General features: G+C 33.5%; 61 protein-coding genes (1 of these 61 running past the window's edge). 5 read left to right on the top strand and 56 right to left on the bottom strand.

Features of this window, described 5'->3' with window-relative positions:
* The 33 genes from secA to ACP5FO_RS00835 form a co-directional block, all read right to left on the bottom strand.
* Nucleotides 1–230, bottom strand: the start of a protein-coding gene (secA, locus tag ACP5FO_RS00995; RefSeq protein ID WP_428156878.1) for a preprotein translocase subunit SecA. 2152 nt of this gene lie to the left of the window's left edge; only the first 230 of its 2382 coding nucleotides appear in the window; the start codon lies at nt 228–230; its stop codon lies off the left edge, out of view.
* A 293-nt stretch (nt 231–523) separates the two neighbouring features.
* Entirely contained in the window at nt 524–1369 is an 846-nt protein-coding gene (locus ACP5FO_RS00990; protein WP_428156877.1) for a diacylglycerol/lipid kinase family protein, read from the bottom strand.
* Nucleotides 1366–2154 carry an MBL fold metallo-hydrolase gene (locus ACP5FO_RS00985; RefSeq protein WP_428156876.1) on the bottom strand — a complete coding sequence of 263 codons (789 nt, stop codon included), beginning with the start codon at nt 2152–2154 and terminating at the stop codon, nt 1366–1368. The genes ACP5FO_RS00990 and ACP5FO_RS00985 overlap by 4 nt, the downstream gene beginning before the upstream one ends.
* Nucleotides 2135–3364, bottom strand: coding sequence for a MiaB/RimO family radical SAM methylthiotransferase (locus tag ACP5FO_RS00980; RefSeq protein WP_428156875.1), 1230 nt, complete (start codon nt 3362–3364; stop codon nt 2135–2137). The genes ACP5FO_RS00985 and ACP5FO_RS00980 overlap by 20 nt, the downstream gene beginning before the upstream one ends.
* A complete protein-coding gene (gene hisB / locus ACP5FO_RS00975) occupies nt 3365–3928 on the bottom strand; it encodes an imidazoleglycerol-phosphate dehydratase HisB (protein ID WP_428156874.1) in 564 nt (187 codons plus the stop codon). It lies immediately after the preceding gene.
* Nucleotides 3929–4786 carry a polyprenyl synthetase family protein gene (locus ACP5FO_RS00970; protein WP_428105875.1) on the bottom strand — a complete coding sequence of 286 codons (858 nt, stop codon included), beginning with the start codon at nt 4784–4786 and terminating at the stop codon, nt 3929–3931.
* Entirely contained in the window at nt 4783–5004 is a 222-nt protein-coding gene (xseB, locus tag ACP5FO_RS00965; RefSeq protein ID WP_428156873.1) for an exodeoxyribonuclease VII small subunit, read from the bottom strand. The genes ACP5FO_RS00970 and xseB overlap by 4 nt, the downstream gene beginning before the upstream one ends.
* Nucleotides 5001–5978, bottom strand: a complete 978-nt coding sequence (locus ACP5FO_RS00960) for a GDP-mannose 4,6-dehydratase (protein WP_428105871.1) — start codon at nt 5976–5978, stop codon at nt 5001–5003. Before ACP5FO_RS00960 ends, xseB begins: the two co-directional genes overlap by 4 nt.
* Nucleotides 5979–5981: 3 nt before the next feature.
* Nucleotides 5982–7265, bottom strand: coding sequence for a nucleotide sugar dehydrogenase (locus ACP5FO_RS00955; RefSeq protein WP_428156872.1), 1284 nt, complete (start codon nt 7263–7265; stop codon nt 5982–5984).
* Complete coding sequence (locus tag ACP5FO_RS00950; RefSeq protein WP_428105865.1) at nt 7266–7709, bottom strand: universal stress protein; 444 nt, start codon at nt 7707–7709, stop codon at nt 7266–7268.
* Nucleotides 7710–7721: 12 nt separating this feature from the next.
* On the bottom strand, nt 7722–8744 hold the full coding sequence (locus ACP5FO_RS00945) for an aspartate-semialdehyde dehydrogenase (protein ID WP_428105862.1): 1023 nt from the start codon (nt 8742–8744) through the stop codon (nt 7722–7724).
* Nucleotides 8745–8803: 59 nt separating this feature from the next.
* Complete coding sequence (locus ACP5FO_RS00940) at nt 8804–11350, bottom strand: CBS domain-containing protein (RefSeq protein ID WP_428105860.1); 2547 nt, start codon at nt 11348–11350, stop codon at nt 8804–8806.
* Between the two features lie 2 nt (nt 11351–11352).
* Complete coding sequence (locus ACP5FO_RS00935) at nt 11353–12195, bottom strand: tyrosine-type recombinase/integrase (protein ID WP_428105858.1); 843 nt, start codon at nt 12193–12195, stop codon at nt 11353–11355.
* Between the two features lie 2 nt (nt 12196–12197).
* Nucleotides 12198–12344, bottom strand: a complete 147-nt coding sequence (locus ACP5FO_RS00930; RefSeq protein WP_428105856.1) for a hypothetical protein — start codon at nt 12342–12344, stop codon at nt 12198–12200.
* Nucleotides 12345–12353: 9 nt separating this feature from the next.
* Nucleotides 12354–13001 carry a hypothetical protein gene (locus ACP5FO_RS00925; RefSeq protein ID WP_428105854.1) on the bottom strand — a complete coding sequence of 216 codons (648 nt, stop codon included), beginning with the start codon at nt 12999–13001 and terminating at the stop codon, nt 12354–12356.
* Entirely contained in the window at nt 12988–14091 is a 1104-nt protein-coding gene (tgt, locus tag ACP5FO_RS00920; RefSeq protein WP_428105851.1) for a tRNA guanosine(34) transglycosylase Tgt, read from the bottom strand. Before tgt ends, ACP5FO_RS00925 begins: the two co-directional genes overlap by 14 nt.
* Before the next feature lie 181 nt (nt 14092–14272).
* Nucleotides 14273–14746, bottom strand: coding sequence for a 5-(carboxyamino)imidazole ribonucleotide mutase (purE, locus tag ACP5FO_RS00915; RefSeq protein ID WP_428105847.1), 474 nt, complete (start codon nt 14744–14746; stop codon nt 14273–14275).
* 14 nt (nt 14747–14760) lie between these two features.
* A complete protein-coding gene (gene purD, locus ACP5FO_RS00910; RefSeq protein ID WP_428156871.1) occupies nt 14761–16020 on the bottom strand; it encodes a phosphoribosylamine--glycine ligase in 1260 nt (419 codons plus the stop codon).
* Nucleotides 16017–16580, bottom strand: a complete 564-nt coding sequence (locus ACP5FO_RS00905; RefSeq protein ID WP_428105840.1) for a hypothetical protein — start codon at nt 16578–16580, stop codon at nt 16017–16019. The genes purD and ACP5FO_RS00905 overlap by 4 nt, the downstream gene beginning before the upstream one ends.
* Nucleotides 16577–17509: an MlaD family protein gene (locus ACP5FO_RS00900; protein ID WP_428156870.1), complete on the bottom strand. Its 933-nt coding sequence runs from the start codon at nt 17507–17509 to the stop codon at nt 16577–16579. The genes ACP5FO_RS00905 and ACP5FO_RS00900 overlap by 4 nt, the downstream gene beginning before the upstream one ends.
* The gene (locus tag ACP5FO_RS00895) at nt 17493–18263 is read right to left on the bottom strand and encodes an ABC transporter ATP-binding protein (RefSeq protein ID WP_428105834.1); all 771 of its coding nucleotides are present in this window, start codon (nt 18261–18263) and stop codon (nt 17493–17495) included. The genes ACP5FO_RS00900 and ACP5FO_RS00895 overlap by 17 nt, the downstream gene beginning before the upstream one ends.
* Nucleotides 18248–19312, bottom strand: a complete 1065-nt coding sequence (locus tag ACP5FO_RS00890) for an MlaE family ABC transporter permease (RefSeq protein WP_428156869.1) — start codon at nt 19310–19312, stop codon at nt 18248–18250. The genes ACP5FO_RS00895 and ACP5FO_RS00890 overlap by 16 nt, the downstream gene beginning before the upstream one ends.
* Nucleotides 19313–19687 carry a Fur family transcriptional regulator gene (locus tag ACP5FO_RS00885; RefSeq protein ID WP_428105830.1) on the bottom strand — a complete coding sequence of 125 codons (375 nt, stop codon included), beginning with the start codon at nt 19685–19687 and terminating at the stop codon, nt 19313–19315. It abuts the gene before it with no gap.
* Between the two features lie 19 nt (nt 19688–19706).
* The gene (locus ACP5FO_RS00880; protein ID WP_428105828.1) at nt 19707–20450 is read right to left on the bottom strand and encodes a hypothetical protein; all 744 of its coding nucleotides are present in this window, start codon (nt 20448–20450) and stop codon (nt 19707–19709) included.
* Nucleotides 20437–21603 (bottom strand): class II glutamine amidotransferase, encoded by a 1167-nt coding sequence (locus ACP5FO_RS00875; protein WP_428156868.1) that lies wholly within the window; start codon nt 21601–21603, stop codon nt 20437–20439. The genes ACP5FO_RS00880 and ACP5FO_RS00875 overlap by 14 nt, the downstream gene beginning before the upstream one ends.
* 6 nt (nt 21604–21609) lie before the next feature.
* The gene (locus ACP5FO_RS00870; protein WP_428105824.1) at nt 21610–22866 is read right to left on the bottom strand and encodes an NAD(P)/FAD-dependent oxidoreductase; all 1257 of its coding nucleotides are present in this window, start codon (nt 22864–22866) and stop codon (nt 21610–21612) included.
* Between the two features lie 11 nt (nt 22867–22877).
* Nucleotides 22878–23312, bottom strand: a complete 435-nt coding sequence (locus tag ACP5FO_RS00865; RefSeq protein WP_428105821.1) for a 4Fe-4S dicluster domain-containing protein — start codon at nt 23310–23312, stop codon at nt 22878–22880.
* 4 nt (nt 23313–23316) lie between these two features.
* Nucleotides 23317–24825 carry a glutamate synthase-related protein gene (locus ACP5FO_RS00860; protein ID WP_428106158.1) on the bottom strand — a complete coding sequence of 503 codons (1509 nt, stop codon included), beginning with the start codon at nt 24823–24825 and terminating at the stop codon, nt 23317–23319.
* A 134-nt stretch (nt 24826–24959) separates the two neighbouring features.
* Nucleotides 24960–25778, bottom strand: a complete 819-nt coding sequence (locus tag ACP5FO_RS00855; RefSeq protein WP_428105819.1) for a flagellar motor protein MotB — start codon at nt 25776–25778, stop codon at nt 24960–24962.
* The gene (locus ACP5FO_RS00850; RefSeq protein WP_428156867.1) at nt 25778–26626 is read right to left on the bottom strand and encodes a motility-associated protein; all 849 of its coding nucleotides are present in this window, start codon (nt 26624–26626) and stop codon (nt 25778–25780) included. Before ACP5FO_RS00850 ends, ACP5FO_RS00855 begins: the two co-directional genes overlap by 1 nt.
* A 46-nt stretch (nt 26627–26672) precedes the next feature.
* On the bottom strand, nt 26673–27944 hold the full coding sequence (locus ACP5FO_RS00845) for a phenylacetate--CoA ligase family protein (protein ID WP_428105812.1): 1272 nt from the start codon (nt 27942–27944) through the stop codon (nt 26673–26675).
* Nucleotides 27931–28362 carry a 2-oxoacid:acceptor oxidoreductase family protein gene (locus ACP5FO_RS00840; protein WP_025392725.1) on the bottom strand — a complete coding sequence of 144 codons (432 nt, stop codon included), beginning with the start codon at nt 28360–28362 and terminating at the stop codon, nt 27931–27933. Before ACP5FO_RS00840 ends, ACP5FO_RS00845 begins: the two co-directional genes overlap by 14 nt.
* Nucleotides 28359–30128 carry a thiamine pyrophosphate-dependent enzyme gene (locus tag ACP5FO_RS00835; RefSeq protein WP_428156866.1) on the bottom strand — a complete coding sequence of 590 codons (1770 nt, stop codon included), beginning with the start codon at nt 30126–30128 and terminating at the stop codon, nt 28359–28361. The genes ACP5FO_RS00840 and ACP5FO_RS00835 overlap by 4 nt, the downstream gene beginning before the upstream one ends.
* 96 nt (nt 30129–30224) lie before the next feature.
* On the opposite strand from ACP5FO_RS00835, the gene ACP5FO_RS00830 reads away from it, so the two are divergent.
* Nucleotides 30225–32915, top strand: coding sequence for a 6-hydroxymethylpterin diphosphokinase MptE-like protein (locus tag ACP5FO_RS00830; protein WP_428105804.1), 2691 nt, complete (start codon nt 30225–30227; stop codon nt 32913–32915).
* 97 nt (nt 32916–33012) lie between these two features.
* Here ACP5FO_RS00830 and ACP5FO_RS00825 read toward each other — a convergent pair whose 3' ends face one another.
* The 10 genes from ACP5FO_RS00825 to ilvD all read right to left on the bottom strand — a co-directional run bounded on the left by ACP5FO_RS00825 (nt 33013) and on the right by ilvD (nt 44538).
* Entirely contained in the window at nt 33013–33321 is a 309-nt protein-coding gene (locus tag ACP5FO_RS00825) for an HU family DNA-binding protein (RefSeq protein WP_025392728.1), read from the bottom strand.
* Nucleotides 33322–33389: 68 nt separating this feature from the next.
* Nucleotides 33390–33599 (bottom strand): PLD nuclease N-terminal domain-containing protein, encoded by a 210-nt coding sequence (locus ACP5FO_RS00820; protein WP_428156865.1) that lies wholly within the window; start codon nt 33597–33599, stop codon nt 33390–33392.
* 41 nt (nt 33600–33640) lie between these two features.
* A complete protein-coding gene (locus ACP5FO_RS00815; RefSeq protein ID WP_428105795.1) occupies nt 33641–35419 on the bottom strand; it encodes a hypothetical protein in 1779 nt (592 codons plus the stop codon).
* Complete coding sequence (locus ACP5FO_RS00810; RefSeq protein ID WP_428105791.1) at nt 35416–36267, bottom strand: cytochrome b N-terminal domain-containing protein; 852 nt, start codon at nt 36265–36267, stop codon at nt 35416–35418. Before ACP5FO_RS00810 ends, ACP5FO_RS00815 begins: the two co-directional genes overlap by 4 nt.
* On the bottom strand, nt 36268–37668 hold the full coding sequence (locus tag ACP5FO_RS00805; protein ID WP_428105787.1) for a phosphomannomutase/phosphoglucomutase: 1401 nt from the start codon (nt 37666–37668) through the stop codon (nt 36268–36270).
* The gene (locus ACP5FO_RS00800; RefSeq protein WP_428105783.1) at nt 37665–38459 is read right to left on the bottom strand and encodes a sulfide-dependent adenosine diphosphate thiazole synthase; all 795 of its coding nucleotides are present in this window, start codon (nt 38457–38459) and stop codon (nt 37665–37667) included. Before ACP5FO_RS00800 ends, ACP5FO_RS00805 begins: the two co-directional genes overlap by 4 nt.
* 15 nt (nt 38460–38474) lie before the next feature.
* Nucleotides 38475–39905 carry an ArnT family glycosyltransferase gene (locus tag ACP5FO_RS00795; protein ID WP_428105779.1) on the bottom strand — a complete coding sequence of 477 codons (1431 nt, stop codon included), beginning with the start codon at nt 39903–39905 and terminating at the stop codon, nt 38475–38477.
* Nucleotides 39905–40432, bottom strand: a complete 528-nt coding sequence (gene lptE / locus ACP5FO_RS00790) for an LPS assembly lipoprotein LptE (RefSeq protein ID WP_428105777.1) — start codon at nt 40430–40432, stop codon at nt 39905–39907. The genes ACP5FO_RS00795 and lptE overlap by 1 nt, the downstream gene beginning before the upstream one ends.
* Entirely contained in the window at nt 40429–42873 is a 2445-nt protein-coding gene (gene leuS / locus ACP5FO_RS00785) for a leucine--tRNA ligase (RefSeq protein WP_428156864.1), read from the bottom strand. Before leuS ends, lptE begins: the two co-directional genes overlap by 4 nt.
* 3 nt (nt 42874–42876) lie before the next feature.
* Complete coding sequence (ilvD, locus tag ACP5FO_RS00780) at nt 42877–44538, bottom strand: dihydroxy-acid dehydratase (protein ID WP_428156863.1); 1662 nt, start codon at nt 44536–44538, stop codon at nt 42877–42879.
* A gap of 155 nt (nt 44539–44693) precedes the next feature.
* Between ilvD and ACP5FO_RS00775 the strand changes: the two genes are divergently transcribed.
* The 3 genes from ACP5FO_RS00775 to ACP5FO_RS00765 are packed head-to-tail and all read left to right on the top strand — an operon-like array spanning nt 44694 to nt 46587.
* Nucleotides 44694–45833 carry an iron-containing alcohol dehydrogenase gene (locus tag ACP5FO_RS00775; RefSeq protein WP_428156862.1) on the top strand — a complete coding sequence of 380 codons (1140 nt, stop codon included), beginning with the start codon at nt 44694–44696 and terminating at the stop codon, nt 45831–45833.
* Between the two features lie 10 nt (nt 45834–45843).
* Nucleotides 45844–46035: a hypothetical protein gene (locus ACP5FO_RS00770; RefSeq protein WP_428105767.1), complete on the top strand. Its 192-nt coding sequence runs from the start codon at nt 45844–45846 to the stop codon at nt 46033–46035.
* 54 nt (nt 46036–46089) lie between these two features.
* Nucleotides 46090–46587 (top strand): DUF2148 domain-containing protein, encoded by a 498-nt coding sequence (locus ACP5FO_RS00765; protein WP_428105763.1) that lies wholly within the window; start codon nt 46090–46092, stop codon nt 46585–46587.
* 2 nt (nt 46588–46589) lie between these two features.
* Here ACP5FO_RS00765 and ACP5FO_RS00760 read toward each other — a convergent pair whose 3' ends face one another.
* From ACP5FO_RS00760 to ACP5FO_RS00750, 3 genes are read right to left on the bottom strand one after another with little or no spacing between them, the layout of a single operon-like run.
* Complete coding sequence (locus tag ACP5FO_RS00760; protein WP_428156861.1) at nt 46590–47225, bottom strand: ATP pyrophosphatase; 636 nt, start codon at nt 47223–47225, stop codon at nt 46590–46592.
* 6 nt (nt 47226–47231) lie between these two features.
* Nucleotides 47232–47669: an FKBP-type peptidyl-prolyl cis-trans isomerase gene (locus tag ACP5FO_RS00755; RefSeq protein WP_428105758.1), complete on the bottom strand. Its 438-nt coding sequence runs from the start codon at nt 47667–47669 to the stop codon at nt 47232–47234.
* A gap of 36 nt (nt 47670–47705) precedes the next feature.
* Complete coding sequence (locus ACP5FO_RS00750) at nt 47706–48215, bottom strand: hypothetical protein (RefSeq protein WP_428105756.1); 510 nt, start codon at nt 48213–48215, stop codon at nt 47706–47708.
* A 103-nt stretch (nt 48216–48318) separates the two neighbouring features.
* Between ACP5FO_RS00750 and uppP the strand changes: the two genes are divergently transcribed.
* Nucleotides 48319–49080 (top strand): undecaprenyl-diphosphatase UppP, encoded by a 762-nt coding sequence (gene uppP / locus ACP5FO_RS00745; RefSeq protein ID WP_428156860.1) that lies wholly within the window; start codon nt 48319–48321, stop codon nt 49078–49080.
* Nucleotides 49081–49113: 33 nt separating this feature from the next.
* On the opposite strand, the gene ACP5FO_RS00740 is transcribed toward uppP, so the two are convergent.
* The 10 genes from ACP5FO_RS00740 to ribD all read right to left on the bottom strand — a co-directional run bounded on the left by ACP5FO_RS00740 (nt 49114) and on the right by ribD (nt 57568).
* Nucleotides 49114–49794: a metal-dependent hydrolase gene (locus ACP5FO_RS00740; RefSeq protein ID WP_428110709.1), complete on the bottom strand. Its 681-nt coding sequence runs from the start codon at nt 49792–49794 to the stop codon at nt 49114–49116.
* 85 nt (nt 49795–49879) lie between these two features.
* Nucleotides 49880–50653, bottom strand: coding sequence for a TdeIII family type II restriction endonuclease (locus ACP5FO_RS00735; protein WP_428110710.1), 774 nt, complete (start codon nt 50651–50653; stop codon nt 49880–49882).
* A gap of 160 nt (nt 50654–50813) precedes the next feature.
* Nucleotides 50814–52436, bottom strand: a complete 1623-nt coding sequence (locus tag ACP5FO_RS00730; protein WP_428110711.1) for a DNA methyltransferase — start codon at nt 52434–52436, stop codon at nt 50814–50816.
* Between the two features lie 13 nt (nt 52437–52449).
* A complete protein-coding gene (pyrE, locus tag ACP5FO_RS00725) occupies nt 52450–53022 on the bottom strand; it encodes an orotate phosphoribosyltransferase (protein WP_428156859.1) in 573 nt (190 codons plus the stop codon).
* On the bottom strand, nt 53023–53736 hold the full coding sequence (gene pyrF / locus ACP5FO_RS00720; protein ID WP_428110713.1) for an orotidine-5'-phosphate decarboxylase: 714 nt from the start codon (nt 53734–53736) through the stop codon (nt 53023–53025).
* Nucleotides 53726–54118, bottom strand: a complete 393-nt coding sequence (locus ACP5FO_RS00715) for a transcription antitermination factor NusB (protein WP_428110714.1) — start codon at nt 54116–54118, stop codon at nt 53726–53728. The genes pyrF and ACP5FO_RS00715 overlap by 11 nt, the downstream gene beginning before the upstream one ends.
* Nucleotides 54119–54121: 3 nt before the next feature.
* Nucleotides 54122–54580, bottom strand: coding sequence for a 6,7-dimethyl-8-ribityllumazine synthase (ribH, locus tag ACP5FO_RS00710; RefSeq protein ID WP_428110715.1), 459 nt, complete (start codon nt 54578–54580; stop codon nt 54122–54124).
* Between the two features lie 11 nt (nt 54581–54591).
* A complete protein-coding gene (locus ACP5FO_RS00705) occupies nt 54592–55740 on the bottom strand; it encodes a bifunctional 3,4-dihydroxy-2-butanone-4-phosphate synthase/GTP cyclohydrolase II (protein WP_428110717.1) in 1149 nt (382 codons plus the stop codon).
* Between the two features lie 137 nt (nt 55741–55877).
* Nucleotides 55878–56480 carry a riboflavin synthase gene (locus ACP5FO_RS00700; protein WP_092127619.1) on the bottom strand — a complete coding sequence of 201 codons (603 nt, stop codon included), beginning with the start codon at nt 56478–56480 and terminating at the stop codon, nt 55878–55880.
* Nucleotides 56480–57568: a bifunctional diaminohydroxyphosphoribosylaminopyrimidine deaminase/5-amino-6-(5-phosphoribosylamino)uracil reductase RibD gene (gene ribD / locus ACP5FO_RS00695; RefSeq protein WP_428156858.1), complete on the bottom strand. Its 1089-nt coding sequence runs from the start codon at nt 57566–57568 to the stop codon at nt 56480–56482. Before ribD ends, ACP5FO_RS00700 begins: the two co-directional genes overlap by 1 nt.
* Nucleotides 57569–57671: the final 103 nt, after the last annotated feature.

Genomic DNA, 57671 nt, shown 5'->3' with positions numbered 1-57671 from the left:
CTTTTTGCAACTTCCCTGGTTATGGCAAATGAATCAACAAGCAAATCATCCAATGACTTTCCACTCTCAAAATCAATTTGAAGCTTTTTGTAAGCAGATTTGAGCTGCTCATCACTCATATTTTTATAAGTGGACTCTTTTTCGTTAATCTTTACAACAAATGGATCAATACTCTTTAAAATTCTCTCATTTTGTGTTCCAAAAACCTTTTTTAAAAAACTACCTATCATGAAATCTCCTAGCTAATATCTCAACTTTTATTAAAAACAATAAAAATAAACCAATAAATACATCAAAAACTACAAAGCACCAGATATAAAAACTATTTTGTTTCCTGTTCTAATCCGAACCCAAAACAGCATACTTCCTACTCAAATTGACAGTAGCCTTTTATTTTAAAGCCACATGGCTAGCTTTGAGTATAAACTAAAATCATGAAAAATCAAGATATTTTCATACTATTAAAGAAACTTTAATTGTTATTAAATAATTATATTTAAGTAAATATACGTACGGTCTTACTTTAAATAATAACTTTTATGCATTTTTTGCTTGCACTAATATGTGCCGGAGTAAAGTTTGCAAAATCACCATCTACCTGAATTGGTATAGAATCAGTTTTAACAAAAATTTCATTGGCAATAAAACACTCATACAGCTTTGAGTCAATATTTAGCAACAATCCAATCAAAGATTTTACTATACCAAGTAAATTCTTTTTGCTATAAAACAAACATATATATAAATTTTTTTCTAAATAATTTGCTTTATTAAAAACAGAAAAATTACCGCCGTACTTTTTAGCATTTGATGCGATAAGACTGTAACAAGTTTTTTCACCCAAAGGAGTTTGCACACTAATTTGCTTATCAAATTTCATTACGCTTTTTATACCGCTTAAAATATAAGAAATTTTTCCTGAGTATTCTTTTAACCTATGATTAACATCTAAAACTGCAGCGGCATCTATTCCTACTCCTGCCATTAAAACAAAATATCTATTATTTAACCTACCTAAATGAACATCTATATATTTTGGATTTAAAAGTCTTTTTACAGCTTCAATGGCATCTCTTGATATACCAAGCTCAAGCGCAAAAACATCCGAAGTGCCGCAAGGCAAGATGCCAAGTTTTACTTCTTTGTCTACGATCCCGTTTATCACTTCATTCAATGTACCATCACCACCATAAGAACACACAATTTCATAATTGGAACTGATATTGTTTGCAATTGTAAAACCGTCATACGATTTGTTAGTATAGTATATATCTACTTTTTTAAACGAAAGGTTAAGCATTTTTTTTATCTGCATAAGTTTATTAATTGAAAATCTACGGGCTTTTGGGTTAGCAATTATTGCTATCATATATTTTCTAACTCCACTATCATATTATCCCATGCTGCAATTACTTTTGTATTTGTCTTTTGAGATATTTCTTTTGCAACAAGATGAGGGCTTTCATTTAAAAAACCCATACCAAAATGTGTTAAAATCAATACTTTTGGTTTAAAAATTTCCAAAAAGTTATACATATCGCTTGCAGCTAAATGCATATACCCTGGCATCTGTTTTTTAAAAACTGTATTTACAATAACTACATCGGCCCTATAATCCATAGGTAATTGATCGCTATACAAAGTATCTGCAATATATGCAAATGAGTAATTATCTGATTTAAATACTGCGCCAAATGTTGGTGTTGTATGCAGATGTGTTAATTTTGTGGAAATTTTAAGATCACCAATAGTATAGTCTGTATATTCTTTTAAGTAAAGTATATTGAATTTGTCTCTATTGTACTGCAAAACTACAGGATCTTCGTCCAATGCTGCAGATGGTGCAAACAAATACCTGGTGCGTTTTTCAGATATTACCATTGATTCCATTATAGAATTAATATCTGCGCAGTGGTCTAGATGTCTGTGACTTAAAAAAATACCATCAATCTTGGACATGTTAATCTTATTTTTTAACGCTGAAACTAAAGCACCAGGTCCTGGGTCTATAACAAATATTTTACCGCCTAAGTGAAACCAGATTCCACCACTTTTGCGAATTTGGTAAAAAACACTGAATCTTCCGCCCGCTGTACCCAAAAAAATAATCTTATCTTTGCCGTCTTTAAAATTTCTATCTTTCAAAATACGCATAAACACCATCAAAGTTAGTTATCTTACCTTCAATTAAGCCTTTTTTTTCTATTTTTGTCAAGACCTTAAAATATTGACTTGCAATAGCAAAATTGTACTCATTATTTTGAACAAAGGTGCGCTTTTGCTGGACAACAATTTGTGTGTTTTTATTGACAAATTGTTGCATTTTTTGTCTGAACTTAATATTTATGAGTTCTTTTAGTTTATTTGATCTTTCTTTTAAAGTATTATTATTTACGTAATTTGAAACTTCTTTTGTAAAAGGCCTATGAGAATATGTAAAAATATGCGCAAACACAATATCATTATTCTCAATAAATTTGTATGTAGCTAAAAAATCCTCATCAGTTTCTTCAAAACCAACAATTATATCTGTCCCTACAAATATGCCTTTTTTTGAAGCATAATTTACAATTCTTTCAAAATCATAAGTAGTATAGTTTCTGCGTGCCAATTTAAGTATTCTATCACTTGCAAATTGGAGAGGTATATGCAAATGCTTTGCAAATTTTCCTTGAGCTATTATATCAATAAGCTCTTCATCAACATACATAGGCTCAATTGAGCTTAACCTGATTCTAAAATTATACTTTAGTGAATCGATTTTTTTAAGCAGCTCTTTTAAATTTTCATATGAGCCTATGTTTGTGCCTGTTAGCACTATCTCGCCAAATCCTTGACTTGCAAAGTTCTCTATTTCTTTAATAACTAAAGAAGAATCTTTACATCTTTGAATACCTCTTAAATGAGCTACAACACAATAAGAGCAAAAATTATTACAGCCTTCCTGAATTTTTACAAATGGACGGCTTTTATTCCAGAAAGATACAATTTTGTCTATATTGTATGTTTTAGTTGATAAAGATGTATCTATACTACACTTGATAGCACTTAATATATCGTATTTGTACTTATTGCCTACAATATGTACATTGCTTGCATCAAAATAATCATTTTCGTTAATTAGATAACTATCGCAACCAGTGTAAACAATATGTGAGTTTGGGTTTTGCCTTTGAAGTTTTCTTAAAACATGCCTTGATTGATCCGAAGCAGACTTTGTAACTGCACATGAATTAATAACATAAATATCCGCTTTAGTTGACTTATCAACAACTTTATATTGATTAACAATAGACTCAATCATTAATTGCGTTTCATATTGATTTGTTTTACACCCAAAGGTATAAAAAGCTATGGTTTTCATCTAAAGCGTAAGTTTTGTTGATAAAATTTCGCTTGAAGGTGTGCAGGCTATTTTTAAGCTATGAGCAACTGATTTAAATGCAGCTTCAACAATATGGTGTTTATTGTAACCAGCAAGTTGTTTTATATGTAACACAATACGGGCATTACTTACAAATGCTCTCCAAAACTCTTCAATAAGCTCTATATCAAAATTTAATATAGTTCCACTTACCTGGCAATCATACATTAAATAAACCCTGTTTGCCAAATCAACACTTGATAATACCAAAGCCTCATCCATAGGTATTATACTATATCCAAACCTTTTAAATGTAGCTTTCCTTGTTTCTTCAAAAAATGCTTGACCCAACACAATACCAACATCCTCTACTAAATGATGATAATCAACATCAATATCGCCTGTCGCTTTTATGTCTAAATCAAAACCACTGTGTCTTGAAAATGTCTCGAGCATGTGATTAAAAAAACCAATGCCTGTATCAATATTATATTGTGAAGTACCACTAATATTCAAAGCTAGTTTAATATCCGTTTCTTTTGTCTTTCTTTCAATTTTTGTCATCTAACTAACCCTTTTTACAATAAATTCAGCTAATTCAATTAATCTTTCATGACCTTGTATATTTTTTACAGCATCAATCGCCAAACCTTTGAGTTTATTTGCCAGATTAAGACTTTTTTTAATACCATAGACTTTCGGGTATGTAAGTGTGTTATTATCAATATCCTTTTTATCTTTGCCCAAAACTTTTTTATCAGATACTATATCTAAATAATCATCTATGATCTGGTAAGACATACCCAGATACAAACCGAATTTTGAAAAAATTTTTTCATCCTGGTCAGATAGGATTGCTCCAATTTCACAGCATGATTGCAAAAACCTTGCGGTTTTATTTTTATGTATAAAGTTAACAAGCCATTTTTGTGGTTTATTCAATCTGTTTTTGCTTGAGAGAATATCTGCAGCCTGACCTAAAACCATACCATAAATACCTGTTTTTTTAGATAATGTTTTAACTATCTTAACAATTTTCTCGGGTGCTATGTTTGTGTTTGAAATCATATAAAATGCGTTTGTATTTAAACCATCACCAGCCAAAATTGCCAGATCTTCACCAAAAACAATATGATTGGTAGGTAAATTTCTTCTAAGTAGGGCATTATCCATCGCGGGCAAATCATCATGTATTAGTGAATATGCGTGCATCATTTCAAGACCCATAGCAATTTTGTAATCATCTTCACTAACTTGCCTTTTTAGCGCTATTATAGTTAAAACTAAAATAGCTCTAAGTCGCTTTCCACCATTTACAAGACTATAGCACAAAGCTCCTCTAAAATTATCTATATGTAAATTTTGATCATTACAAAACTGATTTAGCTTGGAATCAATTATTTGTCTATAGTAATCTATCATTCAAAATCTTCCATCTCTTTTAGTACATTATCTTTCATTATTATCTTAACTTTATTTTCAGCTTGTGAAAGCTGTTCGTTGCAAAATTTTGATAATCTCATCCCTTCTTCAAAATACTTTAACGCATCATCTAAATTCAAATTTTCTTCTTCTAATTTTTTTGCAATCTCTTCAAGACGCTTTAGAGCCTGCTCAAAACTAATTTCTGTTTGTTTCATTTATCTTGTTCTTGGATATCGATATCTTTTAAAAATTGCTCTTGATCTATATACCAATTACATAAAGTTTTAATACCTTCTTCTATGCTAACTTTTGGCTCCCAATTCAGAGTTTGTTTGATCTTCGAAAAATCAGCACGCGTGGCTAAAACATCTGCTTTATGAAACTCCTTGTGAACGATTTTTGCCTTTTTGCCTAAGTTTTTTTCTATAAGATCGATTACATAATTAAGAGAATAAGAAGTATTTCCACCAACATTGAAAGCTTCACATCCAACCTTTTTTAAGCCTCCAATGGTGGCGTTAACAACGTCGTCAATATATGTAAAATCTCTTGTTTGACTACCATCTCCAAAAATAACGACTGGCTCTTCTTCGTATATCCATTTTATAAATCTGAATATGCTCATATCCGGTCTACCGTATGGTCCATATACTGTAAAGTATCTCAGCATTGTAACATCTATACCGTATAGCTGGTAATAAGAATTAGCTATCGCCTCCATTGCTTTTTTACTAGCTGCGTATACTGATAATGGCTTATTAACGCAATAGTCTTCCTTGAATGGAATTTGCTCTTGCGCATAAAGCGAAGAAGTAGAGGCAAGCACAACTTTTTCAACGCCAAAACGCTTTGCAAGCTCAAATAGATTTAGCGTTCCAAGTGTATTTGTAGATAAATAAACAAAGGGATTTTGCATCGAGTACCTAACGCCAGCACGGGCAGCTAAATTTATTATACTATCAAACTTGTGCAATTGAAATATAAGCTTTAACGTATCAAAGTTTTCAACATCTGCTTCGTAAAATATAAAATTTTTATAACCTTTTAGTATAGATAGCCTTTTTTGTTTCATTTTAACATCGTAGTATTGATTTAGATTATCTATACCTATACATATCTTTCCCTGTTCAAGTAAGGCAAGCGTTGTAGAAAATCCTATAAAGCCAGCACATCCTGGTACAAAAATCACTTTCTAAAACCTCCATAAATAAACTGAGTCTGGTAAGTCTTTTTTGTCAATCACGCTTTTTACATCAATCAAACATGATTTATCCTTCAAACATTTAAGCCATAGTTTTTCTTTTATAAATTCATCATGCTTTACAGCTAACACCACACAATCATAGCGTTTTAATTCTGAAAAATCTATAAGTGCTACATTGCCATAATGTGATATTACTTCTTCTTTTATAACATATGGATCATAAACCTCAATATTCATATTGAAGTTTCTAAGCTCTGTATATATATCAAATACCAGGCTGTTTCTTGTATCTTTTATGTTTTCTTTAAATGTAAAGCCAAGTATCAGACAATTATGGCCTAAGTTTTTTTGCATAATAAGCTTTACTGACTCTTGAGCAATATAGCAACCCATAGAATCGTTGAGTCTTCTTCCAGCCAGTATAACCTGAGGCAAATACCCCAATTCCTGAGCTTTGTATGTTAAATAATACGGATCAACACTTATGCAATGTCCACCAACAAGACCTGGCTCAAATTTCAAAAAATTCCATTTAGTGGCAGCTGCATCAAGGACATCTTTTGTGTCAAGCCCCATCCTGTGAAAAATTAAGCTTAATTCATTCATCAAAGCTATATTTAAATCTCTTTGTGTATTTTCAATAACTTTTGCTGCTTCTGCTGTTTTTATATTTGGGGCTTTGTATATATTTGTAATCTTACCATATATTTTTGATAAAATTTCTAAACTTTCTTCATTTGAAGCAGATATAACTTTTGTTATATTTTCAAGTGTGTGGACCCTATCGCCTGGATTTATACGCTCTGGCGAGTAACCTACAAAAAAATCACTGAGGTAAGTTAGACCTGAAGCTTTCTGCAGTATTGGAACACATACATCTTCCGTTACACCAGGATATACTGTAGATTCGTATACAACAATTGTACCTTTTGACAAATTTTTACCCACAATATAGCTTGCGCTTTCAACAAGGCTTAAATCTGGCAATTTGCTTTTTAAAATAGGCGTTGGAACTGTAACAATAATAACACTTGACTCTTTTAAAAAAGATGCGTCGTTTGTGTAAAAAATATTTGGTGATTTTATAGAACTGCTATCGGTTTCACCTGTTATATCAAAGCCTTTATTAAGTTCATCTATACGTTTTTTATTTATATCAAAGCCAATTACACTAAAATATCTAGCAAGACTTACTGCCAGAGGCAAACCAACATAACCAAGCCCTACAACTGCAATTTTTTTTTGTTTTTTTTCAAACTCCTCTATGGTCATTTACATTTTCACCACTAAAATAGGTTTCTTTGACATTCTTAAAACTTTTTCCGTAGTTGATCCAAATACAAATCGCTCAAAAGCACTTTTGCCTTGTGCACCCATAACTATTAAATCTATGTCATTAGTTGATGCAAACTCAACAATCTTTTTTGGTGCATCTCCAACTTCAATGTGCATATCAAAATTATCAAAATCTTTCAAAATCTTATTTTTTAAATGTTCAAAGTAGTTTTCTGCTTCCTGTCTCATTGAAGCCTCTATTTTATCAAGTGGTAGTGATGGCACATAGCCAAGTGCAGCTTGTAAATCAGTTATTACATAATAAATGTGCAATTTTGCACCATAGGCTTTTGCCAAACTAAGCGCGTACTCAATAGCTTTTTGAGCATTCTCACTCAAATCTGTAGGAACAAGTATGTTTTTTGGACTAAAAGTTTGCATAAAAGGCCTCCTTTATAAGTATTTTTCGATCAAAATCTGAGCTATCTGCACAGCATTATAAGCTGCACCTTTAAGTAAATTATCTGCTACCACCCAGAGATTTAAACCATTTTCAATTGACTCATCTTTCCTTATGCGTCCAACAAATGTCTCACCTCTTCCACTGACTTCTATAGGTGTTGGATAGATTAGACTTTTTGGATCATCCATAAGTACACAACCTGCAGCATTTTTTATTAGTTCTTTAACTTCATTTATATCAAAAGTCTTTTTTGTTTCAACATTAACAGATTCCGAGTGTCCCCTTAAAACAGGAACCCTAACGCATGTTGCAGTAACTTTCATTGAATCATCGTGGAAAATCTTTTTAGTTTCGTTTACCATTTTCATTTCTTCTTTTGTGTAATCATTGTCTAAAAATACATCTATATGTGGTAAACAATTAAAAGCAATTTTCTTTGGAAAAACTTTTGGCTTGTATGACTCATATTTAAATTCAAAAAAAGCTTTTGTTTCGTCAATTAATTCTTCCATTGCTCTTCTTCCTGCACCGCTTGTTGCCTGGTATGTGGAAACGACAATCCTTTTGATGCCGAAATTATCATAGATGGGCTTTAGCGCTACAACCATCTGTATGGTAGAGCAGTTCGGGTTAGCTATAATACCTTTATTTTTATACATAGCAATATCTTCTGCATTTACTTCTGGCACAACAAGTGGTACATCTTTATCCATTCTAAAGTAACTCGTATTGTCCACAGCGACAGCTCCAGATTTTGCAGCAATAGGCGCATACTTTGCGCTAACGCTGCCTCCAGCGCTGAAAAGAGCTATATCTATATCTTTAAACGATTCTTCGTTTAATACTTCCACTGGTATCTCTTGACCTTTGTAAGTAACATTTTTGCCAATTGAACGCTCTGAGGCAAGAGGCAAAAGTTTTTTTACAGGGAAATTGAAGTCTTCCAGTGTTTTAATCATATCTTCGCCAACGGCTCCAGTTGCACCAACAACTGCTACATTGTAACTTTTCATTGCAAACCCCCAAAATTTGCGTATATTTGTGTGTGATTATAGCATTATTATTGTAAAAATCAATTTAAATATTTACTTTTTATGTAATCTATAGCCTCTTGTTTACTGGAAAAATTACCTTCAATTTGTTTTTCAAAACAATCGTTTAATATTTTGCCAAATTGTTCTGAGGGTTTAAATCCAAGCGTAATTAAATCTTTTCCCGAAATAAAAGATTTTGTAGACTGCAAATCCCTTATGTATAAAACTAAAGAGTTTTTGACAGAATTGCTTTTACTAATGGCAAACGCAGCAATTTGAGATTCAAGTAATTTAGATTTAAGAAAAAAATAAATTTCGCTGTTATTTCTTTTTTTTGACAAAAATATATTTATCTCTAGCATTTGTTGATAAATCTTTTCGATTTTTTCATCATTTACGCCTAGTATGTTTGTTAAATTAAATTTTTTTCTAAAGCAAAACTTTAATATTGAAAAGTAAATAGCTTCTATTTTGAACTCAATCGGACAAAAAAAAGTACACATTTTTACAAAATCTTTTGCAGATTCAATTAATGTAAAACAGCTTTCTTCTATGTAAAATTCTTTATGCAAATATTTAAAAATTTTATATTCATTTATCCTTTTCAAAATTTCCACAACTTTCTCTTCTTTCAAAATTAAGCTGAGCTCTAAAAATAACCTATTTTTAGATACGGCATTTAAAACACTCAAATTAAGTGCATTTTTCATGAGTTTTTCAGTTTGCTGACCCAAAAAAAAATTAAATTTTTCAGCAAAACGCAAAGCCCTAAAAACTCTTGTGGGATCTTCTATAAAGCTTAAATTGTGTAAAATACGTATTTTTTTATCTTTGATATCCTTTATACCGCCAAAATAATCTATGAGCTCTCCAAAATTTTCATTTAAACTAATAGCAAGCGTATTTATTGTAAAATCTCTGCGATATAAATCTAGTTTTAAAGAACTTTCCTCAATATGTGGTAAACCAGATGATACTTCATCGTAATATTCTTGTCTTGCCGTGGCAAAATCAATTTTTTCACCATCTTTTATAACACTGGCTGTTTTAAACTCGTTATGGGTAACAAGCTTTCCCTCTATAAGTCTTGAGAATTCGTTCGCAAATTCTATCGCATTACCTTCAACCACAATGTCAATATCCTTTATAGGCATATCCATAATAAGATCTCTAACCATACCGCCCACTGCATATGCTTTCATTTTAAGCCTCAAGCTAACTTCTAAAATAATTCTGAAAAAATTGTAAATTTTTTCATCTAATTTGTTTTTTAGTTTCAAGTCAACTTTTAAAACTTTACGCATTAGCTTTTGGTCAGTCTGATTGATTAAACTCAAAATATTAGTTCGTGTCAAAACGCCAACTACCTTTGCGTCTTTAATTACTGGTATTATGCGCTGTTTCTGGTCAATAATAATTGTCTTTATTGTAGAAAGCGGCACATCTTCGCTAACGGTAAAAAAATCAGTCACCATAAATTTTTCTACAGGTTCTTGCGCATAGTTATGATAAATAGCTCTTTGAAGTGTTGGCCTTGAAGCAATACCTACAAGCTCACCATTATTTAAAACTATCAAAGAATTTATACCATATTTTGCCATTACTTCATTACAATAAGCAACACTATTGTCTTTTTCAACGCATTTTGCAGGTGTACTCATTATATCTCTTGCTTTTATTATATGAAAAAAACTCTCTCTGATAGCCAATGTTGCATCGTCAAGTACTTCGATTAAAGTTAAATCTTTTACGGTAGCGCTTGCTGCAAGTGTGTGCCCACCGCCATCAAACACTTTTAATATTCTTGCGACATCTACCTTCTTGTTAACAGAGCGGCCAATAACAAAAATACGCGATTGCATCCTAAACACGCAAATAGCGGCATCTGCCTTCTTCATGCTTAAAAAAGTATTGACTATATTTGCTACTTCACCAATATAATCACTGTGCTGAGCAAAACTTAGCACAATATTAATATTATTATACTCAAAGATACGTGCATTTTTTATTAACTCATTTAGTAAATACACTTGAGTTTCCTGCATAGTTTCTTCTAAAACACTCGAAACTATATCCAATTTTGCCCCCTTTTCTAGTAAATAGGCACAAATTTGAAAATCTTTTACAGTAGTAGAAGGGTATAATAATTTTCCTGTGTCTTCATATATTCCAAGCATAAATAACGTTGCTTCTTCTGCGCTAAAATCTATATTGCGTTCTTTTAGCTTCATGACAACCTGTGTTGTGTTTGCACCTGTTTTTTCGAAGTATAATTCACAACAATCTATATCTCCATCTGGGTGGTGATCAAAACAGATAACCTTTACTTTGTCAACAATTTTAGCAAAATCCCCAATGCGTGACTTTTGGTGTGTATCCACAACTATTAACGTGTCAATTTTGTCTAAATCCACTTTTTGAAAATCGGCGTATGCGTATATTGTTGACTGGATAAGAAAATTTTTCTTTGAACGCTTTGGCAAATTTGGAAAAACAAGCACAGCATCTGGGTAGAGTAATTTTGCAGCTATGGCACTTGCTATTGCATCAAAATCTGGCTCAATGTGGCAGGTAATAACCTTCATAGTTACTCCCTGTAATAGTCGCTTTCTTTAAAAGCTTTATTTAAAGCTTCATCACTAACAAACGTGTATCTTTGTGTGGTAGTTATGCTTGTATGGCCAAGTAATTCTTGTATAGTCTTTACATTAGCACCATTTTCAAGCAAATGTGTAGCATATAAATGCCTTAAGCTGTGTGGATGTAAATTAAAGCCTTTGGCCTTTGATTCTAACTTTATTATTTTCCAAATTGCAGCTCTTGTAAAAGGTTTACCTCTTTTGCTTATAAATAAGCAATCCTTTGAATAATGGTTTAAATATACACTTCTTGTGTTTGTAATATAATTTTTGACCTTATCAAGTACATCGTATGATATTGGCAAAAGACGCATTTTAGAACCTTTGCCGTTAACACGTATTAAGCCTGCATCAAAATATATATCGCTGATTTTTAGATTAATAAGCTCACTAACTCTTAAACCTGTTGCATAAAAAAATAATAAAATCAAGCCATTTCTTGTATCTGTAAACAGTATTTTCAACGATTCAAAATCAATTAATTGCTCAAATTTAATGCATGTTTTTACATTTTTAATATTATTTAGATCAAGGTTTAAATGATTATCTTTACTTATAAACTTTAAAAATGCTCTGATACTTGACATTTTTCTATTTAATGAAGCGGGTTTGTATAATTTTTTAAGTACATTTGCGTACTCAAACAAATTAACATCATTGAGCTGTTTTGTTTTAAAATGATGGCAAAATGCCTTTAAGTCGCTTTCATAGGATTGAACTGTCTTTAGGGATAGACCTTTATTTGCACTCAAAAATATACAAAAATTATTCAATAGTTGTTCTAAATCCATATTTAATCAAATAAATCAAAACCACTTGAAAAACAGTTGCCTAATGATTTTAAAAAATCACTCGATTGGTTAGATTTAAATTTTATAACAAACTGTAAAATATAGGGTAAAACCAAAACAGTTAAAATGCCAATTAAAAGAATTTCCATTGTATATCCTTAAAATTTAATTTTCAAAAAGTTATCTAACTCTTTCATGTAACCTTCAAACAATGGCAATAATTTATCAAATTTAGGTCTTTTTTCCATAAAAAAAAGCTTTTTTGTATTATTCAAATCTATAGAAAAATGGTTTTCAAAATCCTCAAAGACATTTTGTGTAATTTTATCAGTCAAATACAAAATATACTTTGTAATAATATAAAAATTATACAAAGATCTATAAGCAATATCCTCTACAACTTTTCTCTCAAGCGTCAGTTCCAAAAAACTCGAGCGAACTGCTAAAATTTTACTTGCTATTTCTCTTTTTATTTGATTCCTTAAAGCATCTTTTTCAATATTAATATTTGATACAGGATTATCTCCATATAAAATTTTTGCATTTTCTTTTAATTCCAAAATTTCCATACAAAAATAGTTTTTGTTTTTCTCTAAAAAATCCGACGAAAATAGCAAAGGTGTATTATATTGCTTTTTAAATTTTCTTAACTTAAGTTTTAGACTTTTAGTATCGTCTAGCGATACATCATTAGCTACAACCAAAAGTCCTCTCTTTGACATATTTGCGGATATGCCCAAGTTATGCAAGCAAACAGATTGCAACCTCTCTTCAAATAAATTTTTCAAACTCTCAACTATCTCCATATCGCCTCTTTTCTAAAAAACTTTTGCTGAACTCACCAAACCTGTTATCCATAATTGCCTGTTGAATAAGATGCATTAGATTGTAATAATACGTTAAATTGTGAATTGTTGCAAGTGTATAAAAACTCAACTCTTTGGCTTTATATAAATGCCTTAAAAAAGCCCTCGAAAAACTCTTACACGTATAACAATTGCAATGCTCATCAATAGGAGATTCATCTTTTGCATAGGCAGCATTTTTGATATTAATGTTACCAAAGTCTGTAAATAAATAACCATTGCGTGCATTTCTTGTTGGCATTACGCAATCAAACATATCTATACCATAGCCAACTAATCTCACTATATCCTCTGGTCTGCCCACTCCCATTGCATACCTTGGCTTATCTTTTGGCAAATATTGTATAACAGAAGCCACAGTATCGTACATTTCCTGAGGCGACTCTCCAACACTTAAACCACCAATGGCTATACCATCAAAATTCATACTTGCAATCTCAAGAGCGCTTTTTTTTCTCAAATCTTCAAAAATCCCACCTTGCACAATACCAAAAACTGCTGAAGTGTCTGGTTTTTCAACTAAAGCTGAACGTCTTGCCCAATTTAGTGTAATGTTGAGTGATTTATCAACGAAACTTTTTTCAAGGCTATAAGCGGGACACTCATCCAACACCATTGCAATATCACTTTTAAATCGAAACTGTAGGTCTAAAACCTTTTCCGGTGTAAAAAAGTGATAAGAACCATCAATATGCGATTTAAAACGCACACCTTCTGGTGTTACTTTTCTTAAATCAGATAAACTAAATACTTGAAAACCTCCACTATCGGTTAATATAGAACCATTAAAGTTGCCAAACTTATGCAGACCTCCAAGAGCTTCAATAACATCAACACCTGGCCTTAAATACAAGTGATATGTATTTGATAACATTAAATTGTAGCCTATATCATTTAACATACCAGGCAAAAGCGCTTTAACAATACCCTGCGTACCAACTGGCATAAAAGCAGGTAAATCAATTATATTTCTTAAATACAGCCTGGATAAGCGTGCGCTATTATCTGTTTTTAGACAATCAAAATTCATAAACTAATTTTTCATAAAACATCATTATTTTTATAGGGTTTGAATATCTTTTGAAAAGAAACAGTTTGCTGTATAAAGACAATACAATATTATTATGATTTACGATTACCTTAGATAGCTTTTTAATATTTAATACACCTAGACTTATATATATTTGCATAGTATTCTTTTTTAGATTTCATTACAAATCTTCGTTAACTTTGCGTATATTTTCTTCTTCTTTTTTAATGTAATCAAGTAATTTTTGCTTTAAATCAGGGTCTTTTTGCGCAAACATCCTTGCTACAAACAATGCTGCGTTATGTGCACCTTTTTTGCCAATACCCATAGATGCAACAGGTACACCTTTTGGCATTTGAGTAATAGAAAGCAGTGCATCAAGCCCAAACATCTCACTATCAACCGGCACACCAATTACTGGCAAAATTGAATATGATGCAATAAAACCCGGCAATGCTGCAGAAAGCCCTGCTATTGCGATTATGCAATCAAATTCAGCATTTACTTTTTGAACTATTTCTTTTACATACTCTGGACTTCTGTGGGCACTTGCAATGTAAACCTTATATTCAATACCAAACTCTTCCAATGTTTTTTTTGCTTCATAGATAATGTTTTCATCGCTTTTACTGCCGGATATAATTGCTACTTTCATAATTTTCCTCCTTTTCAAAAGTACTTTAGTGCTTTTTTGCCAATATCGCGTCTAAAATGCATTCCATCAAAGTGAATACTCTCAATTGCCTTATAAGCCTTTTCTATAGCTTTTTTAAAGTCTTTATCAAGCGCCACTACATTCAACACTCTGCCACCGTTTGTATATATTTTTGAATCTTTTTTGTATGTTCCTGCATGAAACACAATTGCGTCAGTAACATTTTCCAGGCCATATATAGGCTTGTCTTTCTCGTAAGGCCCCGGATAGCCTTTGCTTGCTAAAACCACACTTACGCAGAATTTATCTTCGAACTCTATTTTATAATCACCTAAATTGCCATTTGCACATCTAAGCATAATATCTAACAAATCACTTTTTAATAAAGGTAAAACCACCTGAGTTTCTGGATCTCCAAACCTGCAATTGTATTCAAGCACATAAGGCTTGTTATCTACAACCATTAAACCTGCATACAAAACTCCCCTGTAATCAATCCCTTCACTTTTTAAAGCATCTAAGGTTTGCTCTATTAAAGAATCGCACTGGTTTTGTATAGCGTTTACTATTGGCGCTTTTGCATAAGCTCCCATACCGCCCGTATTTGGACCCAAATCATTATCAAAAACCCTTTTGTGGTCTTGCGAAGCAACCATTGGGACAAATTTTTTGCCATCACAAAAAACCATATAAGACAATTCTTCGCCGTCTAAGAACTCTTCTATAACAACTCTACTTCCTGCTTCACCAAACTTTTTATTAGCAAAACAATCATTGAGGTGAGCAAGAGCTTCGTATTCATTATTGGCAATAGCTACACCTTTTCCTGCTGCCAAACCATCTGCTTTTATAACCAATGGATAAATTGCCTTTTTTATATACCTATACGCTTCATCAAAATTATCAAATGTTTCATAGGCCGCCGTTGGTATAGAGTATTTTTTGCATAAATTTTTGCAAAATATTTTACTTGACTCAATTGCTGAAGCTATTTTTGTAGGGCCAAATGCTAGTATGCCAGCATAATTTAGATAATCTACAATACCTTTTGCTAAAGGCTCTTCTGGCCCAACAACAACAAATTCAATCGAATTTTTTTTACAAAACTTTGCTAAAGCTTCAAAATCAAGCACTGATATATCAACATTTGTTGCCAATTGTGATGTACCAGCGTTTCCTTTTGCACAGTAAATTTTCTCACAAAGCTTGCTTTGTGAGAGTTTATAACAAATGGCATGTTCTCTTGCTCCATTGCCAACAACAAGTACATTCATTTTAACACTCCCAATAACCATTCATTTAGGTTTTCTAAAAATTCCTGTGTTGCTTTACCTGCTGCATCCAGCATCGATTCATTTGTATTCTTTTTAAAATCCTTTTTATAATCAAACATTTTGCTTGCTAAAAGCTCATATTGAGAGTTATACAAAAAAGCCCTTGCTTTAAAGTAAAAAAAACTTTCTTTATTATTAAAATGTGGCTCATAATTAAAAAGCAGAATTTTAAGCCTATATTTTGCATAAGGGTCTTGCTTGATATATCTTATATTTTCAAGTATAAAATCTTTTAGCATTGTTGGGGGAGAATTTATCCACTTAGAGTAAGCAAAATAATTATAAACACCATTTGACTCATACAAAATGTAGTTGTTTTTAAGTCTATTTGACTCTACGTTATCTAAGTCAACCGAATTTATTTTTATTTCATTTTTTTGGCTTACATTAGAAACCTCAGGCTGCAGGTAATTATATCCGGTATTGTTTACGTTTTTAACCCTTACAGAACAAGAAGCTAAAAATAAGCCTAATAAAAGAAAAAATACAATTTTTTTCATTGATTACTCCTTTCAGTTGGCGATGGAGTTTTGGGTTTCCCATATATTATGTAAGTAGGATTTGATCTTAATTCATTAACAAGCTCATCAGTAGTTTTTACTGTTTTATTGATGTTTTCTATCATGCGATTTAAATTATACATACTTTCATGTGTAAAATAATTTATTTGATTTTTATTTTCATTTATTAACTGACTCAAATCAGAACTTATCTGGGTAAGATTTTTTGAACTTTCCTGCAATGTGGCTATGAGCTTATTTGTAGATTGAAAAGCACTATCTGCGCTTTCTCCTGCCTGTTTTATAGATTGTATAGCTTCGTTTGCTTTATTTAATGTTGAATTTAAATTTTGCAAATCAATAGATAATTCTTTGCTTGCTTTGTTTGTATTGTTTAGAATTGATGATATTTGCTGTCTGTTTTTTTCATTAAAAATTTCACTCATGCTTTTAATAAGTGAGTTTGCACTATCTAATATATTTGGCAAAGCTTGAGAAATTTTTTGCAACTCACTCATCTGTGATTTTATAATTGGGTACTCGTTGTGGTCAACACTGGTTAAGAGGGGTGCATTTTTTGTACCACCTGTTAAATCAATAGAAGCAAGGCCCGTTAATCCCTGAGCTGAAACTGTGGCTACTGTATCAGTTTTTATTGGTATATTGCTTTTTACTTTTATAAAAATTCTTACAATTTCTGGGTTGTTTGGGTCTATATCTATTTTTTCAACATTACCAACATTTACACCTTTGTATTTTACAAGAGAATTACTTGATAAACCATTTACAGAATATTTTGTTAAAATAAGGTAAGTCTTGTAAGATTCATTTGTCCTGTAGCCAAACAACCAAAGAACTATAATTACTATTGCAGCACTCAATATAATTACAAAACTACCAACAAGTATATAGTTAGGCTTTGTTTCCATCTAAAAACCTCTTGCCCCTCTCTCCCATAAACAGTTCTTTTACCCAGGCATCGTCTACAGTGTGTATTTTATCTGGTGTATCACAAAAAATAATTGTTTTATTTGCAATAATGGCAACTCTATCAGCTATTAAAAGCGAAGACAAATCGTGCGTTATCATAATTACACTGATACCTAAAAGCTCAACAAGTTTCTTTATCGTTTTGTCAAACTCATCTGCACTTATAGGATCAAGACCACTAACTGGCTCATCCAAAAATAGTATCTTAGGGTCAACAGCCAGTGCACGCGCAAGAGCTGCTTTTTTTTTCATACCACCTGATAGCTCACTTGGGTACAACCAGTAAACGCCTTCGTCTAAATCAGAAAGTTTTATCTTTAACATAGCCATATTTTTTGCCGTTTCATCGTCTATATTATAGCGTTTTTTTATCACATATACAATATTTTCACCAACACTTAAGCTACTAAACAATGCAGCTGACTGAAACATTACACCAATCTTGTTTTTTATAGCCTGTTTTTGTTTAAAACTCAATTGTTTAATATTTATACCATCTATAATAATATCACCCTGTTTCGGCTCTTTAAGTAAAATTAATTCTTTTAAAAGCGTGGTTTTGCCAGAACCAGAACCGCCAATTATGGCTAAAATTTCCCCTTTGTAAACATCAAGGTTTAAATTTTGGTGTATTATTCGCTCATTGTATGCACTTTGTAGATTTCTAACGCTAATTATTATATCTTTAACCATCTATAAATCACACTAAATATTGCATCTATTACAATCACGCTAAATATACTTTTTACAACACTCGCGGTTACATGTGTACCTATACTTTCTGCTTTTTGCTCAACTTTAAAACCTTCACTTGTACCAATCAATGCTATTACAATACCAAACACAGGACCCTTAACTATACCGGATAAAAAAGATTTTATCGTAACAACGCGGCTTGCCCTATCCAAAAACTCTGCGTAGTTTACACCCAATACAAGGTTTGATACAATCATGCCCCCAAAAATCCCAATAATATCAGCAAATACTATCAAAAGTGGCATAACGATAAAAAGTGAAAGTATGCGCGGCAACACCAATAGCGTATATGGCGATACGCCCATTGTATCAAGTGTATCAACTTCTTCCTGGACTTTCATTAAGCCAAGCGTAGCAGTATAGCTGCTTGCGCTTCTGCCTGAAACAATTATTGCAACAATCAATGGGCCAAGTTCTCTAACAATTGAAATACTAACCAGATCAACTATAAAAATATTTGCACCAAACTGCCTTAATTGAGCGGCAGACTGATATGCAATAACAAGACCAATTAAAAAAGACAAAATACCTACAATACCAATTGCACCCACGCCCATATTTTGTATATCTTTTATAAAAGTGCGAAATTCAAAATCCGAAATTTTAGAGATAAAATCAATTGTTGAGTTGCCTATAAAATTCAAAAAAAACAAATAATCTTTAAGTTTTTTTTCTAAATAATTGCTTAAGCGCAACAAAAGGGTTTTCTTTTTTACCTTCGGGATTTTAGCAAGATTGCTTAAAACAAGCTCAAGTACACTTTCTACTTTTTCATTTTTACCACTTAACTTTGATTTATCAAAACTTTTTGATATTAAAAGTCCACCAAATGTGTCTATCTCATCAACTAGCGAGATATCGACACGCTCAAAACCAACAAAATTCGAAATTTTTTTTTGAATGTCTTTTGCATTTTCAACAACCCACTTGCCTTTTAAGTATAAAATTTTATCTTTTAATTCAAAAAACTCTTGATTTTGATCCATTTACTTTGCGCAATTTGGACACAAACCATAAAATATCGTAGAATGGTAATCAACTTTGTAGCCTTTCTTGTTTAACTCTTCATCTAAAGCTTTATTATATGGTATATCTAAATCCAGCACAGCTTTGCACTTTGTGCATTTAAAATGATAGTGCGGCTCTGTTTTTGCATCATAGCGTAAAATGTTTTTATCACTTTTTATCTCTATTACTTTGCCTTCTTCTGCCAAAATACGCAAATTTCTATAAACCGTTGCTATAGAAATCTTTGGATATCTTGGCTTTATTGAGTAGTAAATCTCTTCTGGCGTTGGATGATCATACCTTGATTTTAGCTCTTCATGCACCATAGCACGCTGTTTTGTATTTTTTCTCATGAGTTTAACCTCCTAATATTTAAGGCCCCGGGATGTACAAATTTCCATAGGGCCTTTTACTTTTTGGTGTGATTTTTATAAACTCGTCTTTTATTATCTTATCACAATCAAAACCAAAAATATCGCAAAATTTCTTTACATTTGTTAGGATTTTTTGCATATCTTTGTCGTCTGGCTTGCCAATAAGAACTTCTTGAGAGCACAAATTCTCATCTAAGCCTTCTCTTACAAAAATTGAGCCGCCATGCATACCGGTACCCACATAGTTACCGGTTAAACGTTTTTTATCTCTGTTTAGTCCAAGCAGTATCAATGTTCCACCAGCCATATATTCACCCATAAAAGCTCCAGCACAACCGCCTATTACTACTGTTGGGCTTATATCTTCTTTATAGGCTTTCATGTGAATGCATGCCCTATAGCCAACATTGCCTTTGACAAATATTGAACCACCTCTCATGCTATAGCCCAATACATCACCTGCATTGCCATGAATAATTATTTCTCCAGAACTCATAGTATTTCCTATGCCATCTTGAGCATCTTCGTTAACAATAATAATAGGACCTTCCATAAATGCACCTAAATCATTTCCTGGTACGCCGTTAATGACTATTTCTACGGGTTTTGCTATACCACAGCCTATATAGTATTGACCAAAAACACTATCAAGTACAATTTTATCATTACCCTCTAAAACAGCCTGTCTTATCTGATGATTCAAGACATTATATTTAACATTATACGCATTAATCCTCTTCATCTTCTACCCCATAGTAAGTATTGTAAGCCTCATTAGTGAGTCTAACGACAACTGGTTCGCCTGCATCGGGTGAACCTATAGAATCAACATCCCTGCATATGTATTTTATAGCTGCTTCTTCGCTTGAAAAATAGTATGTATTATCTTTTTGCCCAACAACAAGAGGCCTTAGCTTAATCCTATCATTTAGAGCCATTATACCGCCTTTAAACGTTAACAAAATTGAAAACGGTCCATTAAGCAATGCTCTACCGTATATTATTCTCAAAGCCTTGTAAAGTTTTTTCTGCTCTTGTGGCATCCTTTCTATCTCTTCCCATAAAGGAGCACTGAATATTTTGGCTAACAACTCTATTGGTATCTTGTGTTTTCTTACAATTAAATCCGCCAGATATACAATTGCTTCTGTATCAGTTTTTTGTGTACATTTATAGCCGTGCATCTCAAGATATCGCTTATTTGCGCCATAAGATGAAATCTCTCCATTGTGTACAACTGTCCAATCAAGCAAACCAAATGGATGTGCGCCACCCCACCAGCCTGGCGTATTGGTAGGAAAACGGTTATGGGCTGTCCAACAAAAAGCCTTGTAACGTTCAATTCTGAAAAAATTTGCAATTTCATCGGGATAGCCTATACCTTTAAATACACCCATGTTTTTACCACTTGATATAACAAAAGCGCCATTTATATTTTCGTTTATAAAGAACACAAGCTTGTTTATAAATTCATCGGCATCAGTTTCGCTCATGTACTCGCTTTCTGCTTTTGTGCCCTGGGCTCTTGGCAATACAAAATATACAAAAAACATAGGACGTTTCCTGTTTTTCATTCCCCTTGTGGGAATACCGCTGCGTTCTGCAACCATTACCCTGCGCTCTAAAAAATCCTCTACAGCACGCTTTGCCAAATCGTCATCAATCATCAAATGCAACGCATAGTAATTTTTAAATTCCGGATATATACCATATGCGGCGTATCCTGAGCCCAAACCATTTCCTCTATCGCGCATTATATCAATTGCAGAAACAACAACACTGCCATCTACAAGATCACCTTTTGTTTGAAAAATACCAAAGATGCCGCAACCAGAAGCGTCTTTCGGGTCATTTGAAATAGAAAAACTATCAATATTTCTATTTATATCTATCATACTTACCTACCCTTTTAATTTTCTATCAAGCCTTAGCACTCTAAAAGCTTTATCAAAATATTTCCACCCAAAATCATTGTTTAAAAATGTATCTTTTATCCATGAAACATCAAACTTTTTTTCTATCATCCAATTAAACATACCTGCTTTTTCAACATTATTTACAAGAATAACACCAATTAATTTGTTATCTCTAATAATAAACTTTCTATATTTGTCATCTTTTTTGTATTCTAGTACCTCATCAGTATCACTTTCAATTAATCCCATAGAAATAAACCCTACATTGCCAATCTCAATGGAATTCATTGCAAAACCACCGCCAAACTTTACCTCATATCCGCTTGCATTCAGGCCTGCAATATAGCCTTCCCTGGCTGCAAGCGGCAAAATAGGAATAGGCCTTCTTACATTTACTACAATATCATAAATACTTGCAACATCACCAGCTGCATAGCAATCATCGCATGCTTTTAGGTAATCATCAACCACAATGCCTCTATCAAGCTTTATATTTTTATCAACAAAATCTACATTTGGCGCAACACCTACACTGAGCAAGCACGCATCGCATGTTATGTTTTTTCCACTTGCAAGCAGCACTTCTTTTACCTTTTGATTACCATTTAGCTGCACAACAGAATCATTTAAAATTATCTCAACACCGCTCTTTTTTAATTGCTCTTGTATAAGCAAGGCACCATAGTCGTCAATCGCTGGGAACAGCACTCTCTTTGCCAATTCAACAAGTGTTACTTTTTTGCCAATTTTTGACAAATCGTAAGCCATCTTTGTGCCAATTAAACCTGCTCCTACAATTACAATTGAATTAATATTATCTAAGTCCTCTTTTAGCTTTCTTGCCACTTTAATATTGGTAAGCGTATATACGCCATCTAACTCTATGCCTTCAATATTTTTTGGCAATATTGCATTGGCACCGCTTGCAATTATAAGTTTATCATAATCTATAATGCTTGAATCCTCAATTGAGACTATTTTATTTTTTGTATCAATATGTTCTGCTTTTTTGCCAAGTATGACTTTAATATTGTTTTTCTCATAAAAATCGCTTCTTCTGTAAAACATTCTCTCTTGAGAAAAACTTACTTCTCCTATTATCCAATTGGGAAGTAGTGGCCTTGAATAACATCTGCTTTGCTCATCAGATATTATTAACAACTCACCTTGAGTATCATTTTGTCTAATAGCAGATGCCGCATTAATGCCAGCTACAGAATTTCCTATTATTACATACTTCATTTAATAAATCCTCACAACTCTTCAAAAGTTAAAGCTTCATTGGGGCATGCTTCAACACATGCAGGAATGCTTCTATCCGGACATAAATCACATTTTACAGATAAGCCAAAATCTTCTTTCTTGCCTTGCTTTATAACACCATATGGGCAAACCATAACACACATCCAGCAACCTACACAAAGCTCAATGTTAACCACTACATAGCCTCTCTCATCTCTATGCATGGCCCCATTTTGACATGCAAAAATACATGGCGCATCATCGCAGTGCCTGCACATTATTGAAGCTGAATATGGATAATTAAACTCCGCAGTACACCTCGATAATACATTTTCTTTTTTTACAGCTTTTATAATGTCTTTTGATACAGAATGCTCTGTTTTACAAGCTACCTCACATAAATGACAGTATACACAATTATCTTCATTTATTTTAACAAGCTTCATTTTATTATTCTCCTGCATGCAATATACCTAATATTTCCATTTCTTTTTCGCTTAAATTAAAACCTCTTAAGGCAAGCCTGTTTCCTTTTAGTGATTCTATAGAGTTGATTCCCATAGCACCAAGCGTTTCTTTTATCTCTAATCCCCAAACATTAACTAAATTAACAAGCCTTTGGGTAGCAATGTTTGGGTTTTGGCGCTTTGACAAAAATGGGTCTTGTGTTGCAATACCCCATGCACATTTGCCTGTATGACACTGTTGACACATGGTGCAACCTATAGCAATAAGCGTGGCTGTGCCAATATATACTGCATCTGCACCTAATGCAATTGCTTTGATTACATCCATTGAATTCCTAATACCGCCCGATGCAACCAGAGAAATTTTTCCTCTCAAACCTTCCTGTCTTAATCTATCATCCACACTTGCAAGGGCAAGCTCTATGGGAAGACCTACATTATCCCTGATAACTTGAGGTGATGCACCCGTTCCACCTTTAAAACCATCAAGGACAATTACATCAGCACCGGCTTGAGCTACACCGCTTGCAATTGCAGCAATGTTATGCACGCATGCAATTTTAACAAAAACAGGTTTTTTGTACTCGGTTGCTTCTTTTAATGCATATATAAGTTGTCTTAAATCTTCAATTGAATAAATATCATGATGGGGTGCAGGACTAAGTGCATCTGTGCCTTTTGGTATCATTCTCGTTTGGGCAATAGAAGCTGTAACCTTTTCACCGGGCAAGTGACCACCTATGCCTGGCTTTGCGCCCTGGCCAATTTTAATTTCAATTGCGCTTGCCACATCAAGATATTCTTTGTAAACACCAAAACGTCCGCTTGCAACCTGAACTATTATATTGCCTTTAAATTTGTAATGATCTTTATGAAGACCACCTTCGCCAGAGTTAAAGTACGTACCAAGCTCAACTGCTGCCCTGCCTATAGCTTCAATTACATTATAGTTTAAAGCACCATAGCTCATCGCAGCAAACATTATAGGCAGCTCAATTTCTAACTGAGGAGACAAAACTGTTTTTAGCTTACCGTTTTCTATATCTAAATGGTCAACCTTTTTGCCTAAAAATGTTTTTAACTCCATTGGTTCTCTTAAAGGATCTATCGATGGATTTGTAACCTGTGAAGCATTTATAAGCATATGATCCCAATACACAATATACGGTTTATCTGAGCCCATAGAAACAACTGGTGCTCCGCCAAACGCTGCTCTTTTTTTGACACCAACCAAATTCCATTGACCCCAACTTTCATTGATACGATAGGGCGTAGAACGGTTTTCTATTGTTATGGCTTCTGTTGGACAAAACGCAGCGCATCTATTGCAACCTACGCATTTTGAGTCCCAGTTCCATATTTTATCTTCTTCATAGTCATAAAATGTAGCATCAAATGAACACTGATCCACACAAGCTTTACATTTAATACACCTATCTGGATCTCTTATAACATGAAAATCTGGAGGTGTATAAGTTTTAACATCTTTCATCCACTTCACTTTATTACTCCCCTTAAACAGAAATATAATTTAAGGATAAATACATACAATAAAAAATAATCATTGTCAATACCGTTAATTATCTAAAGAATAATATTAAAAAAATGTAATATATTTGATATGAGCTATAGCTTTTTAATCAATATTACAATGCGCCTGTTAACCGGATCTTGGGGCAATGTGCCTGGCATAGGTCTTGTATCGCCATAACCAACAACACTGGAAAATCGCTGCGATACTATGCCTTGACTTTCTAAAACCCTTCTTGCTGAATTTGCCCTACCAACTGACAAATCCCAATTCGATGGCCCAGAAACAGTTGGTGTATAGTTTGCATATCCTTCAATAACGAGCTTATTTGGAAGTGGTCTAATATTTGACGCAATAATTTTTAAGATTTCCAACGTATATGGCTCTGGTTCAATAGATCCATTTGCAAACATCGGTCTATCGTTTTTATCAAATAAAATAATATTTAAACCTTCTTCATTGATTGAAAATTTTATCTGGGCACCATAGGGAGCAATTTCTTTATTTGACTTTACTGCTTCTTGAATTTTACCCAGGATAGAAGCCATTTGATTTTGCATTTCGTATTTATTTTCATGTCTTTTTAACTGGGAAGCTTGATTATTTATAGTTATGGGTTTATTCTCAGAAGGCATCTGGCTGATCACAAGCTGTTTTGAGCCTATATCAAATACTCCTTTTGATGGATTTAAGCCACTTCCTTGTGAAACGCTTACAGATTGCATAGGGTGTGTAAAGTAATACTCAATAATTTTTCTTTGCTGTTCGTTTGTTGCTGCAACAAGCCACATAACAAGGAAAAAAGCCATCATTGAAGTCATAAAATCGCCATAGGCTATCTCCCACACGCTTGATTCGGGCAGTTTAGGCTTTTTGCATTTTTTTTTGCGTACTAAATTGGTATTGTCTGCCATTATCGTCTCTCTTTGGCAAGTTTTTCAACCTCGTCAAATTCAGTTCGGTAGGCGGGTGCTATAGTTTGTCTTACAGACTCCATAGCAATAATTGGCGCATCACCTTTAGCGATAGAAATAATACCAATTTTAAGTGATTTTAAGTAACTTGTGAACTCTTCATTTTTGATTTCTTGAACTGTAGCCATTGGACCAATCACCACATAACAAAGAAGCAAACCCAGAAAAGTGCCTGTAAGTGCACCTGCAACATGGTGACCTACTTCTAAAATAGAACCCCCCAGTGCGCCCATGGTTAAAATAACACCCATAACAGCAGCAACAATACCCATGCCAGGCATACTTTCGGCAATCTTGGCCACCATCTTTGGCGCTATAGACATTTCTTTTTCTACAACTTCAATATTAGAATCAAGCATTTCGTCAAGTTTTTCTATTTCAATACCCGTTACAATGTTTCTTATTGCATCAATTACAAATTCTTTGGCTCCTTTATTTTTTAGCAAAAAGGTATTAGACTGCATAATAGGGCTTTCTTCTGGCGTATCAACAATTACTTCAAGTGATAATATGCCATCTTTTCTTACTTTAACTGATAAGTTGTAAATAAACAGTAATAACTCCAAATATACTTTTTTATTTAGAGGGTTTGATTTTGCAAACCCGACAATAACTTTTATAGCATCCTTCATAATAGAAGGTGTAGTAGAAGCAACAAGTATACCCGCTGCACCGCCAAATAAGACGATATATTCTGATACCTGTATTAAAACAAGTGGCTTTCCACCACCCAAAACAAAACCTGTTAAAATAGCAGCAATGGTAAGTACAACACCGATTACATTCATTTATACCCCACACTAATACAATCGGAATATATGCAAAAAAAATAAGTTATTTCTGTCTTTTGTCAATAACTCTTACCATTTTGCCTGGCGTTCTTTGTATTGTATTTTCTGGAACAATTTGCAATATGCAATGAAAACCCAATAAATCATAGAGGGCGTTTTCCAGTCTATTTCTTGCTTCAGATGAAAAACCATTTGTTTTTTCTAAAATTATTGTAATCTCATCTTTACCTTTTGTGTTTTCAAGCACAATTTGATAGTATGGGCCAATTGTTTTATACTGAAGCAAAATCTGTTCAATTTGAGATGGATAAAAATTAACACCTTTAACTTTTAACATATCATCCGTGCGTCCTTTTAGTCGAGAAACTCTTAAGTGTGTCCTTCCGCAATCGCACTTATCTCTTGAAACAATTTTTGTTATATCTTTTGTACGATACCTTATTAGCGGCAAACCTTCCCTTGTTAGAGTTGTGATAACAAGCTCGCCTTCTTTTCCATCATCAAGGGGATTTAGTGTATTTGGATCTACAATTTCTGCAATATAGTGATCTTCCCATATATGTATGCCAGATTTTGCCTCACAATCAATACCCATGCCAACACCACCAGTTTCCGTCATGCCTATAATATCAAATGTTTTAACCCTCATCTGACTTTCAATGCGAGCCCTAAGTTCATCTGACCATGTCTCTGCTCCCAAAATGGCTACGCGTAAATTTGTTTTAGAAAAATCAAAGTTGTTTTGGTTTGCAACTTCTATAAGTCTTTGTGGGTATGAAGCAATTGAGCAAATGGCAGTTGTTTGAAAATCTTTTATGAATTTAAGCTGGAGTAGAGTCCTACCTGCACCCATTGGTATTATAAAAGCTCCAATTTTTTGAGCTCCAAAATGAAAACCAAACCCGCCATTAAACAAACCAAAAGATGGCATTATCTGGATTCTATCTTTTTTGTCAACGCCAGCTGCATAAAAACACCTTGCAACAATTTCTGCCCAATTTTCCACATCGGACTGGCTCATAGCATTTATTACAGGCGTGCCTGTTGTGCCTGAGCTTGTATGTATTCTTACTATTTTGTCTGTATAGGTAATATGATTCAGAGGGTAAGCTTCTCTGAGTTCTTCTTTTGTTGTAAAAGGTAATTTTTTTAAGTCATCAAGGCTTTTTATGTCATCTGGCTCAATTGAATCATACTTTGATTTAAGAGATGAGTTAGAGTTTTTTATTAAAGAAAGCGTTTGTTTTAAGCGATCAAGCTGAAGTTTTTGGATCTCTTCTTGAGGCATTGTCTCAAAATGTTCATTGAATATCATTATTAAACCCCTTGTTAAAAAATTCTGCATCATTTTTATTAATTAAACTAATGGCTTTTTGATAATCAATATTTAATACCTTTGCTAATTTGGCAAACATATAAATATTTAACATTTTTGGGTTGGATTTTAAAATATACTCCTGTTCTTTTTCAGACAAAAATATAATATTTTGCGAATATAAATAAGCAAGCTTTTTGAGTGAATTATTTAACAAAACAACTAAATCTGCCTTTTTGTAACCAATAGTTGGGCTTTTGTAATCACCAATTTTTAAGTGTACCTCTACAAGACCACCTTTTTTTGCCATACCATGGATCTCGCTTGATAGTATATTTTGACCATCAAACGATTTAATAATCAGCCTTGATAGGTAAAGTACACCTTCACCGCCCCTTCCCAGTAAAACAATTTTCATTTTAGTACCTTTATGGAGCCAAATGGGCAACTATATATACACTGAGCACAATCGATGCATGTTTTTCTATCAATTTCCACCTGTTTAGTATCTTCATTGAATATAAGCGATTGACACTCAAACTCATCGATACATAATTTACAGCCCTTGCAATCATTATCCACAAAAACTTTAATAATTGGGTTATTTTTTAAACCTTCATCTGTATTGACACATAAATGTCTAAATATAATAACAGCTATTGAAGAATTTTTTTCAATATAATCTTTTGATAATTTTAGTACCTCAATGCTTTTTTGAAAATCATACGGATCGACAATTTCTAAAAAACCAATATCTAAGCTTCTAACTATTTTTTCTATAGATATAGGTTTTGCTATCTCGCCAAGAGAATTAACCGGACTTGATGGTGTTTTTTGATTACCTGTCATGGCAACTGTAGAATTATCAAGTATAACAAGCAAAAATGCAGCGTTATTATGAATTGCATCAATCAAGGCGCTCAGTCCTGTATGAAAAAATGTTGAATCACCAATGATTGCTACTACATGCTGGTTTTTGTCGGAAAGTTTAAATGCTTTATTAAAACCAAAAGCAAAAGATACACTTGCGCCCATACAATGAACAGTATCTGTTACACCTAAATTTACACCAAGCGTGTAACATCCTATATCACCGGCAAAAATTGCATTTTTATAAACTTGCTTTATCTCAAAAAAAGCGCTTCTATGGGCACAACCCGGGCACAAGGAAGGCGGTTTGTCTTGGAAATCAATATTAACTGGCACAAAAGAATCTAAAACACCAATATTGTACAAAATTTTTTCACAAACATCCATGCTGAGTTCGCCTTCTTTTGGCACAATATTGTTTCTTCTGCCTTGTGTATTTAGCTGTAACTCTATTAATGGATAGGTTTCCTCAACTGCTATAGTTTTTTCAAATCTTGACAGATCAATATTTGGCAAAGGATATGGAATATCTATCTTGGCAAGTGTAACTTTGTTTTGTAGTTTGTATTCTTGTATTAGCTCATATAGGTTACTATAGACCAAACCACTTGATACAATTAAAATACTACCTGAAAAATCGTACTTTATTGAGTTGTTTAAAGCAATACTGAAGAGTTTTTCATTTAATTTTTTATGCAATATAAACCTTAGTTTGGGCGTTGCCGCAAACCTCGCTGGATCTTTTTGAAAGTTTGCATTCAAGACAATATTTTCAATATTATCTTGCACAATAATATTTTGCCTTCCATGCGATATGCGCGTTGTAGTTCTAAGCATTACTGGCAGTCTATAAGCTCTGCTTAACTCAATAGCTTTCTTTGAAAAATCATAGGCTTCTTTGATATCTGAAGGATCAAAAACGGGTATTTTGGCAAAAAAAGCTAACATACGAGAGTCCTGTTCGGTTTGTGAAGAATATGGCCCAGGGTCATCTGCTACAACAACCACAAAAGCTCCTTGTGTGCCTACAAGAGAAGCGCTCATCAATGGGTCAAGCGCAACATTAAGACCTACCTGCTTGCAAAAAAAAGCCGAATCAATACCGGTAAAGCTAGCGCTTAGAGCTTCTTCTAGTCCTACTTTTTCATTTACAGACCACTCTATATAAGCATTCAAATTGTATTTGGATTTTAAATATAGGCAGTAGCGCAAAATCTCACTTGAAGGCGTTCCGGGATAAGCACTTGCAAACCTCACATTGCTCTCTAAAAGCGCCTGAGCTATCGCTTCATTGCCAGACAAAATCTCTAACATAAAATATACTTTTAGCAAAAATTACAAATTTTGCAAGCAACTTGAAAAAAGTGTTTTTTTTAATAAAATATGTAGAATAAATAATAAGGAGTTAAAATGTTAGAAAAAAATGTATCGGTTATTGATAAAAAAGCTACATACTTAAAACAGTTACTTAAAAATACTCAAGCCAAACCATTTGAATTTGATGCTGAGGAATACTCAAAACCACATTTAAAAAAAGAAGATGTGGTTGCGCTAATCGGCTTTGGTAAAGGCAATATCGCAAAACACCTAATTGAAGATTTTCCAAACAATACGATTATTTGCTATGAAACGGATTTAGAAAGACTAAAATATGTGCTTGACAATATAGATGTATCAGGTTGCTTCGAACATGATAATTTCTTTTTTTTTGCAAACAAAGAAGAAGAAATAGAAAATACGCTCACAGCTACATTTAATTTATTTGCTGGAAAGTTTAACTTTGGCGATTTATTAGTTATCGCGAACCCGCTTTTAGACTCAACAATATCTCAAAAAATAAATCAACTCATACAAAAACTTTACACACCGGTTGTTTTAAACCGTAACACATTGCTTTTAAAATCTCAAAATATAATAGAAAATGTGGTAAGGAATATATCTGATGTAGCGCTTTGTGGAGGTTTAAATTTATTAAAAGGTAAAGCAAAAAATAAACCTGCGCTCATAGTAGCTTCTGGACCATCTCTTTCAAGCGATATAGACACTATCAAAAATAACCGCTCAAAATTCATCATCATAGCGGTAGACTCAGCAATCAATGTTTTGGCACAAAATAATATAAAACCAGATATTACCTGCGGCCTTGACTACCAACAGGTTACACTTGAAAAATACTCTCCTTTAATGAAAAAAGCTCAAGCTGACGATAGTATCTTTGTATTTGAGCCAGCTATATTTTACCAGATACCAAAACTGTTCAAAAACAAAATTTACAAAACAGAAGAAAATAGCTTTTTAGAATTGCTAGACATAAAACCTAGCTACGAAGTTTTTCCAATTAATGCCGTAACGCACCTAGCTGTAAATGTTGCCTATATTCTTGGTGCAAACCCTATTGTATTTGTTGGTCAGGACTGGGCATACACCAAAGCCCAGCATCACGCAAAAGGCACTATTTTGCCTCAGGGTCTTCCAGAAAAATTAATCTGGGTAAAAGGCAACTATGAAGAAAAGGTCCCAACAGATGAAAATTTATTTTCAGGTCTTACCATAATGTCTGAGATTGCAAATTTTTTAACCTCAAAAGGCATACAGGTTATAAATGCAACAAGTGGTGGTGCATACATTGAAAATACGCAAATAGAAAAACTTGAAGAATTTGCAAAAACAATCAAAAAAAATACTTCTATATCAATAAAGTTCAATAAGAAACCATCTTTATCCACCTATATCAAAAAATTAAAAAATATACTTTTAGAAATGAATAAAGCGATTCATAAAGCAGATAAAGCTCTAAAGATAAACCAAAACATACAAAAAACATATGAAAAAACTAAAAATATGGAAAAAATCAGATCAAAAGTAGAAGAATCCAATAAAATCAATAATGAATTATACAACAACCCTGTAATGACCAAATTTGTATTTTTTTACTATTTTCAAGAATTTTACAATTATTTCAAAGAAGAAATTGACATAGAAAACCAAACTCTGGAAAAAAGATTAGAACAGTCAAATAAATACTTTGAGTTAATAAAAACTCTCACTCAAAACCTGATCGAGCTTGTTCAAAAAACAATTAAATACCTTGAACTAAAAAATGCTTTTTTGCAAAAATTTGAAGAAAATGTAAAAAACAATGATAAATTGTTTGAATTACTGATGAACTGCTATGATTTTGGCGATATATACTTTGGTCTTGAAATATTAGATAAAATAAATATAGAAAACAATTCAAAACTCATATTTGCAAAGGCAAAACTTTTATCAAACTACAGATATTTTCACAAACATGCGGTGGAATTGTATGAAAAAGCCATTGAGCTTGACCCGGATTTTGAGTTAGCTAGAAACGAGCTTGCTGTTGAGGAGTACAAAATTATTTCTCATCTCATTCTTGCAAAAGATGCTATTTTAAACAGAAATGATTTTATTACTGCAAAAAGACTCATAGAAAGAGCAAAAGATTATGACCCAGACAATGAGCGCACCATACAGTGGCTATCAATGATAAACAACTTAGAACAAATGCAAACAATGCAAGAGCGCCAAAAGGTAATCAAAGAACAGCTCAAAATCGAAGGTACTATACCCGAATACGATAAAGCCATTGAATTATTAAAACAAAATAAAATTGATGAAGCCTACAGTGTGCTTGAAAATCTAAACAAAAAATACCCGGCTTTTGGTGATGCGCTTTTTTTAATGGGAAGCATTTTAATCGACAAAAAAGATTTTGATAAAGCCCTTGATTTACTCAATCAGGCGAAAAACCTTCTTCCGTACCATCCATTTGTTTATGTTGCACTTGCAAAAATTTATATGTCAAAAGAAATTTACGATAAAGCAAAGGAAGCATTAGAAACTGCATTGAGTCTAAATCCTGCTTTAAAAGACGAAATTGGAGAAAATCTTGGAGATTTGTATTACGAGTTTGGTGAGTACGAAAAGGCTTTATCACTTTATGAATCACACCTGCAAATAACTCAAGATAAAAGAAAATTACTTATGAAAATAGCACTATGCTATAAAGGTTTGGGGTTGATTCAAAGCTACAATCAGATTTTATCAAAACTGCAAGAACTGTCAACAAATGCCTAAAAAAACTTTAAAAAAATAGAAATAAAAAAATGCTGGTTTTGATAAATACAGAAAAAAACCCACTGACATTGCTGTCAGTGGGTAAATGCTTTAATTTTTACTTTTTCTTTCCTTTAGAAGCAGGTTTTTCTTGTTTATTGATTTCTTCTTTAAAAACTGCACCTACTTTAAATGCAGGCAATTTAAAAGCAGGAATTGTGATTGCTTCGCCAGTTTGCGGGTTCCTACCTTTCCTTTGAGCTCTATTTGATACATAAAAACTACCAAAGCCTGTAAAAAGAACGCTCTCGCCAGATTTAAGTGTTTCCACTATTGTAGATAGAGTAGCATCTAAGAATTCTTTCGCTTTTTCCTGAGAAATATTGGTTTTCTTAGCCAATACTTTTACAAACTCGTTCTTTGTCATAGAAACCTCCCTTTATTGGATAAACTTTTCATAGTTTAATGAGTTTATATTGATTTGTCAAAGAAAAATTAATCATTTTTTAGCTTTTGGTTTCTGCCAATAAAAAAATACAAAATTGATCCTAAAAACGGTAAAACGATAACAAGAACAAGCCAGATAACTTTGGTTAATCCGTCTTTAAAATCATTTTTTAGTATATCTATTAAAGCATAAATCCACAATACAACTGCAATTAATGATAATACACCCATAACAAAAAAACCTTCAAATAATCCCATATCAACTCCACCAAGTAAATTTAAATAAATTGTAATAAATTTTATCGCTTATTGCAAGGTGTTTTGTGTTCTAAAAATAATTTGTAACTTTTTGAAAAATCACGATATATAGGGTCATTGTAGCTTTTATGGCAAACAACACACTGACCAACTTCATAAATTTTTACAAGCTCATCTTTATTAAAAGCTCTTTCACCTTTTACAGGAAAACTTTGCATTTGCCTGCCATGCTCGTTGACTATCATATCAAGCGGTATATCCCCTAAACCACTTGCTTTTGAATCAAATGTAGGAGCAAATTTAAACTGCTTGGTATATGGATTAAAGCTTAAATTACCCGTACCAAAGCCCATTGTACGAGGATCATGATGACAATCTTCGCAACTTCTAGCTTGTAATTGTGTTGTGTGTGGATCTATTGTAGCTACACTTAAACCTCTAATTTGCTTAACAAATTTAAAGTCTTTATTAAAAATAGTGATAAAATCCTGGCAACCAGGTTCAACTGGCATAACTTTGCCATGTGGATCAAATGCCAGCTGAGGTGTTTCAAAACGCACATAGCTATTTAGCTCAGCATAAGCACCAGGTGTGTCTTTGTACTTTATCCAATTAAGTTGTTTTAGACCTTCAAAATTGACGATATGACAACCATAGCACTGTGGCGCCCATGCAGAATGACAAGCCTGGCATGATAAATTTTTATGCCCGGCAAATGTATGATAGGGTTTATTATTTACAAGTGGAATCGGTATTGCTTTGCCTGTTTCTTTGCTAAAAAATATAGCTTTGCCGTTAATCTTTTGAACATTGTAAATTATCTGACCTGTGCGTTCCTCTAAAGCTGCATAATCACCTGCTTTTAATGGCACTTTACCATTAAGAAAAGCTAATTTCAAAGCCAATGAATTTGGAGGCACTTGCACAAAATGAGGTTCATGGCAGTCTTTGCAGGTAATTCCTACCTGTTGTGTCATGTTTTTGTAGTGAAGACCAAGACCCATTGTATCAGACATTGTATGGCAATCGATACAACTCATATGTGCTTTAGTATAATGAACATCGGGTGGCAAATCTAAATAATACCTATCTGGATTACCTAAAATATTATAATGTGAAGGACCACCATCCATAAATGGTGTGCCATATTCTTCTGTTTCGTAGTGACCAAAATATGATAAACCAATTCTACCTGATCTGTTATGGCACTTTACGCATGTTGCATCGCTTATATGCGTGGTTAGCTCTACATGAGGATTTCCTTTAACCCATTTAGCATGACAATCAAGACAACCTCCGCCGCGTTCTTGTATTTCTTTTGTTGGACCCTGACCGTAGGGTTTATATAAATGACAGGCTCCACAATTTTTTTCATAATATTGAATAGCTTTATTTTCTTTATATTTGCCTTCATATAAATCCTTAACGGTGACATCACTTGAAAGCTTATCCGTGTAGCCAAATTTATGTAAAACTGCAGAAATTATACCCCTATTTGTTGCCATAAGGGAAGTCTCTACTTCTTCAACCTGTTCTTTATGACACTTACCGCAGGTTTCGGCGGCATACCTTAAGTCTGCTGGATTTTTAATCAAACCTTTGTGCGCTTGTGCTTCGTTTGTTGTATAAGGATTGCCGCCATGGCACACAACGCATCCAATCTGGTCAACAGGGTGGGCTTTATCCATATGGATATCTTTATGACATACAAAACAGGATTCTTTTTGGGGGTTCACATGTGGTTTTTGAGTTTGCCTGTACACTGCTATAAATAAAACCGCTATAGTCAACACAACAAGTATTACTATTGTTTTTTTCATTGTCTAAAAATCATTATATAAAAAATCATAACAAAATACAAAACAAAACCAAATAAAAATAAACGCTTCAAAATAGGGCCTTTTTGAGTTGGCAATAAAGCAAAAGACAGTAAACCAAAAAAAGGAAGTATTACACCCGCAATAAGTGGAGCTATATATATCAAACTTTCCTGTATTGGCCAAAAAAACCATGGACCCCATATAATTGGCCTTTTTGCGCTTGATACTATATCAAAAGGAGCACTGATAGGTAGCAGAGCACTTAGTAAAACTGTTACAAAAAAAGCTATCAGTGTATTTTCAAAGTTTGTAAACATGCGCTTTATATGGTAATAATTAAGTAAAATAAGCAGCATAGGCAATATACTAATATGGTAAAAATAAAAGTACAAAGAAGGATACTGCTGAGAGTAAAATAAGCTGGCAATATACTGACCAAAAAAAGGCACAGATAAAATAATATGCTGCATAATAAGCGAGGCAGAATCACTTTCATTGTTTGCTCTCAATACAAAGCCAGTAAACATTTCAAAAAAAGAAACCACCAATATTGCGCTCAAAGCAAACCAATATACGTATTTTGTATCAGCATAATCATCCAATTGCACATGCCATATTGTATGAGTAAGTAGACAAATAAAAAAAAGCTCACTTGAATAAAAGTGAGCCGAACGAATCAACCATCCATACCTATAAGCATCTTCAATCAAAAACATACTATTCTGTGCTGTTTCAAATGTTGTAGGATCATACCTAAAAAGCAGCAATACGCCAGATATAATTGATATACCTAAAAAAGCCAGCGTAAGCCAGCCAATATAATATGTAAAATCCTGTTTCTTCAACATTTAAGTGGATTCAATTGTACTTTTAACAATATTTAGCGTATCATTTTTTAGTTTTTTTAAATTTTCTGGACTATTTGCTTCAAATCGCAATACAAGTGCAGGCTGCGTATTACTTGAGCGCACAAGCCCCCACCCATCTTTTGTATTGAATCTTATACCATCAATTGTGACTATACTTAAAATACCGTATTCTTTTTCGTTTTTTATAAAATAATCCTCTACCTTCTTTGTTGCAGGCACTTTTTTGTCTTCGGGACAGTCTATCCTGATCTCAGGCGTATTGTAGGTTACTGGCAAACTTTTTTTCCATTGTTCTAAATCTAAACCTTGTGTAGACAGTATTTCGAGTAGCCTAAGCGAAACATATATTGCATCATCATAGCCAAAATACCTGTCAGCAAAAAATATATGGCCACTCATTTCACCGCCAAGCAAAGCTTTTTCTTCTTTCATTTTGGCTTTAATTAAAGAGTGGCCTGCTTTCCACATAATAGCTTTTCCGCCTGCTTGCTCAATTTTATCATATAGCACTTTAGAACATTTAACTTCACCAATAATTGTTGCACCCTTGTGTTCTTTTAAAATATGTTGAGCAAAAAGCAAAAGCAATTGATCGCCATATATTGTGTCGCCATTTTTTAACACTACACCAATTCTATCTGCATCTCCATCATAGCCTATGCCTATATCGTAAGATTTTTCTTTAAGTGTTCTTTTTAGTTCTTTAAGATTTTCCTCAACAGTTGGGTCTGGATGGTGGTTTGGAAATGTACCATCTGGTTCAATAAAAAGCCCTATTACATCAAAACCCAATTCTTTCAGTATAGGGTAGGCTATAAAACCGCCCGTACCATTACCTGCATCTAACACAACTTTTGGTTTATTTGGCAATTCTTTTAATTGTTTAAATTGGTTTAACATGTAAGCTGTATATTCTTTTATAATATCATGTGTGCTAAACTCAGCTTTACCTATTTCAAAATTGTCTATAGACTTTACTATATCTTTTATTGTTTGAATCTCATCGCCAAAAATCGTATTTTTACCAACGCTTAGCTTAAAACCATTGTACTGTGGTGGGTTATGCGAAGCCGTTATCATGACTCCACCGTCTATAGGCAAATTAAACAGTGAAAAATAAGCAACTGGCGTAGCAACAAGTCCTATGTCTATTACTTTTACATTTTCATAGTTAAGGCCAAAACACAAGGCTCTAAATAAATCTTTTGAGCTAAGTCTTGCATCATATCCAATACTAACCACTAAGTTTTCTTTATTCAAAACTTTTTTTAGATGCTTTGCAAAAGCTCTACCCAGTACACAAGCAAATTGCTCATTCAGGTTTTCGCCAACTATTCCTCTTATGTCATATTCTCTAAAAATACTATCGTCAACTATCATTTTTTGCCCCACTTTTCTAATATTAATGAAGCGCATTTTTTACCGGAGTTTAGCATACCGCCAAATATTGGTCCCATCCTGTGAGCTCCGCTTACTGCATTTGCAGCCATACCGCATACATAAAGTCCATTAAATATTTCTTTTGTATGGTTTACTGTATCCTGTTCTCCCACATCAGCCCACATTGGTTTTTCTCCAGGCACATCTCCTGAATCTGTATTTAGCCTTACACCAGCTTTTCTAACAAGCGTTTGAGCTAAGTGTGCATCATGGCCAGTTGCATCTACGGTAAAGTTGGAGCTTATTACAATTGGATCAACAGGCAAATGTGCCATATTAACGGTGGTCCAATTTATGACTACTCCGCCCACCCTGTATTGTTCATCAATTTTTTTTAATACAACATCTTCTATTTCTATACCATTAAATATTTTTACACCGGATTTAACAGTTTTTGATATAAGCGTTGTAATAGCTTCTACAGAATCCGCCGTATAGTAGTTTGGTGCATAAAGCATTGTATTAATATCAAACTCATCCAGTATGTGTTTACCCATATCTTGCACAACTATCTCATTAAACATCATTGCACCGCCCCACATACCACCGCCTACAGACAATCTTTTATCAAATAGCGTAACTTTAAGGCCGTTTTTTGCAAGCTCATATCCGCATACCAAACCTGCTGGCCCACCGCCTACAATTGTACAATCACAATCAATGTTAGCCATAAGCTTTTGCATATAGCGCTCAACAATTGCCCTTGAAATAATTCTTTCATCCAATGCCATAATCTATCCTCCTATCTAATATTCTCCCACATAAAATACTCCGTATGGACTAAACTCACTGCCATAGACTTTTTTAAGCACTTCTTTGTTTTGCGTTATAAGCGCACCTTTTGATTTTTGTGGTATATATATTGGCAAATTTGATTCTTTTTCAACATAATACAATAAATCTAAATGCACATTATTACTCATAACATATTTTGCTTTATTTTTCAAAATAATACTTGCTATTTTTTTACCATAAACCGACATATCGGGCATATAGCTAGCCTCATAGGGTATATAAACCATACTGTAGGCTGCCTTTGCACAAATCAAAAAAACAACAATATACATATATTGATTAAGTGCATATTTCTTGGATTGTTTGTACAAAAATACAGCTACAAAAATACTAAAAAATAATAAAAATAAATAGTTTGAGTCTTTAGCAAATAAATAACCAAACAAAATTGCAGCGCAAGTAAGCATTATAAAAAAAATCGCTGCTAATTTGAGATAAAAACTATCTATATTTACTTTATAAAATGATACCAAACTTGCAAAAAAAGGCACCAGGATTAAATAATTCTCAAATGGCAAAATCCACATTAAAAAAAATACTCCAATGCTTCCATTTAATGCAAATCTGTAAAGCCTGGTATCGTATTTTCTAAAGAAATTTTTAATAAAAATTGACCATGGCAAAAGCAAAAAAAATGCTATAAATGGAAAAGAAATCAAATGCCACAGGTAATTTTTAAAATTAAAAGATTGCAAAAATCCTAAAAAAAGTGAACCTGCAAGGTAGTGAATACTGGTTATATTTAAACCATACAAAGCTATACCAAAAAGGCTTAAAAAAACTATTAAAACTAGAGCTACCAGATGTTCTTTTATGCTTATTAGTTCTTTATTTTTTTCTAAAGCAACAAAGCAAAGCAAAATAAAATAAAACAAAAAAATCGCGCTTAAACCCAATGTTAAAAAAGCCAATATCAGCCATATTGCAAAATTTTTTTGTCTGAAATATACTTTTATGAAAGCCATAAATAAAAAAAACACAGCGCTTGGATACAAAGAGTAATTATTGATTGATAATAATACAATTACAGTGGTTAAATAAATAGATGCAAAGTAAAATGGATCTATACCTTCAAACTCTTTTTTTAAAATAAATGGCAAAAGTGCAGTTAAAATTATAAAAACAAACTGACCAAATCTTGCTTGCCACTGATTTTCACCAAATATTTTAAAAAAAATACTCGTATAATAAGAACCAAGTGGAGGTTTTTTGAAGTAAGGCCTGCCCAGTATTGTTTGCCATTTATAATTACCACTTTTATTCATTTGCAGGCTAATTATGGCACTTTTGGCTTCTTTGTAGCTAAAGTCTACTTTACCTAAATTAAAAAGGCTTGCTAATAAATAAAGCGCAAAAAATACGGCAAATATTCTTTTGGGCATTAAAAATTAACAAATAGGTCTTCTCTAATTAATACTGCCAACCTATTTAGTACCTTCTGTATTAAAAGGCTGTTTGCTGTTTTTATGGCATCTTCTATATTACTTGCCCTAAAGTCTTCAAAACTCGTCAATGTTTTATTTGAGATTAAAGCTTTCCCGTCTTTGTTTTTTAGCGTCAAATTTACTGTTATTGTGCATCTATAAATAATTGGTAAGCCTTCTTTGTCAAACAAAGAAGCATCTAGCGAATAATGCGTTATATTTGTTTCAATGTAGCCTTGAGCTTGAGACTTTTGCTGAACAACCTTTATATTGTGTGTTTTTAATTCATCAATAATGGCTTTTTGCAGATATTGGCTAAGGCTTTTATCTGATGTAGAGTTTTTCGGTATTTCAATATATACGGTTTTTATGCTGTCAATTATTGATGAGTGTGTGACTGTGCGGTAGCCACACGAACCCAAAAAAAAAGTTGTTAAAAAAATAAAAATTGCAATTTTGCTCTTAGCGTAATTTATAGCCTTCATACAATGATGTTTAAAATCTTGTTTTTCACATACACAAATTTTTTAATTTCTTTACCAACGACATGCTTTTTTACTTTTTCTAAGCTTAGAGCTAACTTTTCCACTTCTATTTGCTCTATATCTTTATGTGTTTCAATTGTATCCCTTAGTTTACCATTTATTGTAATTGCAATTTTAACTGTATCTTTAGTTGCATATTCAAGTTCAACTTTAGGCCAGCTTTGAGAAAATACAATTTCACCATGGCCCAACATTTCCCAAAGCTCGCAAGCTAAATGAGGCACAAAAGGGCTAGCCATTATTGTTAATTTTTCAAGTGCTTCCTTAAAGTAGCCAAGTTCATTTTCTTCAGGGTTAAAACTATATAAAAAGTTTACAAATTCCATCAATTTAGCAATTGCTGTATTAAAATGATAGTTTTCAATGTCGTTTGTAACTTTTTGGACGCAGGAGTTTATCTCATAAAGAAGTTCTTTAATGCTAGGCGTAAGTGAAGCTTGCAAACGTGCATCTTTGACTCTATGAGCATAATTTGCAATAAGTCTATAAAGTCTATTTAAAAATCTAAATGAGCCTTCGATACCTTCATCTGACCATTCCAAATCCTTATCTACAGGCGCTGCAAACAGGATAAATAACCTTGCAGTATCCGCACCATAAGTGTTAACAATATCATCTGGATCTACCACGTTGCCTTTGGATTTGCTCATTTTAGCGCCATCTTTTATAACCATTCCCTGTGTTAACAAACGCTTAAATGGCTCGCTTGAGTCCAAATAGCCAAGGTCCCTTAATACCTTTGTAAAGTACCTTGCATACAGTAAATGCATTACAGCATGCTCAATACCGCCAATATATTGATCTACATCCATCCAGTACTTTACTTTTTGCTTGTCGAATATATCTTTATCGTAATCAGGAGAACAATACCTCAAAAAATACCAGCTTGATTCTACAAATGTATCAAAAGTGTCTGTTTCTCTTTTTGCTTTTGCACCACATATTGGACAGGTAGTATTTACAAAACTCTCTATTTTTGCCAACGGTGAACCGCCAAAACCTGTTATCTCTACATCCTCTGGAAGTTTTACCGGTAAGTTTTCAACACGCTCTGGCACAATTCCACAATTTGGACAATAAATAATAGGTATGGGCGCACCCCAATAGCGCTGGCGCGATACATTCCAGTCTCTTAATTTATACTGAAATGCTTTTCTTGCAAGGTTTTTGTTTGCAAGATATTCAACAATTTTTTCTTTTGCCAGTTCATTTTGCAAACCATTAAACTCTCCTGAATTAACAAGAAATCCACTATCAACAAAGCTGCTTTTCCACGTCTCTACATCATTGCTTAAATCTTCACGGTAAATTACAATCTTTTTGGGTATATTAAATTTAGTTGCAAACTCAAAATCTCTTTGGTCGTGAGCAGGCACACCCATTACTACACCAGTGCCATACTCCATTAAAACAAAATTTGCAATATAAAGTGGAACAATTTCATTATTAGCAGGATTAATTAGATTAATACCACTGTAAATACCATCTTTTTCTTTATCATAATCTTTTTTAATGTCCAGATCAACAACCATACGTTCAACATAATCCAATACGCTTTTATCTTTTACAAGTCCTTTAACTTTCGGGTGTTTTGGAGAAATACTTGCAAACGTAACACCAAAAACTGTATCTGGTCTTGTAGTAAACACTTCCAAATATTCATTTGTATTTTCAATCTGAAACTTAATAAACGCCCCTTCACTTTTGCCTATCCAATTAACTTGCTGGCTTAGCACTCTATTAGGCCAACCTTGTTCCAATAATTTTATATCTTCAAGTAATTCATCTGCATAGTCTGTGATTTTAAAATACCAGCTATAGATATCTTTCTTAACAACTTCACTATCGCATCGCCAGCATCTGCCATCTTCTACCTGCTCGTTTGCAAGTACAGTTTGACAATGAGGACAAAAATTTACTTCAGATTCTTTTCTGTATGCCATACCACGTTTAAACATTTCTATAAATATCTTTTGTTCCCATTTATAGTATTTTGGATCACATGTAGCAATTATTCTGTCTTTATCATAAGAAAAGCCAAGTTTTTGCAATTGACTGAGCATATAATCCATATTTGCGTAAGTCCATTTTGCAGGATGAATCTTTGCATTAATTGCTGCGTTTTCTGCAGGCAAACCAAAAGCATCAAAGCCAATTGGATGCAATACGTTGTAGCCTGTATAACGCTTAAAACGAGCTATAACATCGCCAATTGTATAATTTCTAACATGTCCCATATGAATTTTACCAGATGGGTAGGGGAACATTTCCAAACAATAGTATTTTGGTTTTTCATCAAAATCTACAGCTTTATTTAAGTTTAACTTATCCCAGATTTCCTGCCATTTTTTTTCAATAACACTTGGATTATACTTTTCCATAAGCTACCTCAACACTGCTCCTAAATGTGCATCCTGGACAAGCCTTGCATAACGGGCCAAATAGCCTGTTGTTATTTTTGGTGGCTTTGGCTTAAAATGTTTTTTTCTTTCTTCAATTATATTTTCTTCAACAAGCAAATTAATTGTTTTTTCTGGTACATTAATTTCTATTAAATCATTTTCTTCTATCAAACCAATAAGTCCCCCTTTTGCAGCTTCAGGTGATATATGGCCTATAGATAAACCTCTTGTTGCACCGGAAAACCTGCCATCGGTAATTAAAGCTACCTTTGTATCAAGACCCATGCCTGCTATTGCGCTTGTTGGCTGAAGCATTTCTTTCATGCCTGGACCACCCGCTGGACCTTCATATCGAATAACAACACAATCTCCTTCTTTGATCTGTTTGCTAAATATTGCCTTTGTTGCTTCTTCTTCACTATCAAAGACTCTGGCTTTTCCGACAAAATGGTCCATTTTTGCAGATACGCCAGATTGCTTTAGTACTGCACCAAATGGTGCCAGGTTACCTTTTAGTATTGATAAACCTCCTTTTGGATAATAAGGCTTATCAACTGGTCTAATAATATTATTATTTTTAACCTTTGCGTTTTTGTAGGAGTCATAAATTGTAGCGCCTGTTACAGTAATGCAGTCTCTTTTTATTAAACCAATGCTATCAAGTCTACTCATAATAGCCATCACACCACCTGCATTGTCAAGATCTTCTAAGTGGTATGGCCCAACTGGACTAAATGAACACAAATCGGGTGTTTTATCGCTTATTTCATTGAATATATCAAGAGAAAGCTCTATATTTGCTTCTTGAGCAATGGCGAGCAAATGAAGCACAGTGTTTGTAGAACATCCCATTGCCATATCAACTGCAATGGCATTTTTTATGCTATCAATTGTTATTATATCCCTTGGTTTTATATTTTTTTCCACTAGTTCAACAATCTTAGCACCTGCAAGCTTTGCAAGTCTTACACGTGCTGCATACACAGCAGGTATTGTACCGTTTCCAGGCAAACTCAAACCTAAAGCCTCGCTTAAGCAATTTATAGAATTTGCAGAATACATACCAGAACAAGACCCACATGAAGGACATGCTATATTTTCTATTTCTAATAACTCTTCTTCGTTTATGTTACCAGAAATGTATTTTCCTACAGCTTCAAAAGCCTGCGCCAAATCTATATCTTTACCCTGGTATTTACCGGCAAGCATTGGACCACCAGATATCATAATTGTTGGTATATTAACCCTGGCTGCTGCCATCATCATGCCAGGTACAATTTTATCACATGCTGGAAGTATCACAAGTCCATCAACTGGATGCGCATTTACCATAATTTCTACAGCATCTGCTATATTTTCCCTTGATGGCAAAGAATAGTGCATCCCTAAATGACCCATTGCAATACCGTCATCTACACCTATGGTGTTAAATTCAATAGGTGTTCCACCTGCCATATAAATACCTGCTTTAACAGCTTCAACAAGCGTCTTTAGGTGCACATGACCAGGCACTATATCGTTTGAAGAATTGGCAATAGCAATAATTGGCCTTGAAAGTTCTTCATCGGTAAAGCCATCTGCTTTAAACAAAGATCTATGTGGTGCCCTTTCTGGTCCTTTTAACATAATATCGCTTCTTCGCATACTTTCAACTCCTTCAAAAATACAATTTTGTTAAAATTATAACTTAAAAAATCTTTGTGTCAAATAATATAGGTTTTAAATACTTGACTTATAAGAGTGTTAGTATATTTTAGTAATGTGATTGCTTTACTTACTAGCAAGTCAAGGGGGTGCAAATGAAAGGATTTATTTTCTACAATCCAACACAGATTGTTTTTGGCGAAAATCAAACTAAAAAAATAGGTAAGTATATAAAAGTTAAAAAATGCTTATTATTGTATGGTGGTGGGAGTATAAAGAAAAATGGAATATACGATAAAGTTGTAGAATCGCTAAATAAATATAACGTATCATTTGTTGAAAAATCAGGCATAAAACCTAACCCGGTGCTTTCATTTGTTTATGAAGCAATTGAATTTGCTAAAAAAGAGCAGGTGGAAGCTATATTGGCCGTTGGTGGTGGTAGCGTGATAGATAGTGCAAAAGCTATAGCAGCAGGTTTTTATTACGATGGTGATGTTTGGGATTTTTTCATTGATAAAGCCCAAATCAAACAAGCTTTGCCCATTTATACAGTTTTAACACTTGCAGCTACTGCTTCGGAGATGAACTCAGGCGCTGTTATAACAAATGAAAAAACAAAGCAAAAATTTAATATAAGAGGCGATTGTTTATTTCCCAAAATTTCCATACTGGACCCAACAAATACATACACGGTACCAAAAGACCAGGTGGCAAATGGCAGTGTTGATGCTATTGTACATTTACTGGAAGGCTATTTTACAAAAAAATATCCAAATACACCAATTCAGGATGGTTTTGTTGAAACACTTGTAAAAACAATTATTTCATCAACAAAAGAAATCTTAAAAGAACCGGCAAACTATGACGCAAGGGCAAATTTCATGTGGTCTGCTACGCTTGCTTTAAACGGCTTAACCACAGCAGGTATTGGTGAATACGCATTTCCAAATCACATGATAGGCCACTCTTTATCTGCGCTTTTTGATATAGCTCATGGTTCTACTCTATCTATAGTATTCCCTGCGTGGCTAAAATACAACACTAACACACTAAACGAAAGGTTAATACACTTTGGAAAAGAGGTTTTTGGCGTAAGTGGTGCAACAAAAGCAATTGAATTGCTTGAGAATTACTTTGCTTCAATCGGTGCACCAACTAAACTAAAAGAAGTATCAATAAGTCAATCTCAAATAGGTGAGATTGCAGAAAACGCCACATCTTTAGCTAAAAAATGGGGTTTAACAGAGTATACAAAAGAAAAAATTGAAGGTATTTTAAGACTCGCTTTATAGGGGGACTAATATGCAGGTAAACGCAAGCACGCAAGTAGGCATAGATGTTTTGAGAAAAGCTGTACAAACAAACCAAAAGCAAATAAATAATCTCCTTAATATAGAGCAAAATGCACAAAACAAAATCCAGATTCAATCTCAAAAAGATGACTCAACACCAAAATCCAATACAATTGGAAGCCTATTCAATAAGAAAGTGTAGCTGGTTTATTCGATGTAAAGCATTATCTTGGGAAAAATAAAAGGTGGTGGTTTTATGTTTAATTGTAGTATTGAATTTTTAATTAATACAGCAATAAGCGCACCAAAAGCAGGTGGCAAAGATGATGTGTTGGTCGTTAATATTCCTGACAAAGAACAGATTAAGCGTATTTTAGAAAAAATGGTCGAAATTTCAAATCAAACTAATTTTGGTTTTTACAAAAGAGATTCAATTACATGCGAAAATGTTGAACAAATAATATTCGTAGGCGCAAAAGACTATTACCACAATTACAATTGTGGATATTGCGGATTTGAAACCTGTGATTTATGCAAAAAAAATGGTGCATTTTGCGCATTAACCATAACTGATTGTGGTATTGCGCTTGGTTCTTTAGTAAAGCTTGCAAGTATTTTGGGTATCGATAATAGAATAATGCTATCACTTGGAAAAGCTGCTATCGAAACCGGTGTTATAAAAGGTGCTGTTGTAGTTTACGGTGTACCTTTGTATGTTGGCTCAAAAAGCATATTTTTCGATAGAAAGTACTGAAATTATTCTAAACTGCACTGCAAATAGTAGTATTTTTCAGAATCTTTTACAAAATCCGTTCTTAACTTAAAACTTCTATCATATAAAGGACATGACGTAACAATCGTATGGAATTCACCAGCTTCGCCTGCTGGGTCTATATGTGGATTTTCGATTAAAAATCTATGCAAATCGTCTTCTGTTACAAAAGTGTATCCTAAGTATTTTTTATCAAGCTTAGATTTATCGCAGGCAATTATACTATACTTAAAGCCGCAATCCAGCATTTTCTTGACTAAAATTTTACTGTCTTGTTTCCACAGTGGTTCTAAAAACTCCTTGTTTGATCTTTTGGCAAGTTCTTTTAGCCAATCATAGTGAGATTCCAGGTCAATATCTCCGCTTATAACCATATCAACATCAAGTGCTTTTAAAAATTCTACAAATTGTTCCTGACCATTTTTCATGTCAAATATCAAAAGTTCTTTTTTGCAAGATTCTGCTAAAAGCTTTAAAGTATTTAAGTTTTCATAATGAACAGACAAACCTATTGTAGTATTTAGCAACAAAAAATATTTAACATATATATCGTTTTTTTGAGCTAAATAAGTGGCAAAGAGACCATCTTTGCCACCCGAAAAAAAAGATGCGGCTTTCAAGTTTTGTTATGATTCTTGTTGAATTTTTACAAGCTCAATTTCAAAGTTTAAATTTTTGCCGGCAAGAGGATGATTTCCATCTAACGTTATTTCGTCTCCATTTTTTTCAATCACACTAAACAGCACAACACTACCATCTGGCTGTTGTCCCTGTAATCTGTCCCCAATTTGTGGGTCTAAATCAGGTGGGAGCTGAGATTTGTTGATTACAATAACACGTTCGTTGTAATATGGTCCATATGCATCTTCTGACTTGACACTAAATGTTTTTTTATCGCCTTCTCCTAAGCCAATAACTGCTTCTTCAAAACCCGGTATTATTGACCCATCACCTATCGTAAACTCTAATGGGTTTGCGTTTATTGATGAGTCGAAAACACTGCCATCATCTAATTTACCTACATAATGTACCTGTACCTTATCGCCTTTTTGCGCACTAGCCATGAAACACCTCAAAATATAAAAAATTTATTTAGAAAATCACTCACCAAATGTTACAACTACAAAACCTAACTGAGAGTTTGTACTCATGATAGGCACTATTAGATAAGACAAACCGGGTTGAATTTGCTTTATTGTAATTTCTTTGTACTTTGCAAAGTCTTCCGGGTAAATTTTATCAAAATTTTCGCCCTCAAATTTCTTATTTGTACCTACAGTTATCTTTCCATCCCTTACAAGGTTAATGTCTTTAAAACCCTTTTGCCTTACAAGCTCATTAAAACACTCATTTATGCTCTGATTATTGTTTGATTCAATAGCATTTTTTACAAAATAGCTAAGAGGAACAGCTATGCTTTTCATAAGTGATTCTGTTTTTGCTTTTTGTGACGCTTCAAAATTAGCATTCATCTGGGCAATTTTGTTTGAAAACGCCAGTTCTTGAGCCTTTTTAAATGAATTTAGTTTAATAGAACCGTAAAAATACACACCTACAATACATAGTATTAATATTAAAATCACAATATAACATGTCTTTTTTGATTCCAAAGGTAACCTCCTTTTTATTTTAGTATATTTAATCTCTGCAAAAAAGTCAAGTTCAAAAATAAAATTGACAAATCACAAAGCAATATGTAAAATCCTTAGCGTTATGAGTATTTTTCATGCCATTGTTTTGGGTATTATAGAAGGCGTATTGGAATTTTTGCCTGTATCTGCTGCTGGAAACCTCACGCTAGTGGGCAAGTTACTGGGCATACCTTCAAGTGATTTTATCAAAATATATGAAATTGTTATGCAGCTTGGCGCTGTTTTTGCTGTGCTTATTCTTTACGCAAAAAGACTTTTGGTGGACATAAAAACACTCAAAAAGGTAATTTATGCATTTATACCTACAGGCATTTTAGGATTGATTGTATACAAACCTGTAAAACACTATTTATTGTACAATGATAAAATTACCGTAATTTCTTTAATTATAGGCGGCATTATAATTATAGCCGTTGAATTATCCAAAAAGAAACCTACTGTTTACAAAATAGATGATCTCAGCACAAAAAAAGCTATTTTGCTTGGTTTTATCCAGGCTCTTGCCTTTATACCTGGCGTATCAAGGTCTGGGGCAACTATTGTAGGCGGTATTTTACTTGGTATGGATAGAAAAACATCCGTGGAATTTTCATTTTTACTTGCGATTCCAACGATTCTGAGTGCTGGTTCATACGCATTATTAAAAGACCATGCTCAAATTTCACATAGTGACTTTTTGGCCATGGGCGTAAGTTTTGTGACTGCCTTGATATTTGCTATAATAAGTGTCAAAACTTTTTTACGCTTTATTTCAACAAACAATCTAATGGCTTTTGGTTTTTACAGGATTATAGTGGGCATTGCTTATTTGGTGTTTGCTTAAGAATTGGCTACCCAAAAAGAGTAGCCAAAAATTTTACAGATTTAGAGTTTCGTTTGGTTTTAAAATTACTACTTCACATGGAAACTTCACAGCATTCTTAAATTCCTGCGGATCGGCTTTAATTACATCCCAGGTGTTATAGTGTATAGGAAGCACTTTCTTTGGCTTTAAAAACTCGACTGCTTTTGCAGCATCTGCTATTCCCATTGTAAAATTGTCGCCAATGGGTAAAATCGCAAGGTCAAGACCATTTTCGCCAATTAATTGCATATCCAAAAACAAGCCCGTATCGCCTGAATGGTAAAACTTTTTACCATCAAGTTCAACAACATAACCACATGGGTTTCCTGTATAGATTATTTTATCTCCCTCTATTACACTGCTACCATGATGTGCTATTGTAAGCTTTACCCAAAATGAATCACTAAACCTGTGTGCACCACCAATGTACATTGGATGCACATTGGTTGCGCCTTTTGATTGGCAATACATTGCAAGCTCAAATGGCGCAACAATGGTAGCTGAATTTGCTTTTGCAATTTCAAGTGCATCGCCTATGTGATCTCCATGACCATGTGTAAGCAAAATGTAGTCTACTTTCACATCGCCTGGTTTAATAGTTGCCTGCGGATTACCTGTTAAAAAAGGATCAATAATGATAGAAACGCTTCCTTTTGCCATAACTGCTGCATGGCCTAAATAGGTAAGTTGCATAAAGCACCTCCTTTAATTAATATACACATTTGCTAATATTTCAATTGTATCAAATAATTTTAATACAAAAAATTTTTTTATGCATTCATTTAAATTTTCCAAAATATGCATCAATTTCTGGTCTTAATTCTATGCCTGCTCTTTGAAAGCAATTTAATACTTCCTCATAGGCACCGTCACCACCAAGAAAATCCCAAAATTCCTTTCCAACTTTTAGCTCTTCATCAAAGTCTATCATGCCTTTCAATGTCCATCTTTCATAAGATTTTGGCTCGTAAGGATTATAAGGAATAGCAATATAAGAGTGAACATCTGCGTTTGGCTCCTTCAACAAATAAATTGCTATCCATTCTAATAAAGTTCTTTTAAAATCTTTAAAATTGCTAATATTTGGCTTAGCTGTTTTTAAGTCAAACAAATAGATTATCCCGCTTGCGCTTTGTACAAACAAATCCACTTTTACAGTCTTTAATTGGTTAATTGTACCTTTGTTGCAAACTGCTCTTATCCTTTCTATTTCATCAGCTTTGTTTGGGGTTTTTCCAGTTGTAAGTGCATTCATAATATCCTGAATCTCAATTTGTGCTTTCTCACTTATATTATTGCCTACAACGTATTGCTGTTGTGCTGAAGCAAACTGCAAACTTGCTAAGGTTTTAGCCACAGGCTCAAAAATAGATGTTCCAAAAGTAGTATTTAATGATTGGATGAAAGAAAATAACGCCATCCTGTCCTTACCAAGTAAACGGTAATGGAAAGGCATGCTATTTGTTTCTGGTTTATAAGTTTTGAATTTTGTCCTCAAGCTTCCTTTTATTACATTTTCGATTTCACTTAGTTGTGCTTTATTTAATGTCATTAGTTTTCATCTCGGATAATAAAATCTTCATATATTTTCTTTGTGTTAGGTCCGGAATAAAACCTTCTTCTTTTGAATAAATAGTCTCCGATTTCTAAAAAGGTTATTGGTGATTCAAAAATGTTTTTTGCATTTAAAGTTATATCAAATTTTTGATCCATCATTGCCTTTCCTTCAAGTGAAATATCGTTTCTGAGTAAGCAGTATCTCTATCTTTCTCTACCCTGTTAAGCACAGGTCGTTTGAATTGGTTGACAATTTTCATGTTGGCTAATCCTGCAATCTTTGGATAAAGATTAAATTTATCATTTGCCACCAAGAAAACATCGTAATCACTCTGAAGATATTTTTTGCAATTCCTAAGAACTTCTGTTATTCCTTTTACGTACGAACTTTTTGCCTCTCCATTGTGTCCTTTAAAGAGAGGCCCTATTTCCAATTCATCTCTTCGTTCAAATCCGAATAATTCATATGCGTATGCATGTTGCTCATGATAGTCAATGAGTCCAACATAAGGAGGACTTGTAAAAATACCTTTTATTTTTTGTTTCAAAAGAATCTCTGCAAATGCCTTCTCTTTCTTGTCAACCTCATCATAGATATTTATCATTCTTGCATCGCCAGTCAAGGCAATCTGAAAAGTATCCGTCCTTAATTTACTAAATTCATAAAGTCGCTTAAGCGTATCCTTTGTATAAAACTCCCACCAATTTTTGACAGAAAATATTGGCTTGCAAATCTTCCCGTGTTTCTTACAGTAATATGTAGTTGTAACAGGTTCCTTTAATGTGGCTAAATCAGCATGAGTAGTAGCCCGACAAGAACGGACAGTCCTGCTTAAAATAATTGCCAACACATTCCTTACATCATTATCACTTATCTTCTTTATCTCATCAGATAAAAAATCAATTTCTTCTCTTACGGGTTCCAAAAGCCATTTTCCCAAGAAGGTGTCATCTTTGTCCTGTTTAATTTTAAGCTGATATTTCTCTACCAGGGAATAATAAACGCTCAAGAATTCTTTCCCTTTTTCCTTTCCGTATCTTTCTTCGTTGATTTCACCTCTATTTATTTTCTTCTTGAATTCAGGCGACGGAAAATACTTGGAGTTGAATTTAGCAAGTTCTGATAGCAAGTTCTGCTCAAAAGCAAGATTATTTCTCATATTATCAAAATCATATAACTTCGATGTCAACTCGTTTATTTCCTTGGCAATTAACTTCAGATCATGATTTTTAACCTTAACTTCCGTAATCAACGTATTAAAAGTAGAAACGTCTATACCGATTGCATGCATGCCCAATTCGTTTGCTTGCAATAGGGTTGTTCCGCTTCCACAAAAAGGATCAAGAACGATATCACTCTTATGAAAGTAAATTTCGCTCTTAAATTCATCAGTATGAGAATCAAGGAAATACTCTACTAATTGTGGAATAAATTTGCCTTTGTAAGGATGCAACCTATGAACATGTTTTGTTCTTTCCGCCTCTGTGTATTCTACAAAGGACAAATGCCAGTTAAGGTCATCTCCAAATATTTTCTTCAGTTTTTTTTCTTTAGCAATCGAGTCATAATAACTTTTAAGTTCATTCAAATCTATCATTAGGTTCCCATTAATTCCATATTTGTTTATTCTGCCATACTGAATCAGATATGAAATGTTAGAAATCGTAACCTTGCGATTTAGATATTGCGAAGCCCAAATACTAGCTCCTTTTAAGTCAACCAATTCTCTTATCTGGTCCCCTATTAGTTCAGAAATTTGTTCTTTGCCGATAGCCATGACATCTTCCTTTCTATATTTTTCTACTACCTGGTTTTACAAGTGGTATATTTTCTTTGCACAATGGGCAATTTTCAGGCTCGTAATTTACAATATTGAGCCTTATTAGCGGAAAGTAATCCAGTTCTGTGTTAAATCCTCCACCTCTATCAACAAGCGCACCTACGCCAACTATATTGTTAGAGTACTGCTTTGCAACTTCAATTGTTTCGTAAACGCTTTTTCCAGTTGTAACAACATCTTCTACAACAAGCACCCTTTCGTTTTTTTCTATAAAAAAATTGCGCTTTAGTGTTAGTACATTATCAACGCGTTCTGCAAAAACACTTCGAGCGCCCAGATGTCGTGCAACTTCATATGAAACCAAAATTGCCCCCATAGCAGGACCAATAACTACATCTATTTTGGCGTCTTTAAAATGCTCTGCAATAGATGAGCATAGTTTTTCTGCATAATTTGGATATTGAAGCACAAGCGCAGATTGCAAATAATACTTGCTATGCAAACCACTTGTTAGCTTAAAGTGACCTTCTAAATAAGCACCGCATTTTTTGTAGATATCTAAGGCTTCTTCTTGTGTTAACATTTAATCTTCTCCTTTCATATTTTTAATACAAGCAATGGCTGCCTGTTTTGGGTTTTTGGCTTTTATAATTGGTCTTCCAACCACTATATAGTCTGCTTTGTTTTCTATGGCAAACCTTGGTGTGCTTGCGCGTTTTTGGTCATCTTTTGAGTTATCCATCCTGATGCCAGGTGTAACTACCACAATATCATCACCAAGCTTATCTTTTAAAAGTTTAGCCTCAAAAGGTGAAGCAACAAAACCTCTAAGACCCACTTCATAAGCATTTTTAGCCAAACCAAAAATTGCCTCTTCAATAGGCTTTTCTATAAACATACCATTTGTTAGACTTTCTTGATCCATACTTGTCAAAATTGTAACACCAAGAAGTATTGCACCAGATTTTCCAAATTTATCTTCATATCGCTTTTTTCCAGAAATAGCCGCTTCTATCATTGATTTTGCACCTATTGTATGTAACGTAAGCATGGATGCGCCCATCGCACAAGCCTGATAAACAGACAGCTCAACTGTGTTTGGTATATCAAAAAATTTTAGATCTAAAAAAAACTTTTTATCTTTTAATTTTAAATAATCAATAATCTTAAAACCATACCCGATAAACGGCGCAAGTCCTATTTTGTAAATAGAAACTTCACTATCAAGATCATCAACAATCATAGATGCATCTTCAAATGTATCAACATCCAAAGCTACAATTAATTTATCTTCCATTGTTTTCTCCTATGCAATCCAATATTCCATTGACAATCGATCTGGAAATATCATCGCCAAATTCTTTTGCAATTTCAATTGCTTCATTAATAACTATACTTTTTGGCAAATTTGTGTAAATCAATTCAAATGCACCTACTTTAATAATGCTTAAATCAAGCTGATTTAGTTTATCATACTCATTAGAACACTGTCTAATCAAACTTTCAAGTTTATCCTCAATCTTCGAAATTCCATTTATAATTAATTCTAGACTTTCTCTTTCATTTGTATTTTTGATTTTGCTAAAGTTTAAAATAAAATCACTCAACGCAAAAGATTCATTTATACTTTTAGCATATATATATTTCATCGCCTCACTTCTGACTGTTCTCCTGGACATAATCTATATTACTTCGAACAAACTAATCATCTCAAGCAAAGACATGGCTGCATCAAAGCCTTTATTGCCCATTTTTGTACCAGCGCGCTCAATTGCCTGATCGATTGTGTCTGTTGTCAACACACCATAAGATATTGGCATTTTGGCTTTTTGAGCTATTTGAGCTATGCCTTTTGTAGTCTCCTGTGCAATAAAATCAAAATGGGGTGTGGCGCCTCTAATAATCGCTCCAAGACACAAAATACCATCAAAATCTTCTTCTATAAGCTTTGGCAATAAAATAGGTATCTCAAAAGCGCCCGGTACTTTATATACGGTAATGTTATCTTCACTGCCTTCATTTCTAATAATTGCATCAATTGCCCCTTTAAGTAATTTGTCAGATATAAAGCTATTAAATCTACTAACTATAATAGCAATTTTTTTGCCTTTTGCGCTGAACGAGCCTTCGATATATTTCATAATATAACTCCTTATACATTGTTTAATATATGTCCCATTTTTGTCTTTTTAACCGATAAATAGCATTTATTCACATCATTTGGCTCAATTTCTATAGGCACGCGCTCTATAACCTCTAAACCATAACCTTTTAGTGCGACTATTTTTTTAGGGTTATTAGTCATAAGCCTCATTTTTCTAACACCTAAATCTACAAGCATTTGCGCGCCTATGCCATAGTTTCTCAAGTCCGCTTTAAAACCTAACTTTTCATTTGCTTCAACTGTATCGTATCCTTCATCTTGAAGCTTATAGGCTTTAATTTTGTTTGATAAACCTATACCTCTGCCTTCTTGCTGCATGTATAGCACTACGCCTTTACCTGCTTTTTCTACCATTTTCATAGCAGTATGCAATTGGTCACCGCAATCACATCTTAAAGATCCCAAAATATCGCCAGTTAAGCATGAAGAATGAACCCTAACAAGCACAGGTTCATCGGGACTTATGTGACCTTTTACGAGAGCCACATGCTCATAATTATCTATAGAATTAGTATAAACAATAATTTCAAAATCTCCATATTTTGTAGGCAGATGTGCACTTGCCTGCCTTTTTATGAGTTTTTCTGTGCGCATCCTATATTCGATAATGTCTGCAATTGTAGCAATTTTAATATTATGCTGTTTTGCAAACTCAATTAACTGCTCAGTACGTGCCATAGTGCCATCTTCATTCATAATCTCACAAATCACAGCAGCCGGGATCAGACCTGCCATTTTGGCTAAATCCACGCTACCTTCTGTGTGGCCTGCCCTCACCAATACACCGCCCTTTTTTGCAATAAGCGGAAATACATGACCGGGCTTAACAAAATCTTCTGGTTTTGCATCTGGTTTTATTGCTGTTTGTATTGTAAGCGATCTATCCGCTGCAGAAATACCTGTAGTGGTACCATGTTTTGCATCAATTGAAACAGTAAAAGCTGTCCTGAATGGATCTTCGCTTTCTACCATCAAGTCCAGACCCAATCTATCCAAAATTTGTTTTTCGGCAGGAAAACAAATAAGACCACGCGCATATTTTGCCATAAAATTTATAGCTTCAGGCGTAGCAAATTGGGCAGCTATGACCAAATCACCTTCATTTTCTCTGTCTTCGTCGTCCACAAGGATTATCATCCTGCCTGATTTTATTTCTTCTATTGCTTCCTGTGTGGTACAAAATGCACTTTTTAAGCTTGCAGGAAGATTTTTATTATCTTCGTATTTGATAGATTTAAGCGTTGTATCAAAAACATCAGTTTTTGTTTCCATAATCATTTCACCTCTTTTAAATTCTTAAGATACTTTTCTATAAATTTTCCAAAATAATCAGCCTCAATGTTTAATTTATATGCTGGTTTTCTAAATTTCAATGTTGTATTCTCAAATGTATGCGGAATCACTGCCACCTCAAAATAATTTTCTGTTAAATTAGAAACGGTAAGACTCATGCCATCAACACATACAGAGCCTTTTAAAATTACATAGTTATTTATATCTTTTGGCAATTGAACTCTTAAAATGTAAAATTCTCCTGTGTTTTTTATTGATAATAGATTTGCCGTACAATCCACATGCCCAAGCACAATGTGACCAGATAGCCTATCTGAAAGCTTTAAAGCCCTCTCCAGATTTAAATACTCACCAACACTTGCATATTTTAAGTTTGTTTTATCCAATGTTTCTTTTGATACATCAGCCCAAAAACCTTTATGTTCAAGTTTTGTACATGTCAGACAGGCTCCGTTTACAGCAATAGAATCACCCATTTTTAAATCATCCAAAACATGTGTCGCTTCTATGAATAGGCTTAAACCACCGCTTTTTTCTCTTATTGATTTTACTTTACCAACTTCTTCTACAATGCCTGTAAACATTAAAAATAGCCTTCAATAATTATATCATCGCCAATTTTTTTGCAATTGTAGCTTTTCAAATTTTTTACTTCAGAAAAATCTGATGCTGCTTGAGAGCCAATTACATTAAAAGCACCATATGAACCAGTAATTTTTGGCGCATAAAATAAGTGTACTTTATCATATAGATTTGCATTCAAAAATGATCCATGAATGCGAGACCCACCTTCAACCAAAACACTGCAAATATCTTTTTCAAGTAATTTTTTTGATAAATCAATCAAATCTATACCATCAGACGTTGAAGCGCACTCCAAAATATTTACACCCATAGATTTTAGTATGGATTTTTTATTTGAATCACTTGAAACAGATGTTGCTATATATATATTTTGAGGCTCAAAACCAAATATTCTTGCAGAAAGCGGTATTTTTAAAAAGGCATCAAGCACAATGCGTTTTGGTTGCCCGCAGCGCTTTAACCTGCAGTTTAAAAGCGGATCATCCATTAAAACTGTGTTTATACCTACTAAAACGCCATTATAAGTGCTTCTTAACTTATGCACGTACTCAAGTGATTTTTTGGAAGTAATGTATTTTGATACTCCGCCTTTTATAGAAATACAACCATTTAAGAGCATTGCTGCTTTCATTGCATAAAAAGGTCTTTGTTTTGTAATGTTTGTAATAAATATTTTATTTAAATCACGACATTCTTTTTCAAGTATGCCGCTTACAACCTCTATTCCATGAGATTTTAAAAATTCAGCACCACCACTTGCAGTTTTATTTACATCTAACATGCCAATAACAACACGCTTTATGTTAGAATTTAATATAGCAATTGAACAAGGAGGTGTTTTGCCATAATGATTGCAAGGCTCAAGCGTAACATACATCGTAGCACCATCAAGCATGGTTTTATCTTTTACGCTTTTTATGGCAACCACTTCTGCATGATCAGTCCCAGCTTTTTTGTGATAACCTTTTCCAATTATCTTACCATCTTTTACGATAACAGCGCCAACAGCAGGATTTGGGCAAGTTTTATGTAAGCCTTTTTTTGCAAGCTCTATAGCTTTTTTCATGAACAACTCATCTTTGTCCATAGATTAGAAAATACTAAACTATCAAAACTTTGTCAAATTTTACAAAAGTATGGTTTTTTATATATTCACAGAGTCTTTAAGAATTTTATAAATAACACTCATA

This window comes from Desulfurella sp., from assembly GCF_049977265.1.
GTDB lineage: Bacteria > Campylobacterota_A > Desulfurellia > Desulfurellales > Desulfurellaceae > Desulfurella.
This window is presented reverse-complemented; position numbering and strand designations above follow the sequence as displayed.

What these genes read in the sequence shown, in the direction of transcription:
- ACP5FO_RS00850 (WP_428156867.1), bottom strand. Translation starts at nt 26,626, where the DNA reads ATGAATGTAATCGGTGTTGTACTTACCATTGCTGCTATTTTAACAGGT.
- ACP5FO_RS00895 (WP_428105834.1), bottom strand. Translation starts at nt 18,263, where the DNA reads ATGGTTAAAGATATAATAATTAGCGTTAGAAATCTACAAAGTGCATAC.
- ribH (WP_428110715.1), bottom strand. Translation starts at nt 54,580, where the DNA reads ATGAAATATATCGAAGGCTCGTTCAGCGCAAAAGGCAAAAAAATTGCT.
- ACP5FO_RS00835 (WP_428156866.1), bottom strand. Translation starts at nt 30,128, where the DNA reads ATGTTAGAGATTTTGTCTGGCAATGAAGCGATAGCTCAGGCGCTTTTA.
- ACP5FO_RS00810 (WP_428105791.1), bottom strand. Translation starts at nt 36,267, where the DNA reads ATGTTGAAGAAACAGGATTTTACATATTATATTGGCTGGCTTACGCTG.
- ACP5FO_RS00845 (WP_428105812.1), bottom strand. Translation starts at nt 27,944, where the DNA reads ATGATATTCAATGAACATTTTGAGACAATGCCTCAAGAAGAGATCCAA.
- leuS (WP_428156864.1), bottom strand. Translation starts at nt 42,873, where the DNA reads ATGGAAAAGTATAATCCAAGTGTTATTGAAAAAAAATGGCAGGAAATC.
- ACP5FO_RS00820 (WP_428156865.1), bottom strand. Translation starts at nt 33,599, where the DNA reads ATGGGATTATTTGAAGGTTTTTTTGTTATGGGTGTATTATCATTAATT.
- ACP5FO_RS00925 (WP_428105854.1), bottom strand. Translation starts at nt 13,001, where the DNA reads ATGGAGATAGTTGAGAGTTTGAAAAATTTATTTGAAGAGAGGTTGCAA.
- ACP5FO_RS00990 (WP_428156877.1), bottom strand. Translation starts at nt 1,369, where the DNA reads ATGATAGCAATAATTGCTAACCCAAAAGCCCGTAGATTTTCAATTAAT.
- ACP5FO_RS00735 (WP_428110710.1), bottom strand. Translation starts at nt 50,653, where the DNA reads ATGACATTAAATAAAGCACAACTAAGTGAAATCGAAAATGTAATAAAA.
- ACP5FO_RS00985 (WP_428156876.1), bottom strand. Translation starts at nt 2,154, where the DNA reads ATGCGTATTTTGAAAGATAGAAATTTTAAAGACGGCAAAGATAAGATT.
- ACP5FO_RS00875 (WP_428156868.1), bottom strand. Translation starts at nt 21,603, where the DNA reads ATGATAGATATAAATAGAAATATTGATAGTTTTTCTATTTCAAATGAC.
- ACP5FO_RS00775 (WP_428156862.1), top strand. Translation starts at nt 44,694, where the DNA reads ATGAAAGGATTTATTTTCTACAATCCAACACAGATTGTTTTTGGCGAA.
- ACP5FO_RS00805 (WP_428105787.1), bottom strand. Translation starts at nt 37,668, where the DNA reads ATGATAGTTGACGATAGTATTTTTAGAGAATATGACATAAGAGGAATA.
- ACP5FO_RS00865 (WP_428105821.1), bottom strand. Translation starts at nt 23,312, where the DNA reads ATGAAGCTTGTTAAAATAAATGAAGATAATTGTGTATACTGTCATTTA.
- ACP5FO_RS00800 (WP_428105783.1), bottom strand. Translation starts at nt 38,459, where the DNA reads ATGGCATTGGATGAAAGAATTATTTCAAGGGCAATTGTTGAGCGCTAT.
- ACP5FO_RS00755 (WP_428105758.1), bottom strand. Translation starts at nt 47,669, where the DNA reads ATGGCTAGTGCGCAAAAAGGCGATAAGGTACAGGTACATTATGTAGGT.
- purE (WP_428105847.1), bottom strand. Translation starts at nt 14,746, where the DNA reads ATGAAAGTAGCAATTATATCCGGCAGTAAAAGCGATGAAAACATTATC.
- ACP5FO_RS00900 (WP_428156870.1), bottom strand. Translation starts at nt 17,509, where the DNA reads ATGGAAACAAAGCCTAACTATATACTTGTTGGTAGTTTTGTAATTATA.
- ACP5FO_RS00765 (WP_428105763.1), top strand. Translation starts at nt 46,090, where the DNA reads ATGTTTAATTGTAGTATTGAATTTTTAATTAATACAGCAATAAGCGCA.
- purD (WP_428156871.1), bottom strand. Translation starts at nt 16,020, where the DNA reads ATGAATGTACTTGTTGTTGGCAATGGAGCAAGAGAACATGCCATTTGT.
- ACP5FO_RS00740 (WP_428110709.1), bottom strand. Translation starts at nt 49,794, where the DNA reads ATGCAACTTACCTATTTAGGCCATGCAGCAGTTATGGCAAAAGGAAGC.
- pyrE (WP_428156859.1), bottom strand. Translation starts at nt 53,022, where the DNA reads ATGTTAACACAAGAAGAAGCCTTAGATATCTACAAAAAATGCGGTGCT.
- ACP5FO_RS00885 (WP_428105830.1), bottom strand. Translation starts at nt 19,687, where the DNA reads ATGAGAAAAAATACAAAACAGCGTGCTATGGTGCATGAAGAGCTAAAA.
- xseB (WP_428156873.1), bottom strand. Translation starts at nt 5,004, where the DNA reads ATGAAACAAACAGAAATTAGTTTTGAGCAGGCTCTAAAGCGTCTTGAA.
- lptE (WP_428105777.1), bottom strand. Translation starts at nt 40,432, where the DNA reads ATGAAGGCTATAAATTACGCTAAGAGCAAAATTGCAATTTTTATTTTT.
- ACP5FO_RS00715 (WP_428110714.1), bottom strand. Translation starts at nt 54,118, where the DNA reads ATGTCCAGGAGAACAGTCAGAAGTGAGGCGATGAAATATATATATGCT.
- ACP5FO_RS00930 (WP_428105856.1), bottom strand. Translation starts at nt 12,344, where the DNA reads ATGGAAATTCTTTTAATTGGCATTTTAACTGTTTTGGTTTTACCCTAT.
- ACP5FO_RS00730 (WP_428110711.1), bottom strand. Translation starts at nt 52,436, where the DNA reads ATGGCTATCGGCAAAGAACAAATTTCTGAACTAATAGGGGACCAGATA.
- ACP5FO_RS00870 (WP_428105824.1), bottom strand. Translation starts at nt 22,866, where the DNA reads ATGAAGTATGTAATAATAGGAAATTCTGTAGCTGGCATTAATGCGGCA.
- ACP5FO_RS00945 (WP_428105862.1), bottom strand. Translation starts at nt 8,744, where the DNA reads ATGAAAAGTTACAATGTAGCAGTTGTTGGTGCAACTGGAGCCGTTGGC.
- ACP5FO_RS00770 (WP_428105767.1), top strand. Translation starts at nt 45,844, where the DNA reads ATGCAGGTAAACGCAAGCACGCAAGTAGGCATAGATGTTTTGAGAAAA.
- ACP5FO_RS00815 (WP_428105795.1), bottom strand. Translation starts at nt 35,419, where the DNA reads ATGAAAAAAACAATAGTAATACTTGTTGTGTTGACTATAGCGGTTTTA.
- ilvD (WP_428156863.1), bottom strand. Translation starts at nt 44,538, where the DNA reads ATGCGAAGAAGCGATATTATGTTAAAAGGACCAGAAAGGGCACCACAT.
- ACP5FO_RS00880 (WP_428105828.1), bottom strand. Translation starts at nt 20,450, where the DNA reads ATGAAGAGGATTAATGCGTATAATGTTAAATATAATGTCTTGAATCAT.
- ACP5FO_RS00830 (WP_428105804.1), top strand. Translation starts at nt 30,225, where the DNA reads ATGTTAGAAAAAAATGTATCGGTTATTGATAAAAAAGCTACATACTTA.
- ACP5FO_RS00705 (WP_428110717.1), bottom strand. Translation starts at nt 55,740, where the DNA reads ATGATAATCCTTGTGGACGACGAAGACAGAGAAAATGAAGGTGATTTG.
- ACP5FO_RS00855 (WP_428105819.1), bottom strand. Translation starts at nt 25,778, where the DNA reads ATGGCAGACAATACCAATTTAGTACGCAAAAAAAAATGCAAAAAGCCT.
- ACP5FO_RS00700 (WP_092127619.1), bottom strand. Translation starts at nt 56,480, where the DNA reads ATGTTTACAGGCATTGTAGAAGAAGTTGGTAAAGTAAAATCAATAAGA.
- uppP (WP_428156860.1), top strand. Translation starts at nt 48,319, where the DNA reads ATGAGTATTTTTCATGCCATTGTTTTGGGTATTATAGAAGGCGTATTG.
- ACP5FO_RS00840 (WP_025392725.1), bottom strand. Translation starts at nt 28,362, where the DNA reads ATGAAAATTGTTTTACTGGGAAGGGGCGGTGAAGGTGTACTTTACCTA.
- ACP5FO_RS00950 (WP_428105865.1), bottom strand. Translation starts at nt 7,709, where the DNA reads ATGCAAACTTTTAGTCCAAAAAACATACTTGTTCCTACAGATTTGAGT.
- ACP5FO_RS00980 (WP_428156875.1), bottom strand. Translation starts at nt 3,364, where the DNA reads ATGAAAACCATAGCTTTTTATACCTTTGGGTGTAAAACAAATCAATAT.
- ACP5FO_RS00890 (WP_428156869.1), bottom strand. Translation starts at nt 19,312, where the DNA reads ATGGATCAAAATCAAGAGTTTTTTGAATTAAAAGATAAAATTTTATAC.
- hisB (WP_428156874.1), bottom strand. Translation starts at nt 3,928, where the DNA reads ATGACAAAAATTGAAAGAAAGACAAAAGAAACGGATATTAAACTAGCT.
- ACP5FO_RS00795 (WP_428105779.1), bottom strand. Translation starts at nt 39,905, where the DNA reads ATGCCCAAAAGAATATTTGCCGTATTTTTTGCGCTTTATTTATTAGCA.
- ACP5FO_RS00860 (WP_428106158.1), bottom strand. Translation starts at nt 24,825, where the DNA reads ATGAAAGATGTTAAAACTTATACACCTCCAGATTTTCATGTTATAAGA.
- ACP5FO_RS00935 (WP_428105858.1), bottom strand. Translation starts at nt 12,195, where the DNA reads ATGGATTTAGAACAACTATTGAATAATTTTTGTATATTTTTGAGTGCA.
- ribD (WP_428156858.1), bottom strand. Translation starts at nt 57,568, where the DNA reads ATGGACAAAGATGAGTTGTTCATGAAAAAAGCTATAGAGCTTGCAAAA.
- ACP5FO_RS00955 (WP_428156872.1), bottom strand. Translation starts at nt 7,265, where the DNA reads ATGACCATAGAGGAGTTTGAAAAAAAACAAAAAAAAATTGCAGTTGTA.
- tgt (WP_428105851.1), bottom strand. Translation starts at nt 14,091, where the DNA reads ATGAATTTTGATTGTCTAAAAACAGATAATAGCGCACGCTTATCCAGG.
- ACP5FO_RS00825 (WP_025392728.1), bottom strand. Translation starts at nt 33,321, where the DNA reads ATGACAAAGAACGAGTTTGTAAAAGTATTGGCTAAGAAAACCAATATT.
- pyrF (WP_428110713.1), bottom strand. Translation starts at nt 53,736, where the DNA reads ATGGAAGATAAATTAATTGTAGCTTTGGATGTTGATACATTTGAAGAT.
- ACP5FO_RS00970 (WP_428105875.1), bottom strand. Translation starts at nt 4,786, where the DNA reads ATGATAGATTACTATAGACAAATAATTGATTCCAAGCTAAATCAGTTT.
- ACP5FO_RS00905 (WP_428105840.1), bottom strand. Translation starts at nt 16,580, where the DNA reads ATGAAAAAAATTGTATTTTTTCTTTTATTAGGCTTATTTTTAGCTTCT.
- ACP5FO_RS00940 (WP_428105860.1), bottom strand. Translation starts at nt 11,350, where the DNA reads ATGAAGGTTATTACCTGCCACATTGAGCCAGATTTTGATGCAATAGCA.